Raw genomic sequence first — 57,057 nt, 5'->3', positions numbered from 1 at the left:
TTCGTCCGTTCGAAGGACGGACGCCGAGCCGTCATCACCTCGCTCGACCGGGTGAAGGAGGCGCTTGCCGGTGAGACGGGCACGATGATCGCTGTCTCGTTCAACCAGCTCGTCTGAAGGAAAAGGAGCGACTGCGGCCGCTCCTTTTCGATTGCCTTAAAACCGTGACATCCTGCATACGCACGGCTCGATGAGGGAATGTATGATAGTGAGGAGAACAAGTGAAGGAGGGAACGGGATGAAACGGAACGTGACGACGGAAGAACTGCGCGGTCTCGACATCTTCGAAACATGTACGGAACGGGAGCTTGCGCAGCTTCTGCCGCACGTCTTCCACCGGACGTACCGGAAAGGGCAACTGCTGTTCATGGAAGGGGACCCGCGCGAGCGAATCTACTTCCTGCTCGAAGGGTATGTCCGATTAGAGCGGCTGAATCTCGCCGGGACGCTCCAGTATTCCGATTACCTGAAGCCATGCCAGCTCTTCCCTTACAGCGGGATATTCGAGGACGAATTCTACAGGTACACGGCGGAAGCGCTGACGGACATCGAGGTCTACTATGTCCCGACGTACCAGCTTGAGCAGATGGCGAAGCGGCACTCGGCCATGTTGTTTCATATCATCAAGCAGATGAACCGTCTGCTCGACCTGCACGAGCGGCGCGTCCAGGAGATCATCACGCCGAACGCGACGGTGCGCGTCATCAACACGATCCACTTCCTGATGGAGGACCTCGGGGACACGCGGGAGGATGGGATTCACGTAAGCTGTCCGTTCACGACGATCGAACTGTCGCGTCTGTCCGGGACGTCGCGAGAGACGGTGTCCGGCGTCCTGTCGAAGCTGCGCAAGGACAACATCATCCGCTTCAGTGCGAAGCATCTGATCATCGGAAAGCCGGACTTTTTTGTGAAGGAATGACCGGAATACAAAAGAAGGCCGTCTCTTCTTTGAACGGCTGTCCGTCAAGTAGACAGGTGAAATAATAATAATAAATAGTCTGACGGCCTGAACCCTGAAATCAAGGAAACTCAGGCCGTTTAGTCGTTGTTCTTCCTTGATCATAAAAAAAATCCCTTCAGAAGTAGGCAGTTGAAATAACTAAACTGTCTACTTTTGAAGGGAGCATATCAATGGGAGTCAAAGCGTCAAAGTGTTTTCTTGAACAGCCAATTGACGTTTGGTGATAGTAGCGGTCGGAACAGTCGGACGACCGGACGACTTGATAAAATCCAAACGAAGAACAAAGCGAGCAAGAAGGAGGAACCAATCAGTAACACCGGCGATTCGGCAATCCATGGTGGAACGGAATCCCGAAACAGTCGGACGATGAATGAGTGTAACAAATAAATCGCCAACGTCTGAATCCCGATTTGATCAAACCGTTCACCGAACGAACGGTGTGGAATCATCATTAATACGGAGAAAATCATCACGGTACTGACCGCATATAAAAAGAGTTGAATCAATGCTCCTTTCAGTACCGGGACGTCAAACTCCCCATAGGTATCCCTGTAGAACAGCCAGACGGTGTCAAATCCGTTTTTTGTCCAAACTGCCATAGCGATGGCAATGGACACGGAAACGATCAATCCGGTCAAACGACCGATTGGTGATGTCAGACAATCGCGAATCCGCCCATCAGCGAGCCATCCCCGTTCTTTGACGAGATACCCCATCAAGAAGAACGGATAAAAACTGACGACCTTTTGGAGGGACAGGAAATTCGTGATGGAACCCGGATTGGCATTGATCAGTAAGGCAAACAGCACACTGATTAACAGCGGATACCGAAGCGTCAGGAAACCAGGGGTCACGATCTGCCAGATGATGATGCCTAGCAGATACCATAATGTCCAACTCGGGACGAGCGGGTGAAGTAGCCCGTCCATCAATCCATCGACCGTCTTTTCATTGACGTAGGCAAGATAGACTTCATGAATCGATTGCCAAATCAAGTAAAGCACGACGAACGAAATGATCCGTTTGGGTCGGACTTCCTTAAAAAAGTAACCGCTCATGAAGATGAACGCCGGCATATGCAACAAGTAGATGATGTTGTAGACGATTTGAACGGAGTCGTTGCCATCCAGGTTACGGAACGTTTCAATCAGATGACCAAACACGACCATGAAGATCAGTAATACTTTGTAGTTCCCGAGCCAATGATCGTATGAAAAGGTCATTGGTTTTGGTGTTTGGTTCATTTGTTTTCTCCAAGAATGATTTGATCGACAAAACGTTGACTGGATTTCCCGTCCTGCTGTTCGAAGAAGTATTCAGCAAAGGCCTTGACGTTTTGCATCTCGAAGTCTTCGTTTTTGATCCGCTCAATCAATTCTTCAGATGTTCGAACAATCGGTCCAGGGACAAATTCTTCAAAGTCATAGTAGAAGTCACGTTTCGAGATATAATCTTCTAAATCATAGGCAAAGAACAACATTGGTCGGTCGAGCAGTGAAAATTCAAAACATGTCGATGAGTAGTCGGTAATCAAAATGTCAGAGACGAACAGTAACTCATTGATTTCTCGATGATCCGTCAGATCAAGGAAGAAGTCGGCATAGACTTCCGGGATCTCCATCCGGCGTCGGACGAACGGGTGCATCTTCAAGACAAACACGTAGTCTTCATGGAAGGCTTCATACAAGGCATCCAAATCGAGTTGGCTGAAATCATAATGCGCACTCTTCGCCCCATTTCCTCGGAACGTCGGCGCAAACATGATGACTTTTTTAGTTTTGAAAATCGGATATTCTTCATAAATCCGTTCCTTCGCCTCGGCGATGTAGTCTTGGTCAAAGAACATATCGGTCCGTGGAATACCGGTTGCGACGACTTGATCTTCGCGTAAGCCGAATCCTTCCGCATAATGACGTGCGACGTTATGCGAACTGACGATGGCTTTCGTATAGTTCCGGTGACTGAGCGAGTTGGCACTTGGACCGCCTGGTTTTCCGAGACGGCTGTAGCCGAATGTCTTGAAGGCTCCGACAGCATGCCAGACCTGAACAAGATCGCTTCCTTTACGGATGTTGAGCGGATAAATCATCGGATAAAAATCATCGACTAAAATCGTTTTTGCCGTCGCGAGATGATACGGTAACGTAAATTTATCGCGCCAATCGCGTCGTGATTGGAGATTCGGTTTGAAAAACGTTTTAACGTCTAAATGTAGGTCACGTCGTTCGATTTCATTTAAGATGTAAGCGAAGTTCCCACTGACATCGCTCCGAGAGTCGGAAGCAAAAATGACTTTATTCTCTTGGATCGGCTGTGTCCACTTCGTCACATTGTAGATGGCCTTAAACGTAAAACGACGGAACTTGAACGCCCGTTTTCGCCAATTCTTCTTCGTTTTATTGAATTTTTCAATCATCCGGATAAAACGTTTCGTCTCCCCTTGCTTAAGGGAATGGAAACTTAAAGTATTACTGTATTCTGAGTACTGGACGACCACTTCGTACTCTAGTTTAAGCAACAGGTTACTATGTTTCGTATCGACTCGATAGATGACAGGAATCAAAGGACGCGTATCACCAAATGGAGCTTCATGTAAAATCGATTCTCCTTGGACGATAGCGAAGAAAGCATCAAAATAGCCCATCGGTAAAGGACGACCGGTTGGTGTGATGTGATTGAGGTCGAGTTCTCCGCTAAAGGTTTCCTCAGCCCAGTCGCCTTCGAATGGGAAACGTAGGATGAACGTTCGTTTATTTCGTTTGTTCCGGAAGATGATTGCCCGCTCGAGTGGAATCGGTTCTTCGGCAGCTTCAGACTGGATGTAACCATCTTCCGGCTGTGTTTCTTCTGTCAGTTCAGGAGTAGCTGGATTTTCAAAAAGTAACTGCTCGGCCTGAAGAAAATCAGTTAATCCAAAAAGGCGTGCCTCGAAGCGGAATTTTGTTCCGGCTAGTTCTAGATAGTTAACGTGTGCCTGTAGTAGTGGCATCTGTATTTCTTCTGTCAAAACAATCTCTCCTCGCTTAAATGATTACAATGCATTTACACAATAATGACAGATTTTTAAAATCAGCATGAACATAGTATAGTGATATTAGAAATCATCCATCATTATATCGTGACGAACCAAAAAAAATAGAACTTTGTCTATTTTTTTTGGTTTGGTTGATGGATTCTTTGAAAATTAGACCATATTTTAAGAGATACCCACATCGCTGGCAAGTGGAAACAAAAAACTTTTTTATAAGGGAGGGAAGCGGAGTGACTCATGACAGCGCCATCGTTGATGGATGATCACTCTGCGATACAAGATGATTTATGCAGCAATCTTAGCCGGCGGAAAAGGAACAAGAATGGGGAACGTGGACCGTCCAAAACAATTCCTCTCAATTGGAGAGCGTCCGATTCTCGTGCATACCGTCGAAAAATTTCTTTTAAACGAAGACTTTGATCAAATCATTATTGTGACACCAACTGCGTGGATCAACTATACACGTGATATTTTAGATAAGTATATCGGAAATGATACACGGATTGTCATCACGGCAGGCGGAAACGATCGAAACGAATCAATCATGGCTGCCATCAACTGGATTGAGAACAAAAATGGTTTGTCTGACGAAGACATCATCGTCACACATGATGCGGTCCGCCCGTTCTTGACACACCGGATCATCAAAGAGAACATCTCGACTGCTTTGGAATATGGTGCTTGCGATACCGTGATCTCCGCGATCGATACGATTGTTGCATCGACAGACGGAAAAACAATCTCAGACATTCCGGTTCGGGATCAGATGTATCAAGGACAAACGCCACAAAGTTTCCAAATCACGAAATTAAAAAAACATTACGAAGCGTTGTCAGCAGAGGAACGAGCCATCTTAACGGACGCGTGTAAGATTTTATTGCTTAAAGGCGAAGATGTTGCACTGGTGACAGGTGAATTGTTTAACATTAAAGTCACGACGCCATATGATCTGCGGATCGCCAATGCAATTCTGAAGGAGCGGATTCACCAATGATTAACCAAGTCTATCAACTCGTGGCGCCACGCCAGATCGAGGTGACGTATGACGAACGGTCACTCAATTCGGACCGGGTTGTCGTACGCCCGACCTACCTGTCGATTTGTCATGCCGATCAACGGTATTTCACGGGAAGCCGAAGTGCTGAAGTGTTGGCGAAGAAATTACCGATGGCGATGATTCACGAAGGAATCGGTAAAGTTGTCCATGATCCGTCTGGAACGTTTGCGATCGGTACATTAGTTGCAATGGTTCCGAATACACCGTCAGAAACAGATGACATCATCGGGGAAAACTATTTGCGGACAAGCCGTTTCCGTTCGAGTGGCTATGATGGTTACATGCAGGATTATGTTTTCATTAAATCAGACCGTCTGGTTGAAGTACCAGCCGATCTCGATCCGGAAGTTGCTGCCTTCACGGAACTTGTCAGTGTGTCGGTTCATGCGATGACTCGTTTTGATCAAATCGCCCATCCACGCCGCGAAACATTTGGCGTTTGGGGAGATGGGAATCTAGGGTTCATCACAGCACTGATGCTTCGGAAATTATACCCGGAAGCGAAATTGTTTGTGTTCGGAAAAACACAATCCAAACTGGATTATTTCTCATTTGCGGACGAGACATATCATATCGACCAAATTCCAGAAGGTGTTTCGTTTAACCATGGTTTTGAGTGTGTTGGTGGAATCGGCAGTCAATACGCCATCAATCAGATGATTGACTACATCATCCCGGAAGGAACGATGGCGTTACTCGGTGTTTCAGAAGAACCGGTCGCCATCAACACGCGGATGATTCTTGAAAAGGGACTTCGTGTCTATGGATCAAGCCGAAGTACACCGGCTGACTTTGCACGGACGATGGAATTGTATCAACTGTATCCAGATATTCCAGCCTATCTCTCGAATCTTGTCTCAGGCGTATTCCAGATTCGCCAAATCGAAGATATTCATCAGGCATTTGAAAGTGATTTGACGAACCGTTTCGGGAAAACCGTCATGGAATGGTGTATGTAAGCATGAGATCGGGAAGAGAAGGGATCACTTTATGAAACAGAAATTACGGTTGATTCAACGACGAACGGTCCACTATCTGCTCGTGGTGACGTACTGGATGTCTAAACTTTTTCCGGTACAACCTAAAAAAGTCGTCTTCGCCACGTATCGTTCGGACAAACTCGTCGATAACTTCCGCGCCGTCTACGATGAACTGGAAAGTCGAGAACTTGGATTTCACTATGTGTTTTTATTGAAACGATTTCCGCAAAATCTGTTCGGTCAGGTGAAGTACGTTTTTCATATGATGCGAGCAACGTATGAACTGGCGACGGCTCGTTACTTCATCATCGATGACTACTACTATCCTGTGTACGTCTCGTCACTGCGCAAAGGGACAGAAGTGGTTCAGTTATGGCATGCGTGTGGGGCGTTCAAAAAGTTCGGGTACAGTGTCCTGGATAAGTCCTATTCGCCGGATGACGATTATTTAAAAATGGTCGATATTCATCGCAACTACTCGAAAGTCTATGTTTCGGGAGAAGCATGTGTCGCACCGTTTGCAGAAGCGTTTGGGATGGATTCAAAACGGATTCACCCATTTGGTGTTCCCCGGACGGATCAGTTGTTGAATCAAGAGCGACAGGTTCAGATTGAGAACAAATTATATGCGAGTCATCCCGAGTGGCGTTCGAAAAAGTTGATTTTGCTGGCACCGACGTTTCGCGGGAATGGACAGACGACCGCCCATTACGATCAGGAGCTTGATTTTCAGCAATTTCGCGAACAGCTTGGACCGGATCATATTCTTCTGTTACGGATGCATCCGTTTGTCTTGAATCGTCCGGTCGTTCCGGCAGAATTTTCCGATCAAATCATTGACATGACGGATTATCCTGACATCAATGATTTAATGCAAATTTCGGATATTTTGGTGACGGATTATTCTTCCGTCATCTTCGAATTTGCCTTGCTCAAAAAACCCATCATCTTTTTGGTCAACGATTTGAATTCGTATAAGGAAGAACGTGATTTTTACTTCCCGTACGAATCGTTTGTGCCGGGACCCATCGTGTCGTCATTCCATGACGTCATTACGTGGATCAAAGCGAATCAGTTTGAACCGGAGCAAATTGAACGTTTTGCCGCACGTTTCTTTACGTATCAGGATGGACAAGCGACGAAACGCATCGTCGACCATGTCTTGACGGGAGCACTCCCGGAGGCGCCTGCGCATCAAGAGAAGATGAAAACCGTCTAATTCAAAAAAACATCTATGCGTGATCAAACAGGTTCATTCCTTCATCCGGGGAATGAACCTGTTTTTGATTCAAAGGAAACAAAAAAAGCGTCCATCTTTTACGATTCCGTTTGGGGAGGGAATGGAAAGAGGGACGCTTTAGATGATTTAATGGGGCTTGATTGGCGCGAGCAGGGGTAGCCCGCAGAATGCGCACCGGTTTAGAAGTGCGTTAACTTGTCACGTGCAGCCGTTCGTTTTTTGAGCGGGGGAATCAAGGCAGGCCATCCGAATTGAATGACTCCTGCAACACGTTCATTTTCTGAAGCACCGATCATTTCGGCATATTCATCCGTGAACCAATGTTTTCCGCTTTTCCAACAACACCCTAAACCAAGTTCAGTCGCTAGGAGTTGAACGTTTTGAATCATGGCAGCGGTCGCAAGTAAATCTTCCATCTGCTGATCTTCTGTTCCTTTTACTTCATACAAAACAGTCAAGTATACAGGAACATCAGCAAATTTTTGACGCATCGCTTGACGTTGTTCGTCTGTTTTTTGATCGAGTTGCCCCCGTTTAGCAAGCAACGTCATCAATTGGTCGACATACCGGACTTGTCCATCTGCATTGGCAAGGACAAATCGCCAAGGTTCACGCAATTTATGAGTCGGTGCATAAATAGCGGCTTCGAGAATTTCTTCAATCATCTCGTTTGGAATCGATTGATCTGTATAGGCACGGACTGACCGTCGTTCTAAAATCAGTTGTCGGGCGTTCATGTTGATCATCTCCTGACGTAAGTACTCTTAGAATATAATTGATAACGATTATCATTGTCAATGGTTAATTAAAAAAACGCTGAATCGATTCAGCGTTTTTCGGGTGAAGAAGCTATTTTTTTCTTGAGTTGGCGAATTCGGAACAAGGCAAACAAGTAGTGTGCAAAATAAAGGGTAAAGCCGAAGAAAACCGCCATCATCACGTTAATCTGTACGCCGGGTACGACCGTCAAATTCACATAAAGGAGCACACCCATCGAGAAGGTATAAAGTGCGGCTTCAAGTATCTGCGGCATCATCCGGCTTTTCTTCAGGAAGAATGAACGGACAATCGGTAAGATGACGAAGCTGACGAGACGATCGAGCAAACCAATCACAAGTATGCTGATGATGATGGACAAAGGTCCTGCAAAGTATAATAAGTTCGGAAATAAAACGTAAGAAACGAGCAGTAACGGTCCAATCAACAGAAAGATGGACACGGAGGCTCGGAAAAAGATGAACAGACTGTTGATACTGATTAAAAAGGCACGTGTGACCTTTTGAGACCAGGATGAAGGGCGTCCGACTTGCCACGCAAAACAACAAGCAAAGATAAACGCATAAAACTGCAGAAAGGCAACCATAAAGCATCTCCTTTTGGATATGAAACTCAATGAACCTAGTGTAGCGATTTTATGAAGGAAGTGCAAAGACGAACGATTAAAAACCCGTCGACGATGTGCCGTCAACGGGTTTAAAAGGTCTTAATCCAGATTGGGTTCTTTTTTGCCATGCAGGAAAAAGGATAGAAGCAAGGCAAGCGCCGATAAGACGGTCGCGACCCAAAAGGCATCCGTGATTCCGTTGATCGTCGCTTGTTTCGTCAATTGGGAAATCCAACTGAGCGAAGCGGCTTGTGAACTGCCTAAGTGTTGACCAAGATCGCCTAAGTGTTGCGAAAGTGTCGGATCAAGTGTCGTGAACTGATTGGCGTCATCCGCAAGGTGTGCTGTCGTTTGACGTGTCATGACCGTCACGAGAATGGCCGTTCCGATCGAACCAGCGACTTGACGCAACGTATTTTGCGTCGCATTTCCGTGGGGAATCATCTTCATCGTCAAGGCATTCATACCTGCCGTCATGATTGGCATCATGATGAAGGCCATTCCGAACGAACGAAGCATATAGATACCCATGATGGAAGTATAAGACGTTTCCATATCGAGTGGGGTCAACTCCCATGTCCCATACGTCATCAGCGTCAGTCCAAAAATCGCGAGCGGTCGAATTCCGAATCGGTCAAACAGTCGACCGGGACTTATTGTTGAATTATGTCATTGGTGGACAACTTGGTTTATTGATATCGTGGCTCCGAAATGACCGGCCGTATTCTGCTTCGTATATGGCGGATCAACTGAGTCGGATGATCGTCTTCGGCACGGTCGAAAGTATCGGTTTTCCGAATCAAGAAGAGGATGGTATTTAAAAACCGCCCGATTACCACGAAGGTAAGGGCGGTTTGCTTATGCTTGTTCGAGTTCCAGTTGTTTAGTGTAAACAGTACTTCGATTGCGACCTGTATCTTTTGAATGATACAACGCCTTATCGGCTTGTTGTAAGGCTTCGAGGGAAGTATGGGAACCACTCGAGTGAGCAATTCCTAGTGAAATCGTGATTTGCAGATCGGGAACCATTGTCGTCGGGAAAAGATTTCGAGCGACGGTCGTCCGAGCCAGATCGGCGATTTTTTTGGCGTCGAGGGCAGGTTTACTGGGTAAGATGATTAAAAATTCTTCGCCGCCGTACCGTCCAACCAAGTCGTCCGGACGAGCTAGTGACGCGAGGGTCGTCCCGAGTTGGCGTAAGACGTCATCCCCGGCGTCATGACCATATGTATCGTTGACATGCTTAAAGAAATCAATATCAATCAGGATAAGAGAATAGCCATCTTCCGCTGAACCGACAAGAGACAGGGAGTCATCGAGCCGGCGACGGTTGGCAAGTCCGGTCAAAGCATCGGTCATGGCCAGCTTTTGCTGATACTGAATATTTTCAAAGTGTCGTCGTAGCTCCGCCAATAGATGATAGGTCACTAAACCGGCAATCAAGTTAAAGAAAATATAAGCGAGTGATATTTTGATGAAGGTCGACCAACTATTTGTTAAGAGATAGATCGCGGGTAAAGAATAGACGATTCCGATACCAACCATCAATTCAAAATGCCAGAGTGTCATTCGGGCGTATCGTCTGACGATGGCAATCGTCATGATAAACAATCCGATGACGATGGATGAAAGAATCGCGGCATCGATTTGTTCGACGGGCGTCAACGCAAAGCGTGTAACGACGATCATCAATCCTGTCACAAGTGCACTCGGCAATCCGCCGAACATCGTGGCGATGACGACAGGAACGATTCGTAAATCGACACGTGCCACATCGATTTGGATACTGTTGAACATCAAGAGCACGGCAATCAGTCCAGCAATCGCACCTAAGACGAGCCGGATGTTCAGATTCGTGTTCGGGGTAACCCGTGGTCGATTCCGAAACGGTAGAAACAAAAGAGTGATCGTTGTAAACAGTAGACAAAAATTGATGATGAAATTATTCATGATGGACAACAAATCCTCCCAGCTCCTTATACACACATTTCTAAGTAATATATTTCTAGTATACTCATTTTACTAACGGCAAGAAATGGAAAAATGTTAAGTGAAACAAGGAAAGTCGACAAAAAAGACAAAGTACACAGTCAAGTGAACTTTGTCCTAAGAAAAAAGTATATTTTTTTGAATGGCTATTTTTTATGAAGAAACAGCCTCTTCGTCCATCGTCAAGAGGATCTTATCAAACACATGGACCATCACATTTAGTTCTTCTTCCGTCAATGTACCGAAGCGTTCCTGCAGATACTTACGGCGGACGATTTCAAGTTCCCGAAAAGCGGCTTCGCCTTCGTCTGTCAATGCAAGGACAATCGATCTCCGGTCGTCAGTCGAACGCGTCCGCGTGACGAATCCTGCTTTGTAGAGACGATCAGTCAAAGCTGTTACCTGGCTTGTTGCAAGCTCAAACTGTTCTGCGAGTAAGGTCGGACGTTGAGGACCATTTTCAGATAAACTGCGTAAGATGAAAAATTCACTTCGGGTCGCAGTCCCTTCGAAGAGGCGGTTTAGTTCCCGACGTAGTGTCCGGAGAATCACACGCATTTGTTCCTCTAATCGATAGGTCAGTTGATCACGTTCTTGTGGCATTCATGCAACATCCTTTCTTTCGGTTAACTTCTATAGTTTAGTGTACTAAAAATATCGGGATTTTACCATGAACAGCACTAAATTCAAAAAAGGAATTGACAATTTAAAGACGATTTGTGTAACATGACGAAGTAATAATGAAATTTATAACTAACTTAATTAGTTCTCACTCAACCAGTGGGATGGAGGTTGCAATTCTTAAGAGTACAATCACGGATGTCGTCAAGCGGCAGATGAGGTGACTGAAAAGGAAGAATTGCCGAAATCAATCATCGCTTTGAAGATGATCGATTGGGATTAGATCAAACAGGTCTAATACTGTCACAAGTCAGATGTGATTTGTGGGGAGCTATCTTTCACGACGGTAGAATGAGGCGCATCCGTTTATTATGTTGCGTTCTCATCTTCCTTCTGGAAGGTGAGGGCGCTTTTTGTATATTCGATTCAAAAAGTGTCCTCTCAAAAATTAAAAAAGAGAGAAGCGAATGACATGAACAATTTAAATCTACAACCTCAAAGAAAACTCGATTCAACCGAAGAAGGGTTAAAACGTGGACTTCAGGCCCGTCATATGTCGATGATTGCGATTGGTGGGGCCATCGGAACCGGGTTATTCATTGCCTCAGGTGCCTCAGTTGCTGCTGCCGGACCTGGTGGTGCCTTGTTATCTTATACAGTCGTCGGACTGATGGTTTACTTCCTGATGACGAGTCTGGGTGAGATGGCAGCGTACATGCCAGTCGCCGGCTCATTTTCGACGTACGGTGCGAAATTCGTCGATCCATCGTTTGGTTTTGCGTTAGGTTGGAACTACTGGTACAACTGGGCAGTCACGATTGCCGTCGAACTTGTTGCGGCACAAATCGTCATGACCTATTGGTTCCCGGACGTACCGGGTTTTTACTTCAGTGCCATCTTCTTATTGTTGATGATTGGTTTAAATTTCTTCTCCGTTAAAGGTTTCGGAGAAGCAGAATATTGGTTTGCGATGATCAAAGTCGTTACCGTCATCATTTTCTTGATTGTCGGTGTCGCAATGATTTTCGGTGTCTTCACATCGGAAGCACCGGTCGGATTCAAAAACTTTGCATTAGGCGACGCACCGTTCGTCGGCGGTATTCCGGCCGTCATCGGTATCATCCTAGTCGCCGGTTTCAGTTTCCAAGGAACCGAACTTGTCGGAATTGCGGCAGGGGAGTCGGAAGATCCGGAAAAAAACGTGCCGAAAGCTGTGAAACAAGTCTTTTGGCGGATTCTTCTCTTTTATGTGTTCGCGATTTTCGTCATCGGGATGTTGATCCCGTACACAAGTCCGAACTTGGTGTCAAACGATATCACCGATGTAGCGGTCAGTCCGTTTACACTCGTCTTTGAAAAAGCCGGGCTTGCCTTCTCGGCAGCGTTAATGAACGCCGTCATCTTGACGTCTGTCTTATCAGCCGGGAACTCGGGGATGTACGCGTCGACACGGATGTTGTATACGCTCGCTCGTCAAGGTGATGCACCGAAGATGTTTGCTAAAGTTTCAAAAAACGGTGTCCCACGTAATGCTTTGCTCGCAACCGGTGCCATCGGGGCACTCTGTTTCCTGACGTCGATGTTTGGTGGTCAAGTGTATCTCTGGTTGCTCAATGCTTCCGGGATGACCGGATTCATCGCATGGCTCGGTATCGCAATCAGTCATTACCGTTTCCGGAAAGGGTTCGTCGCGCAAGGTCATTCGTTAAGTGACTTGCCTTACGTCGCGCCGGCATTCCCATTTGGACCATTGTTCGCCTTTGGACTGTGTTTCCTCGTCATCGTCGGTCAAAACTATGCCGCCTTCCTCGCGGATCAAATTGACTGGGTCGGAATTGCCGCGACATATATCGGTATTCCGCTGTTCCTTGCTTTTTGGTTAGGTCATAAATTTAAAAACCGGACATCGGTCGTTCCCTATGCAGAAATGGAATTCCCGAAGCATCCACGTCCGTAAGTTAAAAGTCGATCCCATGTGTGAACGGGATCGGCTTTTTTGTCGTGTCGTTGCTAGAAAAATGTTGAAAAACACAATCAAGCAGTAAAAAATCGATTAAGATAAAAGAAAACGGAGGCGACTACAGTGAATTATTGGTATCACTTTAAACGGGCATTCATTCCGATTGCGATTTTGCTTGTGACGTTAGCGATTTATCAGATGCTCTACCGGATGAACAATATCTGGTATTCGCTCGGCGGATTGATCTTAGTGTTCGCCGCGATTTATTTTGTCATGCGGCGCTTAAAAGCAAATCCGGAAGATTGACTGAGCAAGATAGTAGGGACGTGGCACGGAACGCGTTAAAATAGGCATATACAGAGGAGGGGAAGCTAGATGGCAAAAGCAATATTCGCAGGTGGCTGTTTTTGGTGCATGGTCAAGCCATTTCATAAATATGATGGTGTCGAACAAGTCATTTCCGGTTATACAGGTGGTCATACAGAAAACCCGACGTATAAAGAGGTCTGTTCAGAAACGACAGGACACTTAGAAGCCGTAGAAGTCACATATGATCCGTCCATCATCACGTATGAGGAATTACTCGAAATTTTTTGGCGACAAATTGATCCGACCGATGGCGGCGGACAGTTTAATGACCGGGGTCAATCGTATGAACCGGCTATCTTTTATGTCGACGAAGAACAAAAACAAGCAGCTGAACGTTCGAAAGCGGCGCTTGACGCATCCGGTCGGTTCTCGCGACCAGTAGCAGTCGATATCCGTCCGGCGAAACCGTTCTGGCCGGCAGAAGACTACCATCAGGATTATTACAAAAAAAATCCGTTCCGCTATCAGATGTATAGTGTGGGATCAGGTCGAGCAAAATTCGTCAAAGAAGCATGGAAAAATCAAGATAAAGAGCAGGAACTGAAACAACGTCTGACGCCAATCCAGTATAAGGTGACACAAGAAAGTGGAACAGAACCAGCTTTCCGAAATGAATACTGGGATGAAGAACGATCAGGTCTTTATGTCGATATCGTCGACGGAACACCACTCTTTACGTCAAAAGATAAATTTAACTCGAATTGCGGATGGCCAAGTTTTGCAAAACCGATTTCTGAAGACAAAATGGAAGTCACTCTTGATACGACACACGGCATGACACGGACAGAAGTCCGTTCGGCTGACGCAGACAGTCATCTTGGTCATATTTTTGATGACGGTCCAAAAGAGTTGGGTGGCTTACGCTACTGCATCAACTCAGCAGCTCTGCGCTTTATTCCGTTAGAAGAGCTTGAGACGGCAGGATATGGGGAATATAGAAAACACTTCGAATGAGTAAGACAGGCAGACAGCAAAGCGGATTCGTTTTGCTGTCTTTTTTTACAATTCTTTTAAGGAGGCGTTTTTATGTTCACACCGGTATATGAAGAAATACGACAATTGACGATCTCGAAAGTGTTGGATTTTTATGATCATGAAGTTCGCGGACTCGATGAAGCAGCGCGGCAAATAAAATATCAAAAGATGAGTACGAGTCCGTTTCTTTTTTTCCGTGGCAGTTCGCATCTCTTTTATTATGACTTGACGCGGATTCCGTTAGGATTCGATACACCGAGTGAGACGCCGACCTGGATTCAAGGGGATCTTCACTTCGAAAATTTTGGTGTCCATGGAAATGCTAAAGGTGAAATCATCTATGATGTCAACGACTTTGATGAAGGATACCTTGGGTCTTATCTATATGATTTGATTCGGATGGCAGTATCGGTTCAATTGTTTGCGAAGGAAGTCGGGTATGATCCGGAGCCGGCCATTACCGCCTACGTCCAGCATTACTTAGATGACTTGCGGGAATACGCAAAAGGCAAAAATCCAAGCAAGGTCTGTTTTACGATCGACAACACAAAAGGACCGATTCGGAAACTGATTAAAAAGGCAGAGAAAAAGAAAGCAGAATTGCTTGGTGAACGGACGACCGTCGTTGAAGGGCAACGGAAATTTTCTGATTTACCAGACATGAAACGGATAGATGCCGAGACGTATGCAGCAATCGAAGCTGTCTGGCCGGACTACATTGCTTCGATTGACCAAGAAGATCGGCAGGATGCCGCGTTTTATGATATCAAGGATATCGTCTATAAATTCGATAGCGGGACGGCATCGATTGGTCTTGAACGGTACTACATCCTCGTCGAAGGAGAGGGTGGTGAACACGAGGATTTGATTCTAGAAATGAAGCAGGCACAAACATCTGTTCCGTCACTCTTTTTACCGGTCTATCTGGAGGACGTCGAAGCGGTTCATCAAGGACGTCGTGTCGTGACATCACAAAAAGCGATGCAGGCACATGAAGATCCGTATCTTGGTTACGTGACGATGAACGGAAAAGAGTATTACCTTCGGGAACGTTCTCCCTACAAAAAGAAATTAAAAGCAAAGCATATCAAAAGCCAGGAAGACCTCGAAAACGTCCTTTCGATTCAAGGTCAAATTACCGCCAAAATCCATGCCCGGGCGGATAAGGACGCAGGAATTGACATTGACATCTTGGACCATCATGCGGACATTGTCATCATCGAATCGATTGGCGTATCAGACGCTGAATTTACGCGTCAAATTCAACGGTGGTCTAGTGCTTATGCAGCTCGGACAACGTTGGATTTCCAAGTGTTTTTAAGTTGGTTAGCTAATCGATAAACACTATTTTCGAAGACCTTTCTTTCATAAAGATTCTTTCATGAGACCGGTGCACACCGGTCTCATGAAAGAATTTTTTTGTACAAAGAAAAATCATGTAAGCGATCAGCATTTTTGAAATGGGTCTAATGACCTATATCAATTTATCTGAAAAATTCGTAAATTTTGGATTAAGTAATTACAACATTTCGATTGTAATACGAACTACACACACAACAGGGGGAGTATCATCATGAGTTTGACGCGGAAAAAAGATGTTTCCGCTATGATTGCTGCGAGTCAACAGAACAACGGACTTGCTCGAAATCTTGGCGCAATGGATTTAACGTTTTTAGGAATCGGCGCCATCATTGGTACGGGGATTTTCGTCCTAACCGGAACAGGAGCATTAACAGCAGGACCTGGCCTTATTGTTTCTTTCATTTTATCTGCTATTGCTTGTGGGTTAGCGGCACTCGCGTATGCGGAATTCGCCTCGACGATTCCCGTGAGCGGATCTGTCTATACGTATACGTACGCGACGATGGGTGAGATCTTTGCCTGGATCATCGGTTGGAACTTGATACTCGAGTATGGACTTGCGTCCAGTGCCGTTGCGGCAGGGTGGTCCGGTTACTTTCAATCGTTACTCGGTGGATTCGGTATTCATCTTCCGACAGCCATATCAGCAGCTCCCGGTGCAGTAGAAGGGGCCAAAACGTTCTTCAACTTACCGGCCTTCCTGATTTTGCTTGCGATTACCGGTCTGTTATCGATGGGTATCAAAGAAACAAAACGAGTCAATAATATCATGGTCATCATCAAACTTGCCGTCGTCGTCTTGTTCATCGTCGTTGGTGTCGGCTATGTCGAACCGACGAACTGGGCACCGTTCACACCGTTCGGATGGGGTGGGGTCTTCTCAGGGGCGGCCATCGTCTTCTTCGCCTACATTGGGTTTGATGCCGTCACATCAGCAGCAGAAGAAGTACGGGAACCACAGAAAAACTTGCCACGTGGCATCATCGGTTCACTTGCGGTCTGTACGATCCTTTACGTCATCGTAGCTGCGATCATGACGGGAATCGTCCCGTATCAAAAATTTGCGGGTGTCGATCATCCGGTCTCACTTGCTATCCAAATGGCAGGACAAAACTGGGTCGCCGGCTTCATCGATTTAGGCGCAATTCTTGGAATCACAACGGTTATCCTCGTCATGACATACGGAATGGTGCGTTTAGCATTCGCGATTTCGCGTGACGGGATGTTCCCGAAAGTTTTCTCGGAAGTCCACCCAAAGTACAAAACACCGTTCAAGGCAACCTGGATGATTGGTCTCGGTAGTGCGACAGTCGCTGGACTCGTCCCACTCGACGTCATCGCCAACCTCGTTAACATGGGGACACTTGCCGCGTTCGTCCTGATTTCAGTAGCAGTCTTGATCCTTCGTAAAACACAACCGGACCTACCGCGGGCTTTTAAATGTCCGGGTATGCCGTACGTACCGATTGCTGCCATCGCTTCATGTCTCTTCTTGATGTTTAACTTAAAACGCGAGACATGGATTGCATTCTTCATCTGGTTAGCGATTGGACTTGTCCTCTACTTTGCGTTTGCCCGAAAGAATTCAAAGTTGGCACCGGAAAATATGCCGGCTGCCGAGTTGGCAGCGTCAGATGACAAATAAAAAATGCGATCCCGAGAGGGGTCGCATTTTTTGCTTTCGTAATGAAACGGCAATTAAGAAGGAAGAGCACTTTTAATGCGCACCGCATCAAACTCCCGTTGAATACTTTGATTCGCTTTTGCTTCTTCTTCTGCCGACCAGCCGAGTTCACTCCGCATTAAAGCTAGCACACCATCCGCATATTTTTCGGCATTCGGATAATCAAAGAAGACGGCGGACGCACGGCGGTTCAAGAAATCGCCCGGTTGCATGACGAGTTCGGCTTCTAATCCATATAGAAGTCCCCCGAACCAGTGCAACGGCAGCTGATAACGTTCCGCTTCGCTACCGCGCGAACGAATCAATTCGAAGACACGTTCGACATCCGTTCCGTAACGTTGGATCAACCAGGTTGTTTCCGTCGGAGACAACCCAAGTGCTTCGCCCTTCGGTTGTTGTTCTTTCATGTAACGGGCAAACCCTTTACTGCCATCCGGATGTCCGCCACCAAGTAAGATATCGTGTGTGCGTGATGCAAGATAAATTCGATTCTCTTCCTCTTTGAATTGATCGGCGACCATATCGATGATCCGTTCCGCCATTTTCCGGTAGCCGGTCAACTTTCCACCGGCGATGGACATCAAGCCGGATTTTGAAACAAAAATCTCATCTTTTCGTGACAATTCGCTAGGGTCTTTTCCATCTTCGTGAATCAAAGGACGTAATCCGGACCACGTCGATTCAACATGCTCGGCGTGGAGATCAACGTTAAACATCTGATTGGTCGCAGCGAGGATATAGTCGCGATCTTCTTCCGTTACACCCGGCTCGAGGATATCACCTTGGTAATTCGTATCCGTCGTCCCGACATACGTTTTCCCTTCGCGGGGAATCGCAAAAATCATCCGTCCGTCAGCCACATCAAAATAGACAGCTTGTTGGAGTGGGAAGTGTGCCTGATCGATGACAAGGTGAATACCTTTCGTCAAATGCAGTGATTTCCCGGATTTCGAGCCATCCTTTTCACGCAACTCATCGACCCATGGTCCGGTCGCATTGATGATTTTTTTGGCGCGAATCGTATACGTCTTGCCACTTAAGACATCTTGTACTTCGATACCAACGACCTTGCCGTTGTGATAGACCAGGGATTCAGCTTTCGTATAGTTGACGGCACGTCCACCGTATCCGACAGCTGCTTTTAAGACTTCGACCGTCAAGCGTGCATCGTCCGTTTTATACTCGACATAACGTCCGCCGCCCACAAGGTGTTCAGTCCGTAAAAGGGGTTCATACCGAAGTGTCTCTTCTTTAGATAACATCTTCCGTCGTTCGTGCCGTCTGACGCCGGCCAGTTGATCATAGACCCGCAAGCCGACGGACGTGGAAAAGCTACCAAACGTACCACCTTCGACAAGCGGCAACATCATCCACTCCGGTGTCGTGACGTGTGGGGCGTTTTCATAAACGATGGCCCGTTCTTTCCCGACTTCCGCGACCAACTTGATTTCAAATTGTTTGAGGTAACGTAAGCCGCCGTGGACGAGTTTCGTCGAACGGCTTGACGTTCCTTCTGCGAAATCCTGCATCTCAATCAATCCGGTCCGCATCCCCCGGCTTTGCGCATCAAGTAAAATCCCCGCACCTGTAATGCCGCCACCAATGACCAACACATCAAGCAGTTCTTGTCCCATCTCTTCGAGCCATGCTGTTCGTTCCGTACTTGAAAACATGCATATTTCCCCCTGTTCATTTGAAATAGAGTAATTTATTCTACTTCTATCCATTTACCCTCTTTTACGCTTTTTTGAGCACAATCGATAATTTTCATCACGAGGAGTGCTTGCTCCGTCGTGACGGCAAGTGGTGCCTCGTTTCGGAGTGCTGCTGCGAGATCAAGATAATAGTTTTTAAAGCCGGATTCAAGGAAAGGACGTTCTTCGAGGGGTTGCTCCGGTCTGCCCCACGTGTATGTTTCTTCTTTCGTATCGACGTGATCGACGAAATAACTGGCCTTCGTCCCATGGACAGCAAGTGACGGACCGGATGCAGGGACAAGCGATCCGATATGCAGAACGGCGCGTCGTGTTCCGAAAGCGAGAATCAGATGTGTATAGTCTTCGACCGGACCATCCGGACGCTGGATCGTCTGATCACAAAAAACACGATCCGGTCGTTCGCCGAACAGTATCAAGGCCTGGTCGATCAGGTGAGAACCTAAGTCATAGAGGAGACCTGCACCCGGTACGTCTTGTTCCCGCCACCGTGCCCGGACGGTCGGGCGGTAGCGATCGTAATGCGCTTCGAATGTTTGGACGATGCCAAGTTCACCATCTTGAACGAGTTGTCGTAACGTCCGGAAGTCTTTTGTATAGCGGCGATTATGGTAAACTGTCAGTAATCGATTTTGCTGACGTGCGAGATCCGTCAGTTGTTCTGCTTCCGTCAAGGTGACGGTGAAGGGTTTTTCGACCAGGACATGACACCCGGCTAAAAGTGCCGTTTTCGCGAGGGGATAATGTTCTGCATTGGGTGTAGCGATGACGACCAGGTCAATCGTTTCTGATGCTAATAATTGTTCGAGTGAAGGATAGACGGGAACATCCGGATAACGCGCAGCAACGGCTTCCGGGCGACTGGACTGGACGGCAACGAGTTGATAATCAGGGTGTGTGATGTAGGGTGCATGTAAATGTTCTCCGGCAAGTCCAAAACCAACTAAAGCAGTACGAATCATAAAGGACACTTCCTTTTCAGTTAATACATTCAATCTATCATATGAGGTGAGCAAGATGATTACAGAACAACAAGTCATTGAAAAAATGCGCCAGACGATGGCGAAAATCGAACAGACAAGCGGCAACGTACAAGTCGAACACATCGCAGCGATGAAAGCCTATTGCGGATTATTGTTAGAGCAATCAAAGGAAGACATGACATCGTCTTCTGTCGTCCTGCCGTCAGTACCACAAACAACACAACCAAAAACACCAGATGTTGATCCGATGCTGGCGCGTTTCATGGGAGTAGGGCAGGAGAAAGACGAAAAAGGACCATCCTTGCTTGATTTTTGAGTAAAGCCCATCACTTTTGGGAATAGGATAAAAGGAAAAAATGAGGGGGAACGTACATGAAAACAATCATCATCATCGGAGCAGGTCCAGGAAATGGAACGGAAATCAGTAAACGTTTCGGCCAAGAAGGATTTCAAGTCGTCTGTGCCGCACGGACGCAAGAAACGCTTGCAGCGGTCATTACAGAACTGAAGGAACAAGGAATCGAAGCCGTTGGTGTCGAGTGTGACGCGTCACGTCGTGCGGATCTTGAGTCGCTCGTCGAGTGGACAAAAGAGCAGTACGGACAAATCGATGTTTTGGTCTACAATGCCTCGATTCTGCATCAGGCATCCGTTCTTGAGGTCTCAGCAGAACAGATTACGAAAGAGTTTGAGATCGATGTCCTTGGTGCGTTACATGCGGCACAGATCGTCGCACCGGATATGATAGCCCGTAAAGACGGCGCCATCCTGATCACGGGTGGCGGAGCTGCCTTACATCCCATCAAATCCTTGCCGGGTCTCTCGATCGGGAAAGCCGGTGTGCGCCAGTTGACACATATGTTGCACGATACGTTGAAAGACGACAATGTATATGTCGGGACCGTTACGATTGCGGGGGAAGTCAAGCGCGGGACGGCGCTCGATCCGAAGAATGTCGCTGCAGCCTTCTATACGTTATATACCAACCGGACGGAAGTTGAAAAAGTACTGACGGCAGAATGAGACAGCTGACGGTCTATTTTGACGGATGGTGTCCACTGTGCCAAAAATCAAAATGGTTCCTGGAACGATTGGACCGTTTTGACCAGTTGACGTTTATCGACGCCCGGCGTGTCCAAACGTTTGAGCAACCCCTGTTACTCGAACGGATGCATGTCGAGACCACACAAGGTGTCCGTCATGCTGGAATTCACGGCATTCGTCTGCTGACGAAAACATTACTGGTATTGCGACCGGTTGATCCGTTTGTTTCGTTGTCGATTCGTCTCGGAATCGGAGCGGTGATCTATGACAAAGTCGCTAAAAATCGGGTGATTCCAGTCAGCTGCACGACGGATTGCCGAATCAATTAATCCAGATCCAGAAAGCGTCGACGTGTCTTATGTCGGCGCTTTTCGAACGTAAGGGGAGAGACATTAACATGAAACAATGGCTGAATAAAATCATACTCATGACCGGGTTCGTGTTCATGAGCGGGTGTGCCCTGGATTCAGAACCGACTGAGCTGCTCGGAATCCAGCAACCCGACGAAAATCAAGTGACAGAAGCAACAGTCGAACGTGTCATCGACGGGGATACGGTTAAGGTTCGATTAAAAAATGGTCAGACGGAAGATGTGCGTTTTTTATTGATCGATACACCGGAAACCGTCAATCCCGAAAAACCGATTCAACCGTTTGGACCAGAGGCGTCTCGTTATACGAAAGACGCCTTGCCTGCAGGCAGTGATGTCTTACTGGAGCGTGATCAGTCGAAGGCAGACCGGTACGGGCGCTTGCTTGCGTATGTCTGGGCAGACGGCAAGATGATCAATCAGGAACTGCTCCGAAAAGGTCTGGCGCGTGTCGCTTATATCTATGAGCCGGATACCCGATACGTCGAGATGTTCCAAGAGATTGAAGACGAAGCAAAAGGCAAGACGCTAGGGATTTGGCAGACAAAAGGATATGCGACGGATCGTGGATTTGATACCTCGGTCATGAAGGAAACACCCATGAAAGAATCAGCTGATTGTGAAAACATTAAAGGGAACATCAATCGGCAAGGGAAAAAAATCTATCATGTTGAAAGTGGTCGTTCGTATCAGGAAGTGAATCCGGAAGAAATGTTTTGTAATGAACAAGAGGCGAAAGAAGCCGGATTCGTCCGAGCAGACAATTGAAAAAACACGAAACAGGTACCTTCCGAAAAAATCGGAGGTACCTGTTTCGTGCGGGCAACATGTATTTCGATTACGGTTGAGTCGGTGGTTGATAATGCTGAATCTTATCATCTTCATCAAACGAAATCGTGACATCCGTGATGCCTTTAAGAATCCGAATCTGCAATTCAAGACGATCCTTGATATCGTCGGCCTGAGCAATCGTCAGTCCAGGGTCGACTTCGACCTCGATTTCGACATGGAAGTGATCGCCTTCCTTGATGACTTCGAGCTTTTCGATGTCACGGACGTCAGGATCACGCATCAGGATTTCACCGATCTTCGCTGTCAACACTTCATCAATCTCACCAAGGGCACCGGCAGCGTTTTGAATGAAGACATTGTAGACGACATAAAACATCATTAAACCAATCAGAATCGAAGCGATTCCTTCCGCTTGATAAAAAGAAGTGTAGTGCGAAATCAATACGGCAATGATGGCAATGAGCCCGCCGAGTGTCGCGACCAGGTCTTCCATGAAGACAAGTCGTGTCGCGGGTTTTGCTTGCGATAAGTTCGTAAAACTTTGACCGACGAGTGTCAGACCACGTGATTTTAAACCGGTCTCGTGGGCGATTTCAATCATCGCTTTATAAAAGACACCGACTTCAAGGACAACACCGATGCCAAGTGCGGTCAAGATGATCCAAAGACCACTTGTTTTGTCACCTGGTGCGTGCAGAATGTGTAAGATCCCTTCACGGATTGTTTCGTAGGCGAGAATCGCAACAACAAGAATCGCGGCGAGTAGGACAAGGTTAACAAGTCGTCCAAAGCCGTTCGGGAATCGTTTGGTGGGCGCTTTTTTACTTAATGCTGAACCGATGTAGACAAAATATTGATTGGCTGCGTCACCGATTGTATGCATCATTTCCGCAAACATCGCAATGTTTCCGGTCAAGACATACGCAACGAATTTTATGATGGCGATAATGGTATTGACGATCGCAGCAGCAAGAGCGGATTTATTTCCGCGTTTTAACAAGGTCAAGAAATTCGACATGAGGGTTCCTCCCTTTAGAGAGCAGAAACGCGGGTATTACCCGCGTCCTGCTTGAAATGATGGATAAAGTGTCATCCCGCCATCTGCAAACAGCGTGATGCCAGTGACATAACTTGCTTCATCGGAGGCGAGCCACGCGGCGACCGCGGAAATTTCTTCCGGTTTTCCGATGTTCCCCATCGGAATCATGCTTTCAACATCGGCACGTTGTTTCGGATCTTCGAATTTCTCCGCATTGATCGGTGTATTGATTGCACCTGGTCCGATTGCATTGATTCGAATTCCTTTTGGAGCGTACTCCATCGCCAGTGTCTGCGTCATCAGTTTGACGCCACCCTTACTAGCCGCATAATGAACAAACGTTGGCCACGGGATGATTTCGTGAACACTCGACATATTGATGATGTTGCCTTTGACGTCATGTTCCACAAAGTATTTGAGCGCTTCACGGGCGCCGAGGAATGCACCGGTCAAGTTGACATCAATGACCTTCTGCCAATCTTCAAGAGACATCTCGTGAGAAGGTGACGGCATTTCGACACCGGCATTATTCACGAAGACGTCGAGTTGTCCAAAGTGGTCGACGGTTTGTTTGACGAGATTGATCATATCGTCTTCTTTTGAGACATCCCCTTGAACGGTCAAGGCTTCACCGCCGGCTTGTTTGATGTCTTCTGCGATTTTAGACGCCTCTTCCGGGTGACTCCGGTAATTGATGACGACACGCATGCCTTCTTCTGTATAACGGCGAACGATTGCTTCACCGATTCCCATTGATCCACCTGTTACGATGACGACTTTTCCTTTTAGACTGTTATACATAAGATGATTTCCTCCTTATTGTTTCGTAAATCCGATCATGATCCCGCCAACGACAACCAAGATACAGCCAATGATGACGAACGTCATTTCTTTTTTTGTTTTTGTTTCTTTTAAGAGTAGGACGCCACCGATCGTCGAGATGACGACACCGGTTTGTGACAATGAAAAACTGGTTGCGACACCAACTTTGGCTGTGGCGAATAGCAGGGCAATATTCCCGACGGCCCACATCAGACCGCCAATCGTATTGCCGGCTGTTTTCTTCGTAAATAAATTGCCTTTACGCAACGACAGGAGAACCGCACTGATGACCATCCCGACTGCTTGCGGTAAGACCGCTTCCCAACCGTTGATGTTAAACCAACGGGCGATGACGACATAGCCAACATATCCGACGGTCGAAATCAAAAGCAGAAGTAAGCCTTTTCCGATATTTTCATCTTGTTTACTTTTGTCTTCTTTATAAGAAGTGAACGCTGCTCCGGCGACGATTAAGACAAGCGCACTGATTCCAAGTAGCAAAGCGGTCCGGTTCGACCACTCACCAAAGGCGAGGACACCGAATAAAGAGGTTCCGACGAGTTGCATCCCCGTCGAGATCGGCATCGTTTTTGAGACACCCATTTGTTTAAAGGCCGCAAACTGATTCATTTGACCAAGTGCCCAAAAGGCACCGGAGAAAAATCCGGCGACCCAAGCCGTCGTCGAAAGTTCAGGACTGACAAAAAAGAACGTAATGACAGCAAACATCAAAGCTCCAAGTGTCGTTCCGATAATTTGTTGTTCCGTCGAACCACCGATTTTAGAGACGACTAACGGAAGTGTCCCCCACATCAAGGCCGGTACGAGCGCAATTAAGATATCAATCACGTGTTTCACCTCTTCTACTTTTCTTTCTATCTACTTGAAGATGTACCCCGGGAACAGGCTTAAAAAACATGGAAGAACTTAAAAAAGTTATTCCAAAATAAAAAACGTTCTCCGCAGAGAACGTTTTTGAAGACTCATTTAAAGGGTTCGTCCGCAATCCGGACAATTTGACGACCGATTCGTCGTCCGTTCCATAAAGCGATGATGGCAATGGTAAGCGATGCACCCATCAAATCATAATGGGCCAGAAAATAGCCGGTATAGCTGACGGGGAGGCTGACGATTCCGACGAGAGAACTGGTCCACTGGCGAATCTTCAGAGACTCCATGTTGGCGATCCGAGAGAATTTCTGTTGCTCGAATAGACGCCACCGGGTGGGTTCGCTAAGCGCATCGTTGACAAGACGTGGGAAGGCAAGGAGGCGTGCGCCATAAGAACCCGCGATCTGTAAGTAACGGTTTTGGTTTTTCCCTTCTTCATCCAGCCACCTTCGGACCATCGGTTTGGCAAGTTCCAGTAAATTAATTTTCGGTGATAAAATTTGCAGGATTCCAAGGATCGTCGAAGCGGCTCGACCGAAAAAGGCAAACTCAGCCGGCAATTGAATCGGTTCGTTTCGAACGAGTAATTCAATATCCGATAATACTTTTTCAATCAATTTCGTATCGACGTTCTCCATGTCACTTTCAAGATAGAAGGTGACCGCTTTTTCAATTGCTTGACGAATGTTTTGTTTGTTGGCGTTTGGTAACAAAAACCGTAAATCTTCGAGTCCGTCAACGATCGCATCGTAATCGAGCGTGACGAACGACTGGAGTATGCGTTGAATGGCCCGCATATCATCAGCGGTCGTCGCCCCGATCATTCCGAAATCCAGCAGGACGATGCGTCCGTCACTTTGGACGAGGACGTTACCCGGGTGGGGGTCCGCGTGGAATTTTCCGCCGAACAACAGCTGTTCACCGGCATTTAAAAACAGATTACGGGCTAATTCGTCTCGATCAATATTATGTTTTTCTAAAAACTCGAGATCCGTGATCCGGGTACCTTCGATCCACTCCATGACAAGCACACGGTTCGTACAATGCTCTTCAAAGTAATCCGGAATGTAGATGACAGGATTCGTTTCGTACATTTTTTTGAAATACAGTCCATTTTTCAATTCTGTCCGGTAGTTCAGCTCATCTCCGATGACGAAGACCATTTGACGGTACAGACTCTGTAAATCCGTTGATTTATTGAGGGACGTCCGGCGGAGCATCGCAATGACGAGCCGCATCGCCCGGAAATCCGTTTTGATAATTTGTTCGATGTTCGGCCGTTGAACTTTAATCGCGACTTTGCGACCGTTTGATTTGAGGGTCGCACTGTAGACCTCGCCGATCGAAGCAGAGGCGACCGGACGCGGGGAGATATCATCGACGATATCTTCGATTGAAGTGCCCCAGTCTTCTTCAATGATTTTACGGGATTCTCCAAGCTTGCTTGACGGGACTTTATCAACGAGTTCCGTCAGCTCCATCAAAACGGATGGAGGAAACAGATCGGCCCGAATCGAGAGAAACTGTCCGAGTTTAATGAGGAGTCCTTCGAGACGAAGGGCTTTTTTCTTATAATCACGCGCAATCGTAATCATGATGCGCTCAAATTCTTCATTATTCGTACCGGGTCGGTTCTTCCGGGTGAATCGATAAATCGTCCAAATGTAACGAGCGAACATCGTTACGATGATGAAAATCCGATAAAGCGCCCAACGTTTCATACGGTCACCTAGCTTCCTGTACAGTTTGTTTCAGTATAGGTTACTTTACCTAAAAACGTCACTTACAAACGGTTGAATCGGTGACAGAAAAAATAAGCTTGCCGGAATCGAAAAAGAGCGTATAGTAAGTATTGGAATTTCTATTGAGAAAGGTGAAATGTGCGTATGTCCTGGGACTTGTTAAATATCATCGGCACGGTTGCGTTTGCGATGAGTGGTGCGATTGTCGCGATGGAAGAAAAATATGATTTGTTTGGCGTGTGGTTACTCGCGTTGATCACGGCATTTGGCGGCGGCGCCATCCGAAACCTGCTGATTGGGGTCCCGGTCTCCGCGCTCTGGTCGCAAGGTGGTCTATTTTTGATTGCGATTTTAGTCGCCTTGCTGATTTTTGTCTTACCGCAATTATTTTTACCGCACTGGACACGATGGGGTGTCCTCGCTGATGCGCTTGGCTTATCGGCATTTGCGATTCAAGGTGCTTTGATGGCTTCCGCCAAAGGATTGCCGTTATCCGCAACGATTTCCGCTGCTGTGTTGACGGGAGTCGGCGGTGGGGTGATCCGCGATCTGCTCGCCGGTCGCAAACCACTGGTCCTGCACAAAGAAATCTACGCGATGTGGGCCGTCATGGCAGCACTTGTCATCGACCGGTTTGAGCTGACCAATCCACTCCATTTGTTCACATTACTTGGTCTGATCACGATTTTACGTATGCTATCCTATTATTATGAATGGAATTTACCAGCACGACGTTTAGGGGGAGAAAAAGAATGAAAATCTTAATCATGATTGGGGCACTGTCGATGATGATGGCAGTGGCACTCGGGGCGTTTGGTGCCCATGCGTTAAAAGATATGTTGTCCGAGCGGATGCTCGCGAACTGGCAAACCGGCGTCCTCTATCAGATGGTTCACTCGCTTGGCATCCTCGCACTTGGCGGGATGTTATTAAAAGTGTCGATTTCACAATTTTCACTGGCCGGCTGGTTGATGCTCGCCGGAATCGTCTTCTTCTCTGGCAGCCTGTACGTAATGGCGTTGACAGGAGTGACGAAGCTGGGAGCGATTACACCAATTGGTGGTGTCCTGTTCATCGCGGCTTGGATTTTTGTCGCCATCGGGGCGTATAAAGGATTGTAACATTGACACTCCCACGATTAAAACCGTGGGATTCTGAAGTGCTTGTGCGAGCGCAGTCCATTTCTGTTTGGCTCAAGCCTTCAGATGAGGGTGTGCCATCACCCCTCCTGAGACAGACCGTATAGGTTCTCAGGCTGATGGACTGTTACCATCCACCACAGGTCGTTGCAGGTGTGTCCACCTGGTGTTTTAGCGTCTTTTGCGTGACGACAGGCATCGTTTTACCGGTCACATGTTTTCGTGACCGAACCGTATACGATTTTCAAGGGGCGATGGACACAGGCGTTTTAGAGACTTGTACTTGTCTATGGGATAGATATACCCGAACGTCGGGATAGATATACCCGAACGTCGGATGTGAAAACATCCGAACTCACTTTCATCCCATGCCTAAAGGCGGGCTATGCCCGATATGGGCTTTCCCGTTCGTAAAATCTGTAAGGATCTACTCGCTTCACGTGACTCGAACAGAGAAACGGATGAAGCGGATAGATCCTTTTCTGATAAACGCAAAAAAACCGGCAAACAGAACGTCGTCTGTTCACCGGTACGATATAGAGCGATGGAAGCAGATGCCTCAGCGCTTGGCAGGTTGTGTTTTATTTAGCTTCGATAATGCTTGCTCATAGCGATCCAGTACACGTTCCGCGACTGGCTTTAGCTCTTTTGAAAGCACAGCGAATTGCAATTCACGCGATCGTGTCGATCGGTTCATAGCATTCCCCATGGTAATTCCTCCTTCAGGTACAAATCTGACAGTTTTTGTGGCCGCAAAGAGTATATTCCCGTAGGGTTTTCCTATGAAACGTGATTCAGCAGATTAAAGTGCGAAATGTGCTTCGAGCTCGTCCGACTCGAGACGGTTACCAATGAAGAACTCACCGAATTCACCATATTTTGCACTGACTTCGTCAAACCGCATTTCATAGACGATTTTCTTGAACTGGAGAATATCGTTAGCGAAGAGGGTGACGCCCCATTCCCAATCGTCAAATCCAGTCGATCCGCCGATGATTTGTTGAATCTTGCCGGCATAACTCCGACCGATCATCCCGTGACGGTACATCAGCTCTTTGCGTTTCTCCATCGAGAGTGTGTACCAGTTGTCACCGTCGCGGCGTGACTTGCTCATTGGATAGAAACAGATGTGCTTCGATTTTGGCAGGATTGGATAGAGACGGTCGCGGACATACGGATTTTCGTAAGGGTTACCTTCTCCTGAACCACGGTATGTCCCAAGTTCGACAACGGACACATACGAGTAGGTTGGGATGAGGTAATCGTAGAGATCAAGCTTCTGCATTTTGACTTCGACGGCTTGAATGTCTTCCATCGTCGGACGAAGGACCATCAAGACGAGGTCGGCTTTTTGACCGATGATCGTATAGAGGGCATGGCTTCCTTCTTTTTGTTCTTCGACCTGTGCGAGTTCACTCAAGAAAGCTTGGAATTCATGAACCATCTTTGTCCGGACCGTAGCTTCGACTTGCTTGAGACGGCTCCAGTCAATCCGGCGAAAATCATGGAATGTATACCAGCCGTCGAGTGTTTCGGCGGCTTGTTGCGTAACGGTTGGTTCTGATGATTGATGTTGCATAAGAAAACCTCCTGAATCTGGAATGGTAAACGGGTTGATCCATGTTCAATCTTACCATATCTTTTCAAATTGCCCGTAAGAAAACGGTTCATTTCAAAAGCGGACCGGACATATATCCCGAAGGAACAGGGTATGCTCTTAAAGGGTGTGAGATTTTCAGAATGTCCGGAACTGTACTATATGAAAAAAATACTGTAATAGTATTCGAAAAGCCAGTCGTAAGAATGAAAAAAACACTTTTTTGCAAATTGTTTTAACAACGAAACAGAACTGTGTATAATGAACAATGGAATGCAACAACAACAGAAACCGACACTTATTCGCCATAAAAGGAGCTAATATCATGCAATTATTCGAAATGCTTGAGACAAAAGTCAAAGCCCATCAACCAACGATCGTTTTCCCGGAAGGAATCGATGCTCGTGTTCTTGGGGCAGCTGTTCGTCTGAAAAAAGATGGTCTTGTCACGCCAATCGTCATCGGACCACGCGTTAAAATCGAAGAGACGGCAACGGCGAATCAGATCGACGTGACGGATCTTGAAACGATTGATCCGGCTTCATACGACGGAATCGAAGAATTAGTCGCGTCGTTCGTCGAACGTCGTAAAGGAAAAGCAACAGAAGAACAAGCGCGTGAAGTCATCCTCAAAGACGTCAACACGTTCGGCACGATGCTCGTCCACACCGGCAAAGCAGAAGGTCTTGTCTCGGGTGCGATGCACGCGACTAGTGACACGGTTCGTCCGGCACTTCAAATCATCAAAATGCAAGAAGGCTATAAAAAGACATCAGGTGTCTTCATCATGGTCCGTGACGATGAGCAGTATGTGTTTGCTGACTGTGCAATCAACATCGCACCAGACGCAAACGATTTAGCAGAAAACGCGATTGCTTCTGCAAAAACGGCAAAAACGTTTGGTATCGATCCGAAAGTTGCGTTGCTCAGCTTCTCGACAAAAGGTTCAGCGAAATCACCGGAAACAGAACGTGTCGTCGAAGCAACACGTCTTGCAAAAGAACGGGCACCAGAACTCGCAATCGATGGAGAATTACAATTTGACGCAGCATTCGTTCCAAGTGTCGCGAAATCAAAAGCACCGGAGTCAGATGTTGCCGGTCATGCGAACGTCTTCATCTTCCCAAGCCTTGAGTCTGGAAACATCGGCTACAAAATTGCACAACGTCTTGGTGGTTTTGAAGCAATCGGACCGATTCTTCAAGGACTCAACAAACCGGTCAACGATCTGTCACGTGGCTGTAACGAAGAAGACGTCTACAAATTGGCGATCATCACGGCAGCGCAAGCTGTTGAAGAACGCCAAGCGTAATCCATTTTCGAAAAAGACTTTACTTTTTCAGCGAACTCCGTAAAATGGAACACATCACGCATCAACGAATAAACGTATAGCAACGCTCGTATAATAGTGGGGATTGGCCCACGAGTCTCTACCGGATCGCCGTAACGATCCGACTACGGGTGGTGAGTTACTGCTCTCTTTTTAGCGTACAGTGGCTGCCCCCGGGTAGCGGCTGTACGTTTTTTTTCGTTCAAAAAGGAGAAATCAGTTATGAAACGTTTGGAAGAAATGATTAAACAAGAAGGATTAGTCTTATCGGATCAAGTCTTAAAAGTCGATTCCTTTTTAAACCATCAGGTCGATCCGACTCTGATGTGGGAAATTGCATACGAATTCATGGACCGGTTCAAAGATGCTGGGATTACCCGGATTTTGACGATTGAAGCAGGGGGAATCGCCCCGGCGATGATGACGGCACTCCGTCTTGGTGTTCCGATGGTCTACGCACGGAAAACAAAGTCGCTGACGTTAAATGAAGGCACGATATCAGCGGAAGTCTACTCGTTTACGAAACAACAGACCAGTACGATCACCGTCGCTGAAAAGTATCTGCAGGCAGGCGAACGGGTGTTGATCATCGATGATTTCCTGGCGAACGGCGAAGCCGCCTTTGGTCTGGCGAAACTCGTGGAACAGGCGGGAGCTGAAGTGGCAGGCTTCGGAATCGTCATTGAAAAATCATTCCAACCGGGCCGTCAAAAATTACTGGATGCCGGGTTCCGCGTCGAATCGTTGGCACGGATTAAAAAACTGGAAGCCGGACAAGCGACGTTCGTTGACTCGGTGAACGTATGAAGACCTTGTCGAACGTCAAGGCGGCAAGTCTCGGTCTGCAGCATGTGTTAGCGATGTATACCGGAGCCGCGATTGTTCCGTTGATTGTCGGCAGTGCGATCGGCTTGTCGGGTGAAGAACTGGCCTATCTCGTCGCGATTGATTTATTTATGTGTGGCGTTGCGACGTTACTGCAAGTCTTCGTGACGAAATATACCGGCGTCGGCTTACCGGTCGTCCTCGGCTGTACGTTTACGGCGGTCGGTCCGATGATTGCCATCGGAAGCCTGCAGGGAATCACGGCGATTTATGGTGCCTTGATCGCGAGCGGACTGATCATTTTGGTGATTTCCGGATTATTCAGCCGGATTGCGGTACTGTTTCCACCGGTCGTCCTCGGATCCGTCGTGACGATTATCGGGATTTCGCTGATTCCAGCGGCCATCAACGATATCGGCGGCGGACAGGGAGCGAAGGATTTTGGTGATCTGCGGTACTTAGGACTCGCCGGGTTGACGATTGTTTTGATTTTAGTCTTCAACCGATACGGGACTGTGTTTTCAAAAGCGGCAGCCGTGTTGATTGCCGTCTTGATCGGCACGTTGGTCGCATTCGGAATGGGGATGATTGATTTCAGTCCGGTCGCCGAGGCGTCGTGGTTCCAGATGGTGACACCGTTTTACTTTGGTGTACCGACATTCAACGCAACTGCGATTCTGACGATGACACTCGTTGGTCTCGTATCGATGGTCGAGTCGACGGGTGTCTTCTTGACACTTGGGGAAATCACCGATAAAAAGTTGACTGACAAGGACTTGGCGCGTGGTTACCGGGCGGAAGGGGCTGCGACGATCATCGGCGGGATTTTTAACAGTTTTCCGTATACGACGTACAGCCAAAACGTCGGTCTCGTCCAGCTGACGGGGGTAAAAACACGGAAAGTCATCGTCTTTGCCGGATTCTTTTTGATTGTGCTTGGTTTCTTACCAAAAGTCGCGACGTTCACGACCTTGATTCCAAAACCTGTCCTCGGTGGAGCGATGCTCGTCATGTTCGGCACCGTCGCAGCAAGTGGGATTCGGATTTTATCCCGTGTCAATTTTGCTAAAAATGATAATGTGATTACCGTGGCCTTAGCGCTTGGTGTCGGACTTGGCATCAGCATGAATCCGGCGATTGTCGCGTCACTGCCGGAACAAGTCCGTGTCTTGACGGACAGCCCGATCGTCGCAGGATCGTTGACGGCACTGGCGTTAAATGCTTTGTTCCGTCTTACCGAACAGAAGTCATCGTCTGAAAAATCACGTCTCGCTAAAGTTGAATAAGGTTTGTAACTTCTCAGAGGGGAGCAGTCCGCTATACTATTTTGTATAGATGGTTGCTCCTTTCATATTTCGTTACATAAATCAGAATATTTCGAGTATGTGTTCTTGAACAAAAATATCACTTGAAAACGTTTACAAAACGGACACAATTTCATTATACTGACAACGTAGCGGTTAGGGGAACTGCTAGGAAACAAACAGAGACGGGAAGGACGTCGTACAGATGAAACAACAGACAGAACTGAATCGGGGATTAGAAGAACGTCACATTACATTGATGTCGCTGGGGGCGGCAATCGGTGTCGGACTGTTCTTAGGATCGGCAAAAGCGATTCAATTAGCTGGACCAGGAATACTGATCGGATACTTAATCGGTGGTCTTATTATCTTTATCATCATGCGTGCACTTGGGGAGCTCGCAGTCCGTGAACCGGTATCAGGCAGTTTTGCCGAATATGCCCGGAAATATGTCAGTCCGCTAGCCGGGTTCCTGACAGGATGGAATTATTGGTTACTCTGGATTTTCACATGTATGGCCGAAATTACGGCCGTCGGGATCTACATGCAAGAATGGTTCCCGAACTCACCAACGTGGATGTGGGCACTCGGTGCGCTCATTCTGATGACGAGCATCAACTTCATTGCCGTTAAGTTTTATGGGGAATTTGAATTTTGGTTTGCGTTGATTAAAATTGTCGCCATCGTCGCGATGATCATCCTCGGAACACTGACGATCGTCATTGGTTTCGGGAACGGTGGTACACCGGTCGGGATTTCAAATCTTTGGTCGCACGGCGGTTTCTTACCAAACGGATTTGGTGGGGTCTTACTTGCGATGCAAATGGTCATGTTTGCCTTCTTAGGGATTGAAGTGATTGGGGTCACAGCAGGGGAAGCAAAAAATCCGAAGAAAACGATTCGCAAGGCCGTCAACAACGTTTTTTGGCGAATCCTGGTTTTCTATATCGGCGCATTGTTCGTCATTCTGTCGATTTATCCGTGGGATCAAGTCGGACAGAATAACAGCAGTCCGTTTGTATTATTGTTTGAATCATTAGGTATTCCGGCAGCGGCTGGAATCATCAACTTCGTCGTCTTGACGGCAGCCTTGTCGTCATGTAACTCAGGGATCTTCTCGACGGCACGAATGATGATGAACTTGTCGCAAAATCAGGAAGCACCGAAACGATTTGCGAAGATTTCAAAAAATGGTGTACCGGCACTGGCAACGATTCTTTCCGGAGTTGCCTTGTTGGTTGGCGTCGCCTTGAACTACTTCTTACCGGATGATGTCTTTGCGATTGTCACGAGTATTGCGACGTTCGGTGCGGTCTGGACATGGGCGATGATCTTGATTGCCCAGATGCGGGCACGGAAAGTCCATGGAACAGCTGAATTCGCGGTTCCGTTTTTCCCGATTGCGAACTATGTCGCGTTAGTCGCTCTCGCAGGTGTCATCGTCTTGATGGCGTTTGATGCGGGGACGCGGATTGCACTTGTCGTTGGACCACTTTGGTACGTGATTTTGATTGCCGTCTATTATGCACGGGGTATGCATAAAGAAAAACGCCAATCGTTTGACCAAGCATCAGGGGAATAAAAAGAGATCAGCTTCGGCTGGTCTCTTTTGTTCTGTTTTGCTACCGGTTTTGCTACACTGAACACAGATGAAATTAGAGGAGGAACCATCATGAAGACGATCCATGTCGATGAATTACAAGAAAAGCTTGAAGCAGGCGAAGCGTTACACGTCGTCGATGTCCGGGAACAAGACGAGTATGACGCTGGTCATATTCCAAACGTCCGTTTTCTCCCGATGTCTGAAATCGGTGAACGTTATACGGAACTGCAAGAAGGAGAGAAATATTACCTGATTTGTAAAGCCGGTGGACGAAGTGAGAACGTCGGACGGTTCTTGGAACAGTACGGATATGACGTCGTCAACGTTGAAGGCGGCATGATGAATTGGAAGGGCGATCAAGAAGCCTGAGTTAAATCAGCTAAAAGAAGAAGGTTCCTTGTAAAAAGGAATTTTCTTCTTTTTTTATTTGCTGTGAAAAAATACACATTCTAGCCGATAAAAAGAATAGAACAACGAGTCATCGTACTCGAGAATGGGAGTTAGATATGAAAGAAAAGAAAAAGCGTACATTGAGCATCAAACAAAAACTGATTTTGACCTCTATGCTCTTATTATTGATTCCGTCTTTACTGATTGGCTTTGTTTCTTATAGCCAAGCGAAACAAAAAATCACGAATGAAATCTTACAGTCGGCCCATTCCGGTGTCGACCGGATGAATGATGAGGTCATGAATATCGTGGATCCGATGCGACGGGATGTCGCGTTTTTTGCGGACCGGATTGACGGGACACTGTATCAAGCAGGCAAACAAAACCTCGACTTAAAAGAAAAAATGACCGAATACTTAGATACACATCCCCAGGCCGCCAATATTTATTATGCGACGACGACTGGAGAGATGACGATCTATCCGGAGCAGTCGATGCCGGAGGATTATGACCCGCGGGACCGTCCGTGGTATCAAGCAGCAGAAGAGGCGAAAGGAAAAGTCGTCATCACGGATCCATATGTCGATGCGGCATCTGGAAAGATGATGATCACCCTCTCACAAACCGGTGGCAATGGACGAGGCGTCATCGCAATTGACGTCGATGTCGACCGGATCGCAGAAATCGCAAAAAAAATCAAAATTGGTAAAGAAGGTTACGTGACGATTTTGGACTCTGGTAAAAAATTCGTCAGTCACCCGACGCTAAAACCCGGTGAAAAAGCCTCAGGGGACTGGGTGGATTCAATTTACGCCGGCAAAGAGGGGCAATTTTCCTACCTGTTTGAAAATGAAGACAAACAAATGGACTTCATGACAAACAATCTGACGGGTTGGAAAGTCGCCGGCACGCTGTACGACTATGAAATCACGGAGGAAACATCGAGTATCCTTTGGACGACACTTGGCGTCATCGCCGTGACGTTCGTCTTTGCAGCTATTCTTTTATTCTTCATCTTACGTTCGATCCTCAGTCCGCTGAACCGTTTAACGAAAAGTGCGGAACGGATTCAAGAAGGCGATTTGACGGAACAGGTCGTCGTCGAATCCAACGATGAAATCGGGCAAGTGGCGGAAAGCTTTAACGTCATGATCGTATCGCTCCGTTCGATCATTACGAATCTTGACCAATCGATCGGACAGGTCGCGGCTTCGTCAGAGGAATTGATGGCGAATGCGGCACAAACGACGGCAGCATCCGAACAAATCGCTGGTTCGATCCAAGAGATGGCAGCAGGTGCTGGTCAATCGAAACGTCAGCTCGACGGAAATGCGGTTTCTTTGCAGGCCATTACATCGGGTGTCATGCGGATTGCGGAAAGTTCGACGAATGTCTCCGAATTATCGCGTGCGACAGCAGCGGAAGCGGAAGACGGAACGGCAGCAGTCGTTAAAAACGTCGAGCAGATGAAGGCAATTGATACGTCGGTCGAAAACTTCGGGGAAGTCATCCAATCCCTTGCCCACCGTTCCAATGAGATCGGAAAGATTGTCGACGTCATCAACGGCATCGCGACGCAAACCAATCTGCTTGCTCTGAATGCGGCAATCGAGGCGGCGCGTGCCGGTGAGAACGGAAAAGGATTTGCGGTCGTCGCAAGTGAAGTCCGTAAACTCGCCGAACAATCACAGGAATCGACGAAACAGATTTCGCATTTGATCCAAAACATCAAACAAGAAACAGAACGGTCCGTCTTCTTGATGAAAGAAGTATCACATCATACAAAAGCAGGACTCGAAACGACGGAAGATTCTGCCGTCCGTTTCAAACAAATCATGTTACGGACACAAGAGATGACACCACGGATCGAAGACGTCACGGCGACAGTCGAAGAAATTGCCGCCAACGTTCAGGAAGTGTCGGCATCGGCAACTGAAATCGCCCATATCGCAGATGAGAATTCTGCGGCATCGGAACGTGTGGCCGCAACGACTGAAGAACAACTCGGCTCGATGGAAGATATTTCACAATCGGCTAAAACGTTGTCGGACATGGCGGAAGAATTACAAGTCCTCGTTTCACGATTTAAAGTATAATCCTTCAAGCGACCGTCACCTCGAGTGTCGGTCGTTTCTTATTCGGAAAAAGACGTTGTCATAGACCGGATTTCTGCTAAATGTTGCTTGAATAGAACAAGAAACGGGAAAATACTTCTATGGCCTGGCAACTTGAAATCGGGAGGTGTCCACGATGGCACGGCTGACAAAATTAATGGAATGGCAACAAGCTGGTCTAATTGATGCAGAGACGATTGAGCGGATTAAAGACTACGAAACACATCGCCAAAAAAAGCAACGTGTCCCACTTTTATTGATAATCGGACTGACGTTCGTCGGTCTGGCGCTACTCAGTTTTTTGGCGGCGAACTGGCAGGTGATTCCTGCACTCATTAAAATCGGGTTGGTCTTAGTCATCATGGTCAGCTGTTATGTGTTTGCCGATTTGTCAGAGCGTCGAGCGATTTGGAATCCCGTCACCTTTCGCATTCTTGGACTGGTCGCATTCGCAGGAGCCCTCATTGTAACGGTTCAGAGTTTTCATATGTCGATGCAGGGGTCCTTCATCGGATGGGCAGTTTTTGTCGCGGCGCTCGCCCATTTTTTTACGTGGCGTCATACGGCCTATGCCGTCTTCGCCTTTATTGCAAGTTTGAACATTTTAACGGCAGGGGGTGGATTTGGGAGTGAACAAGCGACGTTTCTCGACTGGACGTCAATCGTCTTCCTTGTACTCGTCTCACTCGCCTGGTTTTACTTTAGCCAATCGTTACCCTCACTTGTCTTCAGTTGGCTAGTTCTTTATTTTTCAGGTCTGGAATTGTTTGTACTCGTCTCGTATGACGGTGTACTCTGGCCGATCTGGACCTTGTTCATCCTTGTCCCACTGTTACTTGTCGTCAAACACGATGTCCATCGTCAGTTTTTATATCACCTGTATTTAGTTGTTGCAGCCATCAACTCGCTAGTGTATCTGACGGTCCGCGCCGAAACGACGAACGCATCGATTCCTTGGGGCGAAGCGATCGCCCTTGCCGTCTTTGGTGTCGCGATCGGCTATTTGATCTATCAAAAATTCCGTCCGTTGCTCTGGCTGTTACCACTGGGTCTGTTCGGTTTGTTGTGGTTTGACGAACAAGCGATTTTGATTGCAGCCCTCGTCGAAATCATTGCGTTTGTCTATTTGATCGAACAGGAACGCAGAGGTCATCGTTTGACGATTGCCTTTGTCTACTTCATTGCTGTCCAACTGACGATCTACTTCATCTATGCTTGGGATCGTCTCGACATGTCTCTCTTCTTCTTGGTCGGTGCACTGTTGGTCTTCTTCGTTGCCGGTGTCTTGTGGTGGGTGCGAAAACGTCGTGAGGGAGGAGTTCCGTCATGAAACGGTATCTGTTTCCGGTATTACAAATCATCGGTGTCTTGTGGTGGGTGCGAAAACGTCGTGAGGGAGGAGTTCCGTCATGAAACGGTATCTGTTTCCGGTATTACAAATCATCGTTGTCTTAGGGGTGATCCTCAGTTTTTATTCGATTTCCTGGTTTGGTGACAGCTATCGTTTTCGGGCGGAACCCTTTGATCCGTTTAATCCCGTCTACGGTGAGTATGTCATGTTGCAATACCCTGACTTGAAGCCCGAGGACTCGATTAAAAAAGGATTGGTCTATGTCACATTTACGACCGATGCGGATGGTTATGCAAAGATTGACCGGATTTCGAATGAACGCTTTTTTGGTTCTGTTGCGGGGGATTATTATGATCAATACGTGACGATTCCACAATTGACACAATATTACGTGGAACAAGGCACGGGTAAAGGCTATGAGGATGCTAAAAAACTAGAGGTCAAAGCGGATGTCTCGCCTTGGGGAACCGTTCGGGCGACTGATTTAACGGTGCGAAAATGACTTGAGTTGAATTGAATCAAAAAAACCGCACAGACCAATCACTTCGAAGAAGTGATTGGTCTGTGCGGTTTTGATATCATGCTGATTTTTTAAGTGTAAAAGCTGACGTTTGAGTCAGCATTGTGATCTTGATTCTTATTGTGCGTCTTTATCAAACGTGATTCGGGCAATCGCATCATGTTGGTGAATCGTTTCTTCGTTGCGGCATTCGACGAAGAACGACGCGATTGGATCCATTTCGTAAAGGTCGGCAGCGATCAAGCGCACCATATCTTCGACGAAACGTGGGTTTTCATACGCCATTTCAGTGACACGTTTTTCATCCGGACGTTTGAGGACAGGGTGAAGTGGAGCAGATGCATTCGATTCTGCTGCGTCGAGGAGTTCCTGTTTCCAGTTAAACTCTTCAGCTTCGTCCCGTAACGATGCTTCCATCGTGACGTAACCCCGTTGGTTGTGGGCGCTGTACTCACTGATTTCTTTTGAGCATGGGCAGAGTGTCGTGACGTTGATCGTCAGACCAACCGATAAAGTCGCTTCGTCCGTTTCCGTATTGACGCTGACGGTTTGCCAGACTTCGGCATTCATCAAACCGCTGAGCCCCGTGGCTGGTGCTTTCCGCGAAAAGAACCATGGGTACCGGATTGTGAGTTGACCTTCTGCTTGTTCCATCCGCTCAGCGAGATCGCGGGCGAATTGAATGAGTGATTCATTTGTGACGACCCAACCTTCGTGATGGTACTGGTCAAGTTGCTCCGTCAAACGACTCATGTTGATTCCTTTACGGTCTTGCACAAGCGACGTCGAGAGTTCAAATGTTGCAATCGTTGCTTGTGTCGTCTCACCATCTTGAATGACGACCGGATGTTTGACGTTCGAGATTCCGACTGCATCCAGTGCAAACAGGAAATTTTTTGGTGTATTCTGAAGATCAATCATTTTCTCTTTTTCAGTCGGCTTTGTTCCTTTAATAGGAGGAACTGAACCAAACAACTTGTGACGCTCTTCTTTGGTTGGCAATGTAATCGGGTAGGTAGACATTCAAATCGGCCCCTTTGTCCTTTTGTAGTAGTGCAAGTAGTATTAACATGACAGGAATGCTAGAGACGAGCAAGTCTGGTGATTCCGGGAATGTGTTTTCGCGACGTATCGTTGATATGAATTTTATCACGAACGCCTCTAAAAACGAAACCCGCAAGGCTCGGAAGAAACAGTTTGCTGATTTAGAGGCATAACTTGCTTGCAATCGGGTATATTATCGTATAGTATGTGTTCATGTGAACGTGTAAAGATGTGTCTTGTGAATTCTTGATGTAACTTATATTGTAATAGGAAGGAATGAAGTAGATGGATTGGCAGTTAGTACTTCAATATGCCTGGGTCGTCCTCGTTTTAATCGCATTAGAAGGACTCCTTTCGGCAGATAACGCGCTTGTTTTAGCGGTGATGGTAAAACATTTACCTGGCGAGCAACAGAAAAAAGCTTTATTTTATGGATTGGCAGGAGCATTTGTTCTTCGATTTGCGGCATTATTCGCGATCTCATTCCTCGTCGACATTTGGCAGATCCAAGCACTTGGGGCAGCCTACTTGCTGATCATGGGACTACGGCATATCTATAAAACCGTCAAGGCCCGGCGAATTGGTGAGAATCATGGAGCTGAAAATGAGCGCGACGCAGAACCAAAATCAGAAGAACCGGTTTCAAAAGCAGAGTTTTGGAAAACAGTCGCAAAAATTGAATTCGCTGACCTCGCGTTTGCGGTCGATTCGATTTTGGCAGCTGTCGCCTTGGCTGTTGCGCTTCCAAACTGGGGAACTGGTGAAGTCGGTGGCTTGAACACAGGTCACTTCGTCGTCATCTTAACCGGTGGATTGACGGGTGTCGTCTTGATGCGTTTTGCAGCACGTGTCTTCGTACGGTTACTCGCGGAACGTCCGGGTCTTGAAACAGCCGCTTTCGCAATCGTTGCGTGGGTCGGTGTCAAACTCGCTGTTCTTGCACTTGAACACCCGAACTACCATGCATCGATTGAAGGAACGATTTTTGAAGTGATGAAGCTTCCGGAAGGATTTGCCCACAGTACACCATGGCAGATTTTCTTCTGGACAGTCATGGTCAGTCTCGCACTGTGGGGTTGGTTCTCTTCTCCGAAAACAAAATCAAATCCAGATGCACAAAAGAAAGTCGAAAAACATCTGTAAGATCTTTGGGCTCTCCTTCACGGAGAGTCTTTTTTTGTCTAATAATCCGAAAGACCGGGTAAAAGATGAATCAGCTCCAAGTCTTCAGTCTTTTTCTTTTAGGTAAGTCGACTTATAATAAACTTACTGAACAAAAAGGAGATTCGTTTTTATGGATATTGGATTAATTACGCAGTATGCGACGGTTGGACTTGTCTTAATCATCTTACAAGGATTACTGTCGGCAGATAACGCCATGGTCATGGCGGTTCTCGTTCGTCCGCTACCGGATGAGCAACGAAAAAAAGCTTTATTTTATGGATTGATCGGGGCTCTCGTCTTACGTTTCATCGCGATTTTCTTTGCCTCGTATTTAGCAACGATTTGGGAATTGCAGGCACTTGGTGCGGTGTACCTCTTCTACGTCGCGTTCAAAGGAATCGTCGAGGCACGTTCCAACAAACATCAAGTTCCGGACGCGCTGTCGTCTGGAAAAGCCTCACCGAATTTTTGGTGGACCGTCGTCAAAGTCGAGTTTTCCGACTTGGCATTTGCTGTTGACTCGACGCTTGCGGCAGTTGCGATGGCAACGACGTTACCGATGATCGGTGGTACGATCGGTGGTCTGAACACGGGACAATTCTGGGTCGTCTTCTTTAGCGGCATCATCGGCCTTGTCATCATGCGTTACTTTGCGAGTTGGTTTGTCGTCTTGCTACAGAAACGACCGGGAATCGAAGAAGCTGCCTTTTGGCTCGTTGCTTGGGTCGGTGTCAAGCTCGTCGTCATGACACTCGCGCACCCATCCATTCACGTCTTGCCACACGAATTTCCGGAAAGCACATTATGGCAATCCATCTTCTGGGTTGTGCTCGTCTTGATTTTGGTGTTAGGTTGGTTTAGAAGCGGTACAAAAACAGAAAAATAACAATTAGGAAAACGGACAGGGTCATCATTCCTCTGTCCGTTTTTTATGAGGAGTGAGGACGATGCAAAACGGTAATTTTATTCGAATGCTGACACGGATGCAGAATGTACCACGTTGGGATGAGTACGCACCCCGTTTTCCGGATAATGCGGCGAGCCATAGTTTTCGGGTCGCCTTATTTAGTTTAATGGCGAGTTATCTCGAACAAGAAGCAACAGGCGTCAAATACGATCGTCTGTCGCTGCTCGGGAAAGCGTTGTTTCATGACATGAACGAAGTCATCACGGGACCGATTAAACACCGAACAAAAAAAGAACCGACGCTTCACGCCCATATCCAAGCGATGGAACAACAAGCGAGTGAGAAACTCGTCGCCTTGCTATCCAAATCGTTACAACCCGATTTTACGAGCTATTTAGTGTTTGCTGAAGATGAATCCCGAGAAGGACGGATGGTCGAAGCAATCGATACGTTTGATGCGATGTTGTTTGCAAAACGAGAAGCAGAAATGACGGGATCCGCCTTTTTTACGGCCAAAACGACGGAACTGAAAATCGTTTTATTGGATCATCCGTTGTCCGCGATTCGGACATTGACCGAGTCCGTCTTTGCAGGAGACACGATGTCCCGCTTCATTGATAATATCTTAATGATGGACACGATTCGCCGTTGGAAAGGGCGCTTCAACACGATTGATGACAACGATGCGACACATGCGTTTCGTGCGGCGTCACTTGGTTTATTTAATGGTCTGATCGAAGCCAAAAAATATGGCGTGCCGATCGATACGGCGGAAGTTGTCTCACGGCTCCTTTGTCATGACTTGGTCGAAGGGACGACGGGAGACGTCCTTGGTCCCGTCAAACATGCGACACCGGTCACAGCGGCGGCTTTTGAAGCCTATGAGCGGACAGAAGGGGAAGCCTTGATTGATTTGTTGCCTCTGTCCATGCGACAAGAATTCCATCGTTTTGTCGTCGAAGCGAAGGATGAGACGTACGAAGGACAAATGGTCGATGTCGTCGATAAGCTTGATGCGTTGATCAAGATGAACATGGAACGAAAACTGAACGGAGTCGAATATGAGACGGGGTACCGGGCACAATTAAAGAAAGTCCAGACGGTCTACGAAAATCCATCGGTCGTCTTTTTCCTGGCCTATGTCTTACATGACTTGGATTACGTAACGTCTTAAAAAGGAGGAACATCATGACGAATACCTCGCCGATTCAAACGAAACGACTGACGTTCATCCTGATTTTAGGATCACTGGCAGCGCTTGGACCACTCTCGATCGATATGTATTTACCGGCATTTCCCGATATGTCACGTTCCTTTGGTGCGAGTGCATCGTCGATCCAACTGAGTTTGACGGCCTGTATGCTCGGAATGGCCCTCGGACAAATCATCGTTGGACCGCTCAGTGATGTCCGCGGGCGAAAACGTCCATTATTGCTCGCATTATTCGCTTACCTGCTCGCATCACTCGCCTGTGCGTTTGCGCCGACGATTGAGGTGTTGATTGCCCTGCGGTTCGTTCAAGGGGCGGCTGGAGCGTCCGGTATCGTCATCTCACGAGCGATTGTCCGTGATTTGTTTGAAGGTCCGGAATTGACGAAGTTTTTTGCGGCCTTATCACTGGTCAACGGAACGGCACCCATTCTCGCCCCGATCATCGGGGGACAGATTTTGCGGTTTGGCGACTGGCGGGTTGTGTTTTATCTCCTTGCGATCTTAAGTACGCTGATGCTGATCGCGGTGGCCTTCCGTTTACCGGAAACACTCCCGGTTCATCACCGCGTCGAGGGGAATTTAAAAACAACGTTCCAAACATTCGGGCGGTTGTTATCGGACCGGACGTTCCTCGGATATGCCTTCGCTCAAGCCTTTGCGATGGGTGCGATGTTCGCGTATATTTCCGGCTCGCCGTTCGTCTTACAAAATATTTATGGGGCGACTCCGCAACAATTCAGTTTTTTGTTTGGTCTGAATGGGATTGGGATCATCATCGCGGCACAAACTGCGGGACGACTTGCCGGTCGTGTCGACAGTGAAAAGATGATGCGCATTGCCTTGATCGTCGTGGCGTTAGCCGGCATTTGTCTATTTCTTGCGTTGACCTTATCGAGTTCACTTGTTCTCGTCATGATTCCGTTGTTCTTCGTTGTCTCGAGTGTCGGGATGATTTCGACACTTGGTTTTACCTTGGCGATGCAGAATTACGGTTCGACGGCAGGAAGTGCTTCGGCGTTACTCGGTCTATTGCCGATGCTCGTCGGGTCACTTGTCTCACCACTCGTCGGAGTGATGGGCGAAGACTCGGCGTTACCGATGGGGTTGATCATCATGACACTCGATTGCCTGGCCTTGCTCGTGTACACGTTGCTGATTGTTCGAAAAAAAGGATAAGAAGATAATGACAATGAAGCCGATTCCTTTTTGAATCGGCTTTTTTGTTGCGGATACATTCAGATTCCAGAAAAAAGTAAAAAAGGATTCAATGGATTTTGAAACTATTTCCAAAAAGAGACCGTAAATAAAAGTGAGCTCAGCACGCAGGAAAGGAGCAGTCGGATGAAAAAACGATCTCTTTCGGATACACGGCCGGTATCTGAACCAAAGAATCAAGGAACACTTGAAAGTATGTTGGCGCGGCATTACGCGGCACAAAAAAAGTATGCCCGCAGATGTCAGGAGGCAGGCAGTCCACGTGAAAAAGAATTAGCCGAATTGTTATATGAAGAAAATCGACACGCCTATCTTCAAGCTTACTGCCAACTGTACGGATCGAATCCGTTTATCGAGGTGACAGAACATGGACGTTAGTACTCTTTATCTCTATGCGCTTGCCGCCGCTGGCTGTGGCGTTTTACTGTCTGTCGTTTTTTCCGATTTGATTCCGAGCATCGATCAAATCTTTCATCCGACGTTAATCTTGTCCTTTGTCATTTTGACATCCGCTTTTGGATTTGGACTGGAACATCTGACGTCACTTGGTTCGCTCGTTATTTTGCTGATCAGTGCCGGTATCAGTCTTATTTTGACGTCTTTACTGCATTTATTCATTTTTGTACCGCTCGCCAAAGCAGAGCAATCGATCAGTTTTTCGGAACAGACCCTCGAAGGACGCAGTGCCATCGTCATCATCCCAATTCCGGAGGCAGGCTACGGTGAAATTCTCATCGACGATGTTTCGGGGCGGATTTCCAAATCAGCCGTTCTTTTTGAAGGTCCTGCTTTAGAACAGGGAACGAAAGTCATCATCATTGAAATCAAACAAGGCGTGGCCCATGTCATGACCTATCCTACTCAATGGAAAGAGGAGATGTTTTTATGAATCCGATCATTATCGTGGCCATCATTGCCGGCGCTCTGATCTTAGCGCTGATTGCCTTATTCGTGACCAAATACCGGACAGTCGGACCGGAGGAAGCATTGATCGTGTCCGGAAGTTATCTCGGGAATAGTCCGACCGTCAACACCGATGAGTCGGGGAACCGGGTCAAAATCATTCGTGGTGGCGGGGCATTCATCTTACCCGTCTTTCAACAGGCTTCCCCGATCAGTTTACTGTCAAGTAAGTTAGAAGTGACGACACCGGAAGTCTACACGGAACAAGGGGTTCCGGTCATGGCGGACGGAACAGCGATCATTAAAATCGGCAGCTCGATTTCGGAAATCGCGACAGCTGCCGAACAATTTCTCGGTAAATCAAAGGAAGACCGGGAAGGCGAGGCCCGTGAAGTCCTCGAAGGTCACTTACGGTCGATTCTCGGTTCGATGACGGTCGAAGAGATTTACAAGAATCGGGATAAATTCTCACAAGAAGTGCAACGTGTTGCGTCTCAGGATTTAGCGAAGATGGGACTGATCATCGTATCGTTTACGATCAAAGATGTCCGCGATAAGAACGGTTACTTGGAGTCACTCGGAAAACCGCGAATCGCTCAAGTCCGCCGCGATGCCGACATCGCGACGGCCGATGCGGAAAAAGAGACGCGGATCAAACGGGCGGAAGCATCAAAAGACGCAAAGAAAGCCGAACTCGAACGGGCGACGGAAATTGCGGAAGCGGAAAAAGAAAATCAGCTGAAGATGGCCGATTACCGCCGCGAGCAAGACATCGCGAAGGCGAAAGCCGATCAAGCATATGATCTTGAAAATGCACGGGTTCAGCAGGAAGTCACGGAACAACAGATGCAGATCAAAATCATCGAACGCGAAAAACAAATCGAACTCGAAGAACGTGAGATTCTGCGTCGCGAGAAACAATACGATGCGGAAGTCAAAAAACGGGCGGACGCCGATCGCTACTCGATTGAACAGGCGGCTCAAGCCGACCGGGCAAAACAGTATGCGGAAGCGGACGCGACGAAATACCGGATCGAGGCATCTGCGAAAGCCGACGCCGAACGGATTCGTCTCGATGGTCTCGCCAAAGCGGAAGCCGAGCGGGCACAAGGGGAGACAGAAGCGGATATCATCCGCCTGAAGGGTCTCGCGGAAGCCGAAGCAAAAGAAAAAATCGCCCAAGCCTTCGAACAGTTTGGACAAGCAGCGATTCTCGACATGGTCATCCGGATGATGCCGGAATATGCGAAACAAGTCGCAGCACCACTTGGCAATATCGACAAGATCACGGTCGTCGATACGGGAAGCGGCGAAGGCGGTGGAGCGAACCGGGTGACCGGCTACGCAACCGACTTGATGGCTTCTCTGCAGGAGACGCTTAAAGCATCATCCGGAATCGATGTCAAAGACTTGATTGAGAATTTCTCGGGCAAAGGAACGGCGAAACCGTTGACGGTCAACTTGAATCAAGGGGAACCGGTCGCGTCGGGAACGAAGTCTGAATGAAACCGAACGTTGTCTTGATGATACTGCTCCTGCTTGTCGCAGTGCATCTCGTCGTCCCGATTTCGCCACTCATTCTCGTGGCGATTGGCGCGGGCTTTGGGCTGTATAAAGGCTATACATCACAGGGCGGGTTCAACTCAATCTTTAAAGTACGACAAAAGCAGACGCTTGATGGACGGATGCACTGACGTTTGAATGGTATCACCGAAACGGTTCTCTTAGAAAATGGACGCAACCACGTAAAAACCCGAAGGATTGGCATCTTCTGTCTAAGAATGACGCCAATCCTTCGGGTTTTGATAGGATTTCATTCAAGTGATTGCACACATATTGACATGTTTATGACACCTGTCTAGGGGTAAATCAAAAGTACATCAAATGCGTTAAGGGTAAGAAGAGGATCTTAAGGAGGAACACTATGGCTGAAACTACACGTTCGATTGCGTCGGGAGTGACACCTCAACGTTTGAAAAACCTTCGTCTTTGGAATATTGGGCTTGCAATCCTCCATCTGGGACAAGCTGCGTCGATCCTTTTTCTAACGACAGACTTCGCAATACCTGTCATCAGTTCTTACATCGACGGACCGCCCGGAGCGGGAGCACTGGTATCTGAGTCGCTTTTTGATGTACGAATTGGTTGGGTAGTAGCTCTCTTTCTAACTCTAGCCGGACTTGATCATTTAATAACAGCGACTTTTGGGCGAAACATGTATGAACGTGACCTCATGCATGGAATGAATCGATTCCGTTGGGTCGAATATTCGTTTAGTGCCACTGTGATGGTTGTTATCATTGCTTTGTATTGGGGGATTGTCACAATTAATGCGTTGATCATCATCGCCGGTGCGAATGTAGCTATGATTCTTTTTGGATATTTGCAAGAACGAATGAATCCTCCTGGAAGAAAGACCACAACCATGCTGCCGTTCTGGTTTGGTTCGCTTGTCGGGATCACACCATGGATTGCGATGGGCATCAACATCCCGCTTTACTCGGATGCGCCACAGTATATCTTTGTCATCCTTGGTGTTCAAGGCGTCTTGTTCTTTTGTTTTGGTCTGAACCAGTGGCTTCAATATCGTGAGATCGGTCGATGGACCGATTATGCGTTCGGTGAGAAAACATATCTTGTGCTGAGCTTAGCCGCAAAGTCTTTATTGGCTTGGCAGATTTTTGCCGCGTCGCTTATTTCATGATTTGTATCAAGACAAATGAAACGCCTTTAACAAAATAAGAGCTGAATTAAAAACGCCTGGGACCAAATGTCCTTTGACGATAAAAAACGAACGTTCCCTTCGTCATGTGACAAGGGAACGTTCGTTTTTTATAAGTCATACCCGATGACGAGTAATCCCGGTCCGGTATGTGAACCGATGGCTGCTCCGGCAATCGTGATCAGGACTTCACTTGGGGAAAAGTGTTCTTCGATTAAATGTTTCAACTGTTCTGCCCGTTCGATCGAGTCGCCGTGACCGATGATGATCCGGTGTCCGTCGATTGACGGGCGTGCTTCTTCCATCCACTCGACGATACGATTCATGACTTTTTTCTGACCACGGATTTTTTCTTTTGGAATCAGCTTACCGTCCTCGACTGTCAACAGCGGAAGGATTGATAACAAACCACCGATGAAGGCACTCGCTCGCGAGACACGTCCGCCACGCATCAAGTATTCAAGCGATTCGACGGTAAAGAGATGACGGACGGTATTGATCTTTTGTTCGGCATACGTTTTTGTTTCTTCGAACGTGTGGGTCTCTGCAAATACAGCGACGTCTAACACGAACAGACCTTGACCGGTCGAAGCCGTTTTCGTATCGATGATTGCATACGGAACATCCGGATACGTTTCGGCAAGCTCTTCCGCAAGCATCGTCGCCGTTTGATACGTACCGGACAACTCACTTGAAAAAGCAAGGTAGATAAACGGTTCCCCGTGTTTGAAGTGCGCCGTAAACACCTCGACCATCCGCGATACTTCGACCTGAAACGTCTTCGGGGCCGCACCTTCCCGCATTTTAGCGTAGAGTTCGAGCGGCGAAATCGATTCGCCGTCAAAATACGTATCTTCTCCGATCAACACGCCAAACGGCATGACAGTGAAGCCAGCGGCGTCGAGTAATTCCTTTGGTGCGTCCGCACCGCTATCTGTAATAAAACGTACCATGTTCGTTCTCTCCTTTATCAACCTAGGACTTTTTCATTTCGATCTAACATCCGACCCAGGTTTACACCGAAGCGTTCATTCTCGACTTCGCTTAAGACGGACGGTGTTAATGTCGCATCAAGTGCCATTAAGGACCGATAGACACGTAACAAGCAGGCTTCGACTGTTAACGGGCGCTGCAGTAATTCTTCAAGGGACGCCATCGTCTCCGGCACAACGGTCGGATACACGAATTTTGTTGCTTCTCCTTGTAAGGCGGCGGCATAAAAATCACGGACGAGTCGTGCGCGTTCGCTGCCACTTCCATTGACACAGAGATAAATTTGCACGGCGACACCTCCGCGGACACGTCGTTGTGAAATCCCGGCAAATTTTTTCCCGGCAATCGATAAGTCATACGATCCGGGACAATAGGAACCCACCACTTCTCCGGCAACGATTGCATCCGTCTCTTCTATAAACATATGGCGGACAAGTGCAAGCATCGCTTCGTAGCCACTGTCGATGTCAATTCCACCACGTTCCGGAAGAACAAGTGAGATGTTCAGGACACCGGCATCAAGCACGACGGCAAGACCACCGGAGTTACGGATGACCGGTTGGAAGCCATGGGCGTATAAGACGTCGATTCCGTCATTGAGGTGAGGGAGACGCGCGTCTTGAATCCCGAGGACAACCGTTTCATGGTGAACCCAAGAGCGGATCGCCGCACCTTCTGTTGCGACGGAGGCGCATAATGTATCGTCCATCGCAAACGATTGTGTCGCATGAAAGGCGCTTCCGAGTGACGTTTGATCAAAAATACGATAATGTTCTTGTTTTAAGAGTTCGATTCCCATAGACTCGTTCCTTTTTTTCTAGATTTGCGACATCATTATAGCATAAGGCGATGTAAACTTTCTGTAAGAAGCAAGTGAAGGGACAGGAACAGACCATTTAAAACCGAAATATAAACGAGAGAGAACGAATGACCAAAGGAGAGAAAACATGTATCAGTCACTGGGACAACTAAAAGAAACAAAAGTATTCAAGGATCCCGTTCATCGCTATATCTATGTCAGCGATCAATTGATCTGGCAGTTGATCGGAACAAAGGAATTTCAACGGTTGCGCCGGATCAAACAACTGGGAACATCATTTTTAACGTTCCATGGAGCCGAGCATACACGTTTCCATCATTCGTTAGGGGTGTATGAGATTACCCGTCAGCTGATTGATGTCTTTAACGGGCGGGCGGACTGGGATGATCAGTATCGTGAACTGACGCTCGTCGCGGCACTTCTTCACGATGTCGGACATGGTCCGTTTTCGCATGCATTTGAAAATGTCTTTGGTGTTGACCATGAAGAATGGACGGAACGGATTATCCTTGGGGATACGGAAATCAAACAGGTCCTTGATCAAGTCGGGGAAGGATTTGCGGAAGAAGTCGCTTCGATCATCAACAAAACCCATCCCAATCAATTACTCGTGACGATGATCAGTTCCCAACTCGATGTTGACCGGATGGATTATCTGTTGCGGGACGCGCACTTCGCCGGCGTCAGTTACGGAAAGTTTGATCTCGAGCGGATGCTTCGTGTTCTAAGACCGGCACCGAATCAGATGGTCGTCAAACAGTCGGGGATGCATTCGATTGAAGACTACATCATGCGGCGGTATCAGATGTACTGGCAAGTCTATCTCCATCCCGTCACGCGATCGAGTGATTATTTACTGAAAGCGATCCTTGAGCGGGCGAAAGAACTGTATATGAGTGAGTATCCTTTCATGATTGATCCGATTCATTTAAGTCCACTCTTTACACAACAGATGTCCTTAAAAAACTATTTGGCGCTCGATGAGACGATTGTTTACTTCTATTTCCAGCAGTGGGCGGAAGAGAAGGACGTGGTACTGAGTGACCTGGCCCGTCGCTTCGTCGACCGGAAACTGTTTAAATATGTCGATTATCCGGCAGAAAAACGGACGCGTGTTCATGAAAAACTGTGTTCATTATTTGAAAAGATTGGACTCGATCCCACCTATTACCTGCTCGAAGACAAGCTCAGCCGCCTGCCGTATGACTTGTATGGGGAGAATGGTGAAATCAGCAAACAACCGATCATGCTCCAGATGAAAAATGGACAAATGAAAGAAATTTCACAAGTCTCGCCACTCGTTCAAGCGATTGCCAATTCACGTCAAACGGATGAAAAGTTATTTTACCCGCAAGAAATATTGCATGATTTGCGCGAATTCGCGAATGAAAAGATGCAAATCGATCAGCTGTTGCTCGGAGAAGATCCGTCGTGAAGGACGTCATCGAACGGATCTTAAAACGGGTCGGGTTAGAAACGGAAACGGTAGCACCCTTAAAGGGATCAACGTCCTCGTCGGTGTTTCGGGCAGGGGGAAGTGTCTTTCGGATTCATACGAATACTAGATGGCTCAAGCAGGAACCAGACCTCGTCGCGCACGAGGTTTTTGCGTTACAGGCAACAGGAGCGCTTGGCCCGGATGTCGAGAATTATCAACTGACGTGGGAGGATGGTCTCCCACCATGGATTCAAATGACCTATCTGCCGGGTACAGTACGACTTGAACCGTTAGATGCAGAGTATCTCAGAGGACTAGCCAAGACGTTGATTGCGGTTCATCAATTACCGATTCCGAAGACACACTACCGGTATGCACCGTATACGACCGAGCGAACGGTCCCTTCTTGGGCAGTTCGAAAAGACGTATGGCAACGAGCCGTATCGGAACAACCGGCAGAGAGTCAGCAAATCCGGTTCATCCACCGCGACTTTCATCCGGTTAATGTGTTATACGATTCGGTCGAACAGTATAACGTAGTGGACTGGATCAATGCCTGTGTCGGACCGATTGAAGCGGACGTCGCGCATTGTCGATTAAATTTAGCTTTACTTGAATCGATTGAAATTGCCGATCAATTTTTAGCTGAATATATCAAGTTAAGTGGATTTTCGTATGATCGAAAATGGGATTTGACAGCTGTTTTTGACATTGGACCGGAACACCTCGATGTTTATCCCGGTTGGAAAGCATATGGGAAGGCGAACATCAGTCAGGCCAATGTTCGGGAACGGATGGAAAACATTGTATTGAAAGTTTATGAAAATAACGAAAGCGGTTACTAAATGAACTTTACCCCTTGCAGTTCTTCCGAATGTTGATTATTCTAGTACTTGGGGAAGAGATTGAACGTCAGACCTCGTACTTATGTACAACTAATAAAATAAACTATGGATTGAGGGATAGTTCGTGAAATATTTAATCGCAATACTGGGACTTGTCATCGTGTTTGGTTTGGCATTCCTTGTCAGTAGCAACCGTAAAGGCATCAAATTGAAACCGCTTGCGGTCATGCTAGTGCTTCAGTTAGTCCTCGGATTCATTTTACTCAACACATCGTTTGGTTATATCGTCATCCGTGGAGTTGCAAAAGTCTTTGATAAACTATTGGGATATGCAGCAATCGGAATCAACTTTGTATTTGGTGGATTGGCAAATGAAGGGGCACAGCCATTCTTCATTAACGTCCTGTTACCAATCGTCTTCATCTCAGCTTTGATCGGAATTTTACAGTTCACGAAAATCCTTCCGCTTTTGATGCGTGGAATCGGATTTGGATTATCGAAGATCAATGGTATGGGACAACTTGAGTCTTACAATGCCGTCGCTTCAGCTGCGATCGGTCAGTCGGAAGTATTCATCACCGTCAAAAAACAAATCGGGAAATTACCGCCAAATCGTCTCTACACATTATGTGCGTCGGCGATGTCGACGGTTTCGATGTCAATCGTCGGGGCCTACATGACGATGGTCGAACCGAAATATGTCGTCACAGCAATCGTCTTGAACTTGTTTGGTGGATTCATGATCGTCTCGATCATCAACCCATACACGGTCGATCCAAAAGAGGACATTTTGGAAATCGTTGAAGAAAAACAAACGTTCTTCGAAATGCTTGGCGAATACATCATGGATGGATTCAAAGTTGCGATCATCGTCGGGGCGATGTTGATCGGATACAACGCCTTGATCGGCATGGTCAACGATATCTTCTTGATGGTACTCGGCATCTCGTTCCAGGATATTCTTGGTTACATCTTTGCACCAGTCGCCTTCATCATGGGGATTCCATGGGCGGAAGCGGTCAGTGCCGGTAGTGTCATGGCAACAAAATTGATCACAAACGAATTCGTCGCGATGCTCAGCTTGCCTGAGTACGCAAAAGAATTCTCAGCTCGTACACTTGGAATCGTATCCGTCTTCTTGATTTCATTCGCCAACTTCTCGTCTATCGGGATCATCGCGGGTGCTGTCAAAGGGCTGGACGATCGTCAAGGCAGTGTCGCAGCGAGTTTTGGTCTGAAGTTACTTTACGGCGCAACACTTGTTAGTGTCTTGACGGCGATCGTCGTCAGCGTCTTAATCTAATCAAAAACAGCAGTGACCGATCAGTCACTCCTAGAAAAAGAAGGACTCGATTTTTTAAATCGGGTCCTTCTTTTTCGTATTCGAGATGGTGGCATTTAACCGCGCGAAGCAATCCCGACCCGTTCACGGGAAAATAGCTTTTCATCATACGCCGCATAGGCGAAGCGGGCGACGTTGATGCGCGGGATTGGACCTGTGTCATGGGTAAAACGGTTGGATTCGATCAAGACATCGTCAATCGCAGCTTCGTCGACCAATTGAGTCGGACAAATGACGGTGTAATCAACATCCGCATCCTTTAAGGTCAGGTACGCTTTTAGGTGATCTTCTGCCGCGATGGTTGAACGACGACGGGATTCGTTTGATTGAAAACGATATTTCCCGGGTTCTTCCGAAGCATCAAGAATTCCGGCCGTCGAAACGAAAACAATCCGATCGATGTGCTGTTCTTTCATTTTAATGATGAGATGTGGAACCGCGACCGATAAGATTTGTTTTTGGTCCGTGCCTAGACAGCTGAAGACCACTGACGTTCCGTGAACAACGCGTTCTAGATCATCGGCATTCGTCGCATCACCGTGAATGATTGTCAGATGAGGATGTTCAGGTAAGGCATGGTGCTCAGACCGGACAAGTGCCTGAACCTCATGTCCTTCTTGTAACAATAAATCGAGCAATGGTCGACCTGTTCGTCCCGTCGCACCGAGTAAACTTACTGTTGCCATTTAGATTCATCCTTTCGTGAGTGGACTGTATAGAGAAGAGGAACGACAAGTGAAGATCGTTCCTCCCGAATTGTACTTATTTATCGGCAAACATCACGCCGGCTTGACCGTAATCGGTTTTTTCCATCTCTTCGATGAAGACGGTGACATTTTCTTTTGGAGCATCCACGGACTCGGAAACGGCCGCTGTGACTTTTTCGATCAACGCCCGTTTTTGTTCGACGGTGCGTCCTGCTAACATCTTGACTGTAACGTAAGGCATCTGATTTCCCTCCTTCTAGCATAAGTTCAACACGCCATCAGTATACCGTACGTCACCTGGGTTCCGTCAAACAGTGACATTTAAATGTCTAAAGACGGGTATAGTACAGGAATAGACTGCATCAAGCGAGAACTACTTAATTAAGAAAACATAAAAATGAGGTGAACGCATGGAGATGGAACCGGTAATCCGTAAGAAAATCCATACCCTATTGATTTTTGACCGCGCTTTACCAGAAGATCAAACATATCCGTTGTCGGGTGCAAAAGGTCTTGAAGTGGCGGAAGTACTGTTTGATCAAAATATTCCGTTTGGACGTCTCGTCACGGACAAAGAACTGGCATTGCTTGTCGGAAATGAAGAAGCAAAACGGTACGGGATGTTGACGTTATTGCGGGATGAAGACCGTTTCAAGCCGATTTTTCAAAATCGGAAACCAACACCTGACATCGAAGAAGAAATTTCAGAACGGATCCGCGAGCTTGCCAATCAATTACGGGCGATTCGCTCGAGATGCTCATCGCTTGAGCGGATTGTCTTATTTGGTCGTGCTGCCCAAACGTTGTATGACCAAGCGTTACGACAGTTAGAAGAGTTCAATCCACCGGCTCATGAGGAGCTGACGTCCCTTGAGTGCCTTCGCTTGCCGACGATCCGTCGGGTCACACGGGAACAGCTCGAGCCATTAAGACGCTAAGGAAGACTTGCGTCGACTGTTGGATGCGGTATGATAGAGGCAACAGTGGTAAAAGGGGACGAGTAAACGATGGAAAAGAAAATTAATTTTAATATCATTTCAGATAACTCAACAGATGGTCATGGTGGATTTGGTGTCGGGACACTCAGTCTGAACAGCATGTCGCCGGTCATCATCTCACCGGAAGATGGCGAAGCCTATATCGATATGGGGGCGATGCATGCGAAAGCCGCCATCGAAAAGCGGATCAAGTTCACGACGGATCAAGCAGACACACCAAACGGGAAACCGTACTGGATTGTCTGGGTGACGGTGGGACGAAAGCCAGAAGGATTTTATTACGGTGGCGTCGCGGCGTGTGACTTGCTAGTCGACGTTGAAGCACGACGCGGCTTTAAGATTTTAGCCGATCACGTCAACAAGATGGACAAATCGTTAAAAGGACGGATTGTCGTCAGTCATATGGACGATACGTCTAAACGATTGTTACGTGAATTCTTACAAACACATAAACCCGAGATGTGGGCCAATGCGGAACCTGAATTGCATGAAGCGCTCGCTTAAAATAAAAGTGCCAACTCTGTTAAAGGGTTGGCACTTTTGTTTTATCGATTATGTGCGTAGCGTCACGACAATTAATTCGGGGCGATTGAAAATCCGAAACGGGAACAGGCTGTTACCGAGACCCCGGCTGATGATCAGTTTGGTCTGCTCCATCGTATGTTCACCGGCCGTCAGCTCAGGGAAAAAGCCTTGACCTGGCGCGTACATCCCATCTGTGAACGGCAGACGGATTTGTCCGCCATGGGCATGACCCGATAACACGAGATCCATGTTTCGTTCCACATACAGCGGCAAGTATTCCGGGCGATGGGCCATCAGGAGTTGAAAGGCATCTGTATCGACCGTTGATTGGGCCTGATCGAGACTTTGGCGGATGCCGTCCGGTTCTTGTAACCCGTCACTCCATCGAGTCGTCGTCGGATCATCAATCCCAAGTAACTCGATGAACTGACTGCCTTTTTCAAGTGGGACAGACGTATTTCGAAGAACTGTGACACCAAGCTGCTCGAGTTTCGGCAAAATCGTCAAGTTACGCCGGACTTCATGATTACCGGTTACGAAATAGACAGGATAGTCGGCCGTTAATTTTTTCATCAATAAAAGGGCCTCTGCTTCACCATTACGGCGAGAGTCAATCAAGTCGCCGGTCATCAAAATGACGTCCGGTTGAAGTGTATCGACTTTTTTGAGAAGATACTTTTGTTTGCGGCCAAAGGATTTTCCATGCAGGTCGGCAATTTGTAAAATTTTATAGTGATTAAACTCAGCAGGTAATCGATCGGACTGGACGGTCACGGCCGTCGTTTCGATCTGATTGTTTTCACGATAAAGAAACCAGCTACTGAGAGCAAGGATTCCGATTGAAAGATACCAACGTTTTTTAACGCGCAAAAATCCCACCTCTTTTCTTTTGTTCAGCATACCAAAAAGATCCTGCCTTCCGCATGATGATATGCTCCCACAAAAGTAGACAGTTGAAATAACAAAACTGTCTACTTTTGAAGGGAGCTTTTTCTATGGCCACATCTAAATTTTTGCTTGATGAAAAAATACACA

General features: G+C 47.3%; 59 protein-coding genes, 1 pseudogene and 2 riboswitches (1 of these 62 only partly in view). Of the genes and pseudogenes, 39 read left to right on the top strand and 21 right to left on the bottom strand.

Going from position 1 to position 57,057, the window contains the following annotated elements:
• Positions 1-117 carry the end of a carbamate kinase gene (arcC, locus tag KNQ13_RS03520; protein ID WP_026830564.1) on the top strand. Its footprint begins 840 nt before the window's first position, so only the last 117 of its 957 coding nucleotides appear in the window; the start codon falls outside the window, past its left edge; it ends in the stop codon at positions 115-117.
• A gap of 85 nt (positions 118-202) precedes the next feature.
• On the top strand, positions 203-922 hold the full coding sequence (locus KNQ13_RS03515; RefSeq protein WP_236624352.1) for a Crp/Fnr family transcriptional regulator: 720 nt from the start codon (positions 203-205) through the stop codon (positions 920-922).
• Positions 923-1,149: 227 nt separating this feature from the next.
• Here the strand turns inward: KNQ13_RS03515 and KNQ13_RS03510 are convergent, their stop codons facing one another.
• Together KNQ13_RS03510 and KNQ13_RS03505 are read right to left on the bottom strand one after the other, a co-directional pair.
• Positions 1,150-2,208 carry an acyltransferase family protein gene (locus tag KNQ13_RS03510; RefSeq protein ID WP_026830566.1) on the bottom strand — a complete coding sequence of 353 codons (1,059 nt, stop codon included), beginning with the start codon at positions 2,206-2,208 and terminating at the stop codon, positions 1,150-1,152.
• Positions 2,205-3,971, bottom strand: coding sequence for a CDP-glycerol glycerophosphotransferase family protein (locus tag KNQ13_RS03505; protein ID WP_236624353.1), 1,767 nt, complete (start codon positions 3,969-3,971; stop codon positions 2,205-2,207). The genes KNQ13_RS03510 and KNQ13_RS03505 overlap by 4 nt, the downstream gene beginning before the upstream one ends.
• 304 nt (positions 3,972-4,275) lie before the next feature.
• On the opposite strand from KNQ13_RS03505, the gene KNQ13_RS03500 reads away from it, so the two are divergent.
• From KNQ13_RS03500 to KNQ13_RS03490, 3 genes are read left to right on the top strand one after another with little or no spacing between them, the layout of a single operon-like run.
• Positions 4,276-4,989, top strand: coding sequence for an IspD/TarI family cytidylyltransferase (locus tag KNQ13_RS03500; RefSeq protein WP_014969218.1), 714 nt, complete (start codon positions 4,276-4,278; stop codon positions 4,987-4,989).
• The gene (locus KNQ13_RS03495; protein WP_014969219.1) at positions 4,986-6,011 is read left to right on the top strand and encodes a ribitol-5-phosphate dehydrogenase; all 1,026 of its coding nucleotides are present in this window, start codon (positions 4,986-4,988) and stop codon (positions 6,009-6,011) included. The genes KNQ13_RS03500 and KNQ13_RS03495 overlap by 4 nt, the downstream gene beginning before the upstream one ends.
• A gap of 31 nt (positions 6,012-6,042) precedes the next feature.
• Complete coding sequence (locus KNQ13_RS03490) at positions 6,043-7,251, top strand: CDP-glycerol--glycerophosphate glycerophosphotransferase (RefSeq protein WP_026830568.1); 1,209 nt, start codon at positions 6,043-6,045, stop codon at positions 7,249-7,251.
• Between the two features lie 200 nt (positions 7,252-7,451).
• On the opposite strand, the gene KNQ13_RS03485 is transcribed toward KNQ13_RS03490, so the two are convergent.
• The 3 genes and pseudogenes from KNQ13_RS03485 to KNQ13_RS03475 all read right to left on the bottom strand — a co-directional run.
• Positions 7,452-8,009, bottom strand: a complete 558-nt coding sequence (locus KNQ13_RS03485; RefSeq protein WP_026830569.1) for a nitroreductase family protein — start codon at positions 8,007-8,009, stop codon at positions 7,452-7,454.
• Positions 8,010-8,098: 89 nt separating this feature from the next.
• Positions 8,099-8,635, bottom strand: coding sequence for a hypothetical protein (locus KNQ13_RS03480; RefSeq protein ID WP_026830570.1), 537 nt, complete (start codon positions 8,633-8,635; stop codon positions 8,099-8,101).
• A gap of 120 nt (positions 8,636-8,755) precedes the next feature.
• Positions 8,756-9,304 (bottom strand): annotated as a pseudogene (locus KNQ13_RS03475) (MFS transporter); the annotation flags it as partial.
• On the opposite strand from KNQ13_RS03475, the gene KNQ13_RS03470 reads away from it, so the two are divergent.
• The gene (locus KNQ13_RS03470) at positions 9,232-9,477 is read left to right on the top strand and encodes a TetR-like C-terminal domain-containing protein (protein ID WP_026830572.1); all 246 of its coding nucleotides are present in this window, start codon (positions 9,232-9,234) and stop codon (positions 9,475-9,477) included. The pseudogene KNQ13_RS03475 and the gene KNQ13_RS03470 overlap by 73 nt on opposite strands.
• A gap of 37 nt (positions 9,478-9,514) precedes the next feature.
• Here the strand turns inward: KNQ13_RS03470 and KNQ13_RS03465 are convergent, their stop codons facing one another.
• Positions 9,515-10,606, bottom strand: coding sequence for a GGDEF domain-containing protein (locus KNQ13_RS03465; protein WP_236624354.1), 1,092 nt, complete (start codon positions 10,604-10,606; stop codon positions 9,515-9,517).
• Positions 10,607-10,798: 192 nt separating this feature from the next.
• Positions 10,799-11,248 carry a MarR family winged helix-turn-helix transcriptional regulator gene (locus KNQ13_RS03460; protein ID WP_014969224.1) on the bottom strand — a complete coding sequence of 150 codons (450 nt, stop codon included), beginning with the start codon at positions 11,246-11,248 and terminating at the stop codon, positions 10,799-10,801.
• Between the two features lie 175 nt (positions 11,249-11,423).
• Positions 11,424-11,608, top strand: a riboswitch (Lysine riboswitch).
• A 130-nt stretch (positions 11,609-11,738) separates the two neighbouring features.
• Here KNQ13_RS03460 and KNQ13_RS03455 point away from each other — a divergent pair.
• The 5 genes from KNQ13_RS03455 (at position 11,739) to bcaP (ending at position 17,577) form a co-directional block, all read left to right on the top strand.
• Entirely contained in the window at positions 11,739-13,223 is a 1,485-nt protein-coding gene (locus KNQ13_RS03455; RefSeq protein ID WP_026830574.1) for an amino acid permease, read from the top strand.
• 126 nt (positions 13,224-13,349) lie between these two features.
• Complete coding sequence (locus KNQ13_RS03450) at positions 13,350-13,532, top strand: hypothetical protein (RefSeq protein WP_014969226.1); 183 nt, start codon at positions 13,350-13,352, stop codon at positions 13,530-13,532.
• A 69-nt stretch (positions 13,533-13,601) separates the two neighbouring features.
• Complete coding sequence (msrA, locus tag KNQ13_RS03445; RefSeq protein WP_014969227.1) at positions 13,602-14,549, top strand: peptide-methionine (S)-S-oxide reductase MsrA; 948 nt, start codon at positions 13,602-13,604, stop codon at positions 14,547-14,549.
• A 72-nt stretch (positions 14,550-14,621) separates the two neighbouring features.
• On the top strand, positions 14,622-15,911 hold the full coding sequence (locus KNQ13_RS03440) for a DUF2252 domain-containing protein (RefSeq protein ID WP_026830575.1): 1,290 nt from the start codon (positions 14,622-14,624) through the stop codon (positions 15,909-15,911).
• A 232-nt stretch (positions 15,912-16,143) separates the two neighbouring features.
• The gene (bcaP, locus tag KNQ13_RS03435; protein WP_014969229.1) at positions 16,144-17,577 is read left to right on the top strand and encodes a branched-chain amino acid transporter BcaP; all 1,434 of its coding nucleotides are present in this window, start codon (positions 16,144-16,146) and stop codon (positions 17,575-17,577) included.
• A gap of 53 nt (positions 17,578-17,630) precedes the next feature.
• Here bcaP and KNQ13_RS03430 read toward each other — a convergent pair whose 3' ends face one another.
• Together KNQ13_RS03430 and KNQ13_RS03425 are read right to left on the bottom strand one after the other, a co-directional pair.
• The gene (locus KNQ13_RS03430; RefSeq protein WP_014969230.1) at positions 17,631-19,289 is read right to left on the bottom strand and encodes a glycerol-3-phosphate dehydrogenase/oxidase; all 1,659 of its coding nucleotides are present in this window, start codon (positions 19,287-19,289) and stop codon (positions 17,631-17,633) included.
• A 35-nt stretch (positions 19,290-19,324) separates the two neighbouring features.
• Positions 19,325-20,293 (bottom strand): Gfo/Idh/MocA family oxidoreductase, encoded by a 969-nt coding sequence (locus tag KNQ13_RS03425; protein ID WP_026830576.1) that lies wholly within the window; start codon positions 20,291-20,293, stop codon positions 19,325-19,327.
• Between the two features lie 55 nt (positions 20,294-20,348).
• Between KNQ13_RS03425 and KNQ13_RS03420 the strand changes: the two genes are divergently transcribed.
• The 4 genes from KNQ13_RS03420 to KNQ13_RS03405 all read left to right on the top strand — a co-directional run bounded on the left by KNQ13_RS03420 (position 20,349) and on the right by KNQ13_RS03405 (position 22,496).
• Complete coding sequence (locus KNQ13_RS03420; protein ID WP_026830577.1) at positions 20,349-20,630, top strand: DUF5327 family protein; 282 nt, start codon at positions 20,349-20,351, stop codon at positions 20,628-20,630.
• Between the two features lie 56 nt (positions 20,631-20,686).
• Positions 20,687-21,337, top strand: a complete 651-nt coding sequence (locus KNQ13_RS03415) for an SDR family NAD(P)-dependent oxidoreductase (RefSeq protein ID WP_014969233.1) — start codon at positions 20,687-20,689, stop codon at positions 21,335-21,337.
• Positions 21,334-21,687: a thiol-disulfide oxidoreductase DCC family protein gene (locus KNQ13_RS03410; protein WP_026830578.1), complete on the top strand. Its 354-nt coding sequence runs from the start codon at positions 21,334-21,336 to the stop codon at positions 21,685-21,687. Before KNQ13_RS03415 ends, KNQ13_RS03410 begins: the two co-directional genes overlap by 4 nt.
• Positions 21,688-21,755: 68 nt before the next feature.
• Positions 21,756-22,496, top strand: a complete 741-nt coding sequence (locus KNQ13_RS03405) for a thermonuclease family protein (RefSeq protein WP_209548056.1) — start codon at positions 21,756-21,758, stop codon at positions 22,494-22,496.
• A 70-nt stretch (positions 22,497-22,566) separates the two neighbouring features.
• Here KNQ13_RS03405 and KNQ13_RS03400 read toward each other — a convergent pair whose 3' ends face one another.
• The 4 genes from KNQ13_RS03400 to KNQ13_RS03385 all read right to left on the bottom strand — a co-directional run bounded on the left by KNQ13_RS03400 (position 22,567) and on the right by KNQ13_RS03385 (position 26,993).
• Entirely contained in the window at positions 22,567-23,538 is a 972-nt protein-coding gene (locus KNQ13_RS03400) for a cation diffusion facilitator family transporter (RefSeq protein WP_026830580.1), read from the bottom strand.
• Between the two features lie 36 nt (positions 23,539-23,574).
• Positions 23,575-24,360 (bottom strand): glucose 1-dehydrogenase, encoded by a 786-nt coding sequence (locus KNQ13_RS03395; RefSeq protein ID WP_026830581.1) that lies wholly within the window; start codon positions 24,358-24,360, stop codon positions 23,575-23,577.
• Between the two features lie 15 nt (positions 24,361-24,375).
• A complete protein-coding gene (locus KNQ13_RS03390) occupies positions 24,376-25,227 on the bottom strand; it encodes a GRP family sugar transporter (RefSeq protein ID WP_026830582.1) in 852 nt (283 codons plus the stop codon).
• Between the two features lie 137 nt (positions 25,228-25,364).
• Positions 25,365-26,993 (bottom strand): ABC1 kinase family protein, encoded by a 1,629-nt coding sequence (locus KNQ13_RS03385; RefSeq protein WP_014969239.1) that lies wholly within the window; start codon positions 26,991-26,993, stop codon positions 25,365-25,367.
• A 165-nt stretch (positions 26,994-27,158) separates the two neighbouring features.
• On the opposite strand from KNQ13_RS03385, the gene KNQ13_RS03380 reads away from it, so the two are divergent.
• Together KNQ13_RS03380 and KNQ13_RS03375 are read left to right on the top strand one after the other, a co-directional pair.
• Positions 27,159-27,770, top strand: a complete 612-nt coding sequence (locus KNQ13_RS03380) for a trimeric intracellular cation channel family protein (RefSeq protein ID WP_014969240.1) — start codon at positions 27,159-27,161, stop codon at positions 27,768-27,770.
• Complete coding sequence (locus KNQ13_RS03375; RefSeq protein ID WP_026830583.1) at positions 27,767-28,135, top strand: DUF423 domain-containing protein; 369 nt, start codon at positions 27,767-27,769, stop codon at positions 28,133-28,135. The genes KNQ13_RS03380 and KNQ13_RS03375 overlap by 4 nt, the downstream gene beginning before the upstream one ends.
• A 577-nt stretch (positions 28,136-28,712) precedes the next feature.
• Here KNQ13_RS03375 and KNQ13_RS03370 read toward each other — a convergent pair.
• Entirely contained in the window at positions 28,713-28,862 is a 150-nt protein-coding gene (locus tag KNQ13_RS03370; RefSeq protein ID WP_012369127.1) for a hypothetical protein, read from the bottom strand.
• 93 nt (positions 28,863-28,955) lie between these two features.
• Positions 28,956-29,732: a hydrogen peroxide-dependent heme synthase gene (hemQ, locus tag KNQ13_RS03365; RefSeq protein ID WP_026830584.1), complete on the bottom strand. Its 777-nt coding sequence runs from the start codon at positions 29,730-29,732 to the stop codon at positions 28,956-28,958.
• Between the two features lie 343 nt (positions 29,733-30,075).
• On the opposite strand from hemQ, the gene pta reads away from it, so the two are divergent.
• The 8 genes from pta (at position 30,076) to KNQ13_RS03325 (ending at position 39,169) form a co-directional block, all read left to right on the top strand.
• Entirely contained in the window at positions 30,076-31,062 is a 987-nt protein-coding gene (pta, locus tag KNQ13_RS03360; protein WP_026830586.1) for a phosphate acetyltransferase, read from the top strand.
• A 66-nt stretch (positions 31,063-31,128) separates the two neighbouring features.
• Positions 31,129-31,228: riboswitch (purine riboswitch) on the top strand.
• A 74-nt stretch (positions 31,229-31,302) separates the two neighbouring features.
• Positions 31,303-31,887 (top strand): xanthine phosphoribosyltransferase, encoded by a 585-nt coding sequence (locus KNQ13_RS03355; RefSeq protein WP_026830587.1) that lies wholly within the window; start codon positions 31,303-31,305, stop codon positions 31,885-31,887.
• The gene (locus tag KNQ13_RS03350) at positions 31,884-33,191 is read left to right on the top strand and encodes a nucleobase:cation symporter-2 family protein (RefSeq protein ID WP_026830588.1); all 1,308 of its coding nucleotides are present in this window, start codon (positions 31,884-31,886) and stop codon (positions 33,189-33,191) included. The genes KNQ13_RS03355 and KNQ13_RS03350 overlap by 4 nt, the downstream gene beginning before the upstream one ends.
• Before the next feature lie 223 nt (positions 33,192-33,414).
• Entirely contained in the window at positions 33,415-34,791 is a 1,377-nt protein-coding gene (locus KNQ13_RS03345) for an amino acid permease (protein WP_026830589.1), read from the top strand.
• A gap of 90 nt (positions 34,792-34,881) precedes the next feature.
• Positions 34,882-35,181 (top strand): rhodanese-like domain-containing protein, encoded by a 300-nt coding sequence (locus tag KNQ13_RS03340; RefSeq protein WP_014969248.1) that lies wholly within the window; start codon positions 34,882-34,884, stop codon positions 35,179-35,181.
• A 137-nt stretch (positions 35,182-35,318) separates the two neighbouring features.
• Positions 35,319-37,298, top strand: coding sequence for a methyl-accepting chemotaxis protein (locus tag KNQ13_RS03335; RefSeq protein WP_026830590.1), 1,980 nt, complete (start codon positions 35,319-35,321; stop codon positions 37,296-37,298).
• Between the two features lie 154 nt (positions 37,299-37,452).
• The gene (locus KNQ13_RS03330) at positions 37,453-38,646 is read left to right on the top strand and encodes a DUF2157 domain-containing protein (RefSeq protein ID WP_026830591.1); all 1,194 of its coding nucleotides are present in this window, start codon (positions 37,453-37,455) and stop codon (positions 38,644-38,646) included.
• A gap of 79 nt (positions 38,647-38,725) precedes the next feature.
• Positions 38,726-39,169 carry a GDYXXLXY domain-containing protein gene (locus KNQ13_RS03325; protein WP_014969251.1) on the top strand — a complete coding sequence of 148 codons (444 nt, stop codon included), beginning with the start codon at positions 38,726-38,728 and terminating at the stop codon, positions 39,167-39,169.
• Positions 39,170-39,304: 135 nt separating this feature from the next.
• On the opposite strand, the gene folE2 is transcribed toward KNQ13_RS03325, so the two are convergent.
• Positions 39,305-40,210, bottom strand: coding sequence for a GTP cyclohydrolase FolE2 (gene folE2 / locus KNQ13_RS03320; RefSeq protein WP_014969252.1), 906 nt, complete (start codon positions 40,208-40,210; stop codon positions 39,305-39,307).
• Between the two features lie 306 nt (positions 40,211-40,516).
• Here folE2 and KNQ13_RS03315 point away from each other — a divergent pair, with 306 nt between their 5' ends.
• The 9 genes from KNQ13_RS03315 (at position 40,517) to heR (ending at position 48,336) form a co-directional block, all read left to right on the top strand.
• Entirely contained in the window at positions 40,517-41,374 is an 858-nt protein-coding gene (locus KNQ13_RS03315) for a TerC family protein (protein WP_026830592.1), read from the top strand.
• Positions 41,375-41,525: 151 nt separating this feature from the next.
• Positions 41,526-42,281 carry a TerC family protein gene (locus KNQ13_RS03310; RefSeq protein ID WP_014969255.1) on the top strand — a complete coding sequence of 252 codons (756 nt, stop codon included), beginning with the start codon at positions 41,526-41,528 and terminating at the stop codon, positions 42,279-42,281.
• A gap of 61 nt (positions 42,282-42,342) precedes the next feature.
• Positions 42,343-43,476: a YfbR-like 5'-deoxynucleotidase gene (locus KNQ13_RS03305; RefSeq protein WP_026830593.1), complete on the top strand. Its 1,134-nt coding sequence runs from the start codon at positions 42,343-42,345 to the stop codon at positions 43,474-43,476.
• 14 nt (positions 43,477-43,490) lie between these two features.
• A complete protein-coding gene (locus KNQ13_RS03300; protein WP_026830594.1) occupies positions 43,491-44,690 on the top strand; it encodes a Bcr/CflA family multidrug efflux MFS transporter in 1,200 nt (399 codons plus the stop codon).
• Positions 44,691-44,855: 165 nt separating this feature from the next.
• Positions 44,856-45,107 carry a hypothetical protein gene (locus KNQ13_RS03295; protein WP_026830595.1) on the top strand — a complete coding sequence of 84 codons (252 nt, stop codon included), beginning with the start codon at positions 44,856-44,858 and terminating at the stop codon, positions 45,105-45,107.
• Positions 45,097-45,618, top strand: coding sequence for an NfeD family protein (locus KNQ13_RS03290; RefSeq protein ID WP_014969259.1), 522 nt, complete (start codon positions 45,097-45,099; stop codon positions 45,616-45,618). The genes KNQ13_RS03295 and KNQ13_RS03290 overlap by 11 nt, the downstream gene beginning before the upstream one ends.
• Positions 45,615-47,138 carry a flotillin lipid rafts scaffold protein FloT gene (locus tag KNQ13_RS03285; protein ID WP_026830596.1) on the top strand — a complete coding sequence of 508 codons (1,524 nt, stop codon included), beginning with the start codon at positions 45,615-45,617 and terminating at the stop codon, positions 47,136-47,138. The genes KNQ13_RS03290 and KNQ13_RS03285 overlap by 4 nt, the downstream gene beginning before the upstream one ends.
• A complete protein-coding gene (locus tag KNQ13_RS03280) occupies positions 47,135-47,326 on the top strand; it encodes a hypothetical protein (RefSeq protein WP_026830597.1) in 192 nt (63 codons plus the stop codon). Before KNQ13_RS03285 ends, KNQ13_RS03280 begins: the two co-directional genes overlap by 4 nt.
• Positions 47,327-47,556: 230 nt before the next feature.
• A complete protein-coding gene (heR, locus tag KNQ13_RS03275) occupies positions 47,557-48,336 on the top strand; it encodes a heliorhodopsin HeR (RefSeq protein ID WP_051590476.1) in 780 nt (259 codons plus the stop codon).
• Between the two features lie 128 nt (positions 48,337-48,464).
• On the opposite strand, the gene KNQ13_RS03270 is transcribed toward heR, so the two are convergent.
• Together KNQ13_RS03270 and lipL are read right to left on the bottom strand one after the other, a co-directional pair.
• Positions 48,465-49,307 (bottom strand): DegV family protein, encoded by an 843-nt coding sequence (locus KNQ13_RS03270; protein WP_026830599.1) that lies wholly within the window; start codon positions 49,305-49,307, stop codon positions 48,465-48,467.
• 17 nt (positions 49,308-49,324) lie between these two features.
• Complete coding sequence (gene lipL, locus KNQ13_RS03265) at positions 49,325-50,146, bottom strand: octanoyl-[GcvH]:protein N-octanoyltransferase (RefSeq protein WP_026830600.1); 822 nt, start codon at positions 50,144-50,146, stop codon at positions 49,325-49,327.
• A gap of 148 nt (positions 50,147-50,294) precedes the next feature.
• Between lipL and KNQ13_RS03260 the strand changes: the two genes are divergently transcribed.
• The 3 genes from KNQ13_RS03260 to KNQ13_RS03250 all read left to right on the top strand — a co-directional run bounded on the left by KNQ13_RS03260 (position 50,295) and on the right by KNQ13_RS03250 (position 53,753).
• Entirely contained in the window at positions 50,295-51,602 is a 1,308-nt protein-coding gene (locus KNQ13_RS03260; protein ID WP_026830601.1) for an HD domain-containing protein, read from the top strand.
• Complete coding sequence (locus tag KNQ13_RS03255) at positions 51,599-52,450, top strand: phosphotransferase family protein (RefSeq protein ID WP_026830602.1); 852 nt, start codon at positions 51,599-51,601, stop codon at positions 52,448-52,450. Before KNQ13_RS03260 ends, KNQ13_RS03255 begins: the two co-directional genes overlap by 4 nt.
• A 124-nt stretch (positions 52,451-52,574) precedes the next feature.
• On the top strand, positions 52,575-53,753 hold the full coding sequence (locus KNQ13_RS03250) for a NupC/NupG family nucleoside CNT transporter (RefSeq protein WP_014969265.1): 1,179 nt from the start codon (positions 52,575-52,577) through the stop codon (positions 53,751-53,753).
• A gap of 95 nt (positions 53,754-53,848) precedes the next feature.
• Here the strand turns inward: KNQ13_RS03250 and KNQ13_RS03245 are convergent, their stop codons facing one another.
• Positions 53,849-54,478 (bottom strand): NAD(P)-dependent oxidoreductase, encoded by a 630-nt coding sequence (locus KNQ13_RS03245; protein WP_026830603.1) that lies wholly within the window; start codon positions 54,476-54,478, stop codon positions 53,849-53,851.
• Positions 54,479-54,554: 76 nt separating this feature from the next.
• Entirely contained in the window at positions 54,555-54,740 is a 186-nt protein-coding gene (locus tag KNQ13_RS03240; RefSeq protein WP_014969267.1) for a 2-hydroxymuconate tautomerase, read from the bottom strand.
• Positions 54,741-54,909: 169 nt separating this feature from the next.
• Here KNQ13_RS03240 and KNQ13_RS03235 point away from each other — a divergent pair, with 169 nt between their 5' ends.
• Complete coding sequence (locus tag KNQ13_RS03235; RefSeq protein WP_026830604.1) at positions 54,910-55,437, top strand: hypothetical protein; 528 nt, start codon at positions 54,910-54,912, stop codon at positions 55,435-55,437.
• 69 nt (positions 55,438-55,506) lie between these two features.
• Positions 55,507-56,001, top strand: a complete 495-nt coding sequence (locus tag KNQ13_RS03230; protein WP_014969269.1) for a YwhD family protein — start codon at positions 55,507-55,509, stop codon at positions 55,999-56,001.
• Between the two features lie 48 nt (positions 56,002-56,049).
• Here KNQ13_RS03230 and KNQ13_RS03225 read toward each other — a convergent pair whose 3' ends face one another.
• Complete coding sequence (locus KNQ13_RS03225) at positions 56,050-56,901, bottom strand: metallophosphoesterase (RefSeq protein ID WP_236624375.1); 852 nt, start codon at positions 56,899-56,901, stop codon at positions 56,050-56,052.
• Positions 56,902-57,057: the final 156 nt, after the last annotated feature.

The sequence above is a fragment of the Exiguobacterium sp. s128 genome (assembly GCF_018618815.1).
GTDB classification, from domain to species: domain Bacteria; phylum Bacillota; class Bacilli; order Exiguobacteriales; family Exiguobacteriaceae; genus Exiguobacterium_A; species Exiguobacterium_A antarcticum.
The sequence above is the reverse complement of the archived record's forward strand: the minus strand, read 5'-3'. Positions and strand labels throughout refer to the sequence as shown.

Bases quoted from the DNA above. Each gene is read 5' to 3' on its own strand.
- KNQ13_RS03515 (WP_236624352.1), top strand. From the start codon at position 203: ATGATAGTGAGGAGAACAAGTGAAGGAGGGAACGGGATGAAACGGAAC.
- KNQ13_RS03510 (WP_026830566.1), bottom strand. From the start codon at position 2,208: ATGAACCAAACACCAAAACCAATGACCTTTTCATACGATCATTGGCTC.
- KNQ13_RS03500 (WP_014969218.1), top strand. From the start codon at position 4,276: ATGATTTATGCAGCAATCTTAGCCGGCGGAAAAGGAACAAGAATGGGG.
- KNQ13_RS03495 (WP_014969219.1), top strand. From the start codon at position 4,986: ATGATTAACCAAGTCTATCAACTCGTGGCGCCACGCCAGATCGAGGTG.
- KNQ13_RS03490 (WP_026830568.1), top strand. From the start codon at position 6,043: ATGAAACAGAAATTACGGTTGATTCAACGACGAACGGTCCACTATCTG.
- KNQ13_RS03485 (WP_026830569.1), bottom strand. From the start codon at position 8,009: ATGAACGCCCGACAACTGATTTTAGAACGACGGTCAGTCCGTGCCTAT.
- KNQ13_RS03480 (WP_026830570.1), bottom strand. From the start codon at position 8,635: ATGGTTGCCTTTCTGCAGTTTTATGCGTTTATCTTTGCTTGTTGTTTT.
- KNQ13_RS03470 (WP_026830572.1), top strand. From the start codon at position 9,232: ATGTCCCATACGTCATCAGCGTCAGTCCAAAAATCGCGAGCGGTCGAA.
- KNQ13_RS03465 (WP_236624354.1), bottom strand. From the start codon at position 10,606: ATGAATAATTTCATCATCAATTTTTGTCTACTGTTTACAACGATCACT.
- KNQ13_RS03460 (WP_014969224.1), bottom strand. From the start codon at position 11,248: ATGCCACAAGAACGTGATCAACTGACCTATCGATTAGAGGAACAAATG.
- KNQ13_RS03455 (WP_026830574.1), top strand. From the start codon at position 11,739: ATGAACAATTTAAATCTACAACCTCAAAGAAAACTCGATTCAACCGAA.
- msrA (WP_014969227.1), top strand. From the start codon at position 13,602: ATGGCAAAAGCAATATTCGCAGGTGGCTGTTTTTGGTGCATGGTCAAG.
- KNQ13_RS03440 (WP_026830575.1), top strand. From the start codon at position 14,622: ATGTTCACACCGGTATATGAAGAAATACGACAATTGACGATCTCGAAA.
- bcaP (WP_014969229.1), top strand. From the start codon at position 16,144: ATGAGTTTGACGCGGAAAAAAGATGTTTCCGCTATGATTGCTGCGAGT.
- KNQ13_RS03430 (WP_014969230.1), bottom strand. From the start codon at position 19,289: ATGTTTTCAAGTACGGAACGAACAGCATGGCTCGAAGAGATGGGACAA.
- KNQ13_RS03425 (WP_026830576.1), bottom strand. From the start codon at position 20,293: ATGATTCGTACTGCTTTAGTTGGTTTTGGACTTGCCGGAGAACATTTA.
- KNQ13_RS03420 (WP_026830577.1), top strand. From the start codon at position 20,349: ATGATTACAGAACAACAAGTCATTGAAAAAATGCGCCAGACGATGGCG.
- KNQ13_RS03415 (WP_014969233.1), top strand. From the start codon at position 20,687: ATGAAAACAATCATCATCATCGGAGCAGGTCCAGGAAATGGAACGGAA.
- KNQ13_RS03410 (WP_026830578.1), top strand. From the start codon at position 21,334: ATGAGACAGCTGACGGTCTATTTTGACGGATGGTGTCCACTGTGCCAA.
- KNQ13_RS03405 (WP_209548056.1), top strand. From the start codon at position 21,756: ATGAAACAATGGCTGAATAAAATCATACTCATGACCGGGTTCGTGTTC.
- KNQ13_RS03400 (WP_026830580.1), bottom strand. From the start codon at position 23,538: ATGTCGAATTTCTTGACCTTGTTAAAACGCGGAAATAAATCCGCTCTT.
- KNQ13_RS03395 (WP_026830581.1), bottom strand. From the start codon at position 24,360: ATGTATAACAGTCTAAAAGGAAAAGTCGTCATCGTAACAGGTGGATCA.
- KNQ13_RS03385 (WP_014969239.1), bottom strand. From the start codon at position 26,993: ATGAAACGTTGGGCGCTTTATCGGATTTTCATCATCGTAACGATGTTC.
- KNQ13_RS03380 (WP_014969240.1), top strand. From the start codon at position 27,159: ATGTCCTGGGACTTGTTAAATATCATCGGCACGGTTGCGTTTGCGATG.
- KNQ13_RS03375 (WP_026830583.1), top strand. From the start codon at position 27,767: ATGAAAATCTTAATCATGATTGGGGCACTGTCGATGATGATGGCAGTG.
- KNQ13_RS03370 (WP_012369127.1), bottom strand. From the start codon at position 28,862: ATGGGGAATGCTATGAACCGATCGACACGATCGCGTGAATTGCAATTC.
- hemQ (WP_026830584.1), bottom strand. From the start codon at position 29,732: ATGCAACATCAATCATCAGAACCAACCGTTACGCAACAAGCCGCCGAA.
- pta (WP_026830586.1), top strand. From the start codon at position 30,076: ATGCAATTATTCGAAATGCTTGAGACAAAAGTCAAAGCCCATCAACCA.
- KNQ13_RS03355 (WP_026830587.1), top strand. From the start codon at position 31,303: ATGAAACGTTTGGAAGAAATGATTAAACAAGAAGGATTAGTCTTATCG.
- KNQ13_RS03350 (WP_026830588.1), top strand. From the start codon at position 31,884: ATGAAGACCTTGTCGAACGTCAAGGCGGCAAGTCTCGGTCTGCAGCAT.
- KNQ13_RS03345 (WP_026830589.1), top strand. From the start codon at position 33,415: ATGAAACAACAGACAGAACTGAATCGGGGATTAGAAGAACGTCACATT.
- KNQ13_RS03340 (WP_014969248.1), top strand. From the start codon at position 34,882: ATGAAGACGATCCATGTCGATGAATTACAAGAAAAGCTTGAAGCAGGC.
- KNQ13_RS03335 (WP_026830590.1), top strand. From the start codon at position 35,319: ATGAAAGAAAAGAAAAAGCGTACATTGAGCATCAAACAAAAACTGATT.
- KNQ13_RS03330 (WP_026830591.1), top strand. From the start codon at position 37,453: ATGGCACGGCTGACAAAATTAATGGAATGGCAACAAGCTGGTCTAATT.
- KNQ13_RS03325 (WP_014969251.1), top strand. From the start codon at position 38,726: ATGAAACGGTATCTGTTTCCGGTATTACAAATCATCGTTGTCTTAGGG.
- folE2 (WP_014969252.1), bottom strand. From the start codon at position 40,210: ATGTCTACCTACCCGATTACATTGCCAACCAAAGAAGAGCGTCACAAG.
- KNQ13_RS03315 (WP_026830592.1), top strand. From the start codon at position 40,517: ATGGATTGGCAGTTAGTACTTCAATATGCCTGGGTCGTCCTCGTTTTA.
- KNQ13_RS03310 (WP_014969255.1), top strand. From the start codon at position 41,526: ATGGATATTGGATTAATTACGCAGTATGCGACGGTTGGACTTGTCTTA.
- KNQ13_RS03305 (WP_026830593.1), top strand. From the start codon at position 42,343: ATGCAAAACGGTAATTTTATTCGAATGCTGACACGGATGCAGAATGTA.
- KNQ13_RS03300 (WP_026830594.1), top strand. From the start codon at position 43,491: ATGACGAATACCTCGCCGATTCAAACGAAACGACTGACGTTCATCCTG.
- KNQ13_RS03295 (WP_026830595.1), top strand. From the start codon at position 44,856: ATGAAAAAACGATCTCTTTCGGATACACGGCCGGTATCTGAACCAAAG.
- KNQ13_RS03290 (WP_014969259.1), top strand. From the start codon at position 45,097: ATGGACGTTAGTACTCTTTATCTCTATGCGCTTGCCGCCGCTGGCTGT.
- KNQ13_RS03285 (WP_026830596.1), top strand. From the start codon at position 45,615: ATGAATCCGATCATTATCGTGGCCATCATTGCCGGCGCTCTGATCTTA.
- KNQ13_RS03280 (WP_026830597.1), top strand. From the start codon at position 47,135: ATGAAACCGAACGTTGTCTTGATGATACTGCTCCTGCTTGTCGCAGTG.
- heR (WP_051590476.1), top strand. From the start codon at position 47,557: ATGGCTGAAACTACACGTTCGATTGCGTCGGGAGTGACACCTCAACGT.
- KNQ13_RS03270 (WP_026830599.1), bottom strand. From the start codon at position 49,307: ATGGTACGTTTTATTACAGATAGCGGTGCGGACGCACCAAAGGAATTA.
- lipL (WP_026830600.1), bottom strand. From the start codon at position 50,146: ATGGGAATCGAACTCTTAAAACAAGAACATTATCGTATTTTTGATCAA.
- KNQ13_RS03260 (WP_026830601.1), top strand. From the start codon at position 50,295: ATGTATCAGTCACTGGGACAACTAAAAGAAACAAAAGTATTCAAGGAT.
- KNQ13_RS03245 (WP_026830603.1), bottom strand. From the start codon at position 54,478: ATGGCAACAGTAAGTTTACTCGGTGCGACGGGACGAACAGGTCGACCA.
- KNQ13_RS03240 (WP_014969267.1), bottom strand. From the start codon at position 54,740: ATGCCTTACGTTACAGTCAAGATGTTAGCAGGACGCACCGTCGAACAA.
- KNQ13_RS03235 (WP_026830604.1), top strand. From the start codon at position 54,910: ATGGAGATGGAACCGGTAATCCGTAAGAAAATCCATACCCTATTGATT.
- KNQ13_RS03230 (WP_014969269.1), top strand. From the start codon at position 55,507: ATGGAAAAGAAAATTAATTTTAATATCATTTCAGATAACTCAACAGAT.